Annotated in this window: 49 protein-coding genes; 23 read left to right on the top strand and 26 right to left on the bottom strand. The window is 67.8% G+C overall.

The features are described from left to right. The coding region (gene glgC, locus A9W95_RS10695; protein ID WP_067411903.1) for a glucose-1-phosphate adenylyltransferase at window positions 1-1125 on the bottom strand (1125 nt) is incomplete at its 3' end. A 258-nt stretch (window positions 1126-1383) separates the two neighbouring features. Here glgC and glgA point away from each other — a divergent pair. Continuing rightward, window positions 1384-2547: a glycogen synthase gene (gene glgA / locus A9W95_RS10690; protein ID WP_067411882.1), complete on the top strand. Its 1164-nt coding sequence runs from the start codon at window positions 1384-1386 to the stop codon at window positions 2545-2547. Window positions 2548-2564: 17 nt separating this feature from the next. Here the strand turns inward: glgA and A9W95_RS10685 are convergent, their stop codons facing one another. From A9W95_RS10685 to A9W95_RS10655, 7 genes are all read right to left on the bottom strand, one after another. Then, the gene (locus A9W95_RS10685) at window positions 2565-2732 is read right to left on the bottom strand and encodes a DUF3117 domain-containing protein (protein ID WP_003406247.1); all 168 of its coding nucleotides are present in this window, start codon (window positions 2730-2732) and stop codon (window positions 2565-2567) included. Window positions 2733-2943: 211 nt separating this feature from the next. Continuing rightward, a complete protein-coding gene (locus A9W95_RS10680) occupies window positions 2944-3525 on the bottom strand; it encodes a DNA-3-methyladenine glycosylase I (RefSeq protein WP_067411879.1) in 582 nt (193 codons plus the stop codon). Continuing rightward, the gene (locus A9W95_RS10675; RefSeq protein WP_067411877.1) at window positions 3522-3890 is read right to left on the bottom strand and encodes a DivIVA domain-containing protein; all 369 of its coding nucleotides are present in this window, start codon (window positions 3888-3890) and stop codon (window positions 3522-3524) included. Before A9W95_RS10675 ends, A9W95_RS10680 begins: the two co-directional genes overlap by 4 nt. A 33-nt stretch (window positions 3891-3923) precedes the next feature. Beyond that, a complete protein-coding gene (locus A9W95_RS10670; RefSeq protein WP_067411875.1) occupies window positions 3924-4862 on the bottom strand; it encodes a glucosyl-3-phosphoglycerate synthase in 939 nt (312 codons plus the stop codon). Then, window positions 4859-5683, bottom strand: a complete 825-nt coding sequence (gene folP / locus A9W95_RS10665) for a dihydropteroate synthase (RefSeq protein ID WP_156746126.1) — start codon at window positions 5681-5683, stop codon at window positions 4859-4861. Before folP ends, A9W95_RS10670 begins: the two co-directional genes overlap by 4 nt. A 158-nt stretch (window positions 5684-5841) precedes the next feature. Next, on the bottom strand, window positions 5842-7614 hold the full coding sequence (fadD6, locus tag A9W95_RS10660) for a long-chain-acyl-CoA synthetase FadD6 (RefSeq protein ID WP_067411870.1): 1773 nt from the start codon (window positions 7612-7614) through the stop codon (window positions 5842-5844). A 38-nt stretch (window positions 7615-7652) separates the two neighbouring features. Further along, a complete protein-coding gene (locus tag A9W95_RS10655) occupies window positions 7653-8216 on the bottom strand; it encodes a TIGR00730 family Rossman fold protein (RefSeq protein ID WP_067411867.1) in 564 nt (187 codons plus the stop codon). Window positions 8217-8302: 86 nt separating this feature from the next. Here A9W95_RS10655 and A9W95_RS10650 point away from each other — a divergent pair, with 86 nt between their 5' ends. Then, complete coding sequence (locus A9W95_RS10650; RefSeq protein WP_253851623.1) at window positions 8303-10546, top strand: ATP-binding protein; 2244 nt, start codon at window positions 8303-8305, stop codon at window positions 10544-10546. A 50-nt stretch (window positions 10547-10596) separates the two neighbouring features. Here the strand turns inward: A9W95_RS10650 and dapE are convergent, their stop codons facing one another. Then, complete coding sequence (gene dapE, locus A9W95_RS10645; RefSeq protein WP_067411864.1) at window positions 10597-11661, bottom strand: succinyl-diaminopimelate desuccinylase; 1065 nt, start codon at window positions 11659-11661, stop codon at window positions 10597-10599. A 38-nt stretch (window positions 11662-11699) separates the two neighbouring features. Here dapE and dapD point away from each other — a divergent pair, with 38 nt between their 5' ends. Beyond that, window positions 11700-12656, top strand: coding sequence for a 2,3,4,5-tetrahydropyridine-2,6-dicarboxylate N-succinyltransferase (dapD, locus tag A9W95_RS10640; protein WP_156746125.1), 957 nt, complete (start codon window positions 11700-11702; stop codon window positions 12654-12656). A 5-nt stretch (window positions 12657-12661) separates the two neighbouring features. On the opposite strand, the gene A9W95_RS10635 is transcribed toward dapD, so the two are convergent. The 5 genes from A9W95_RS10635 to A9W95_RS10615 all read right to left on the bottom strand — a co-directional run bounded on the left by A9W95_RS10635 (window position 12662) and on the right by A9W95_RS10615 (window position 20221). Further along, window positions 12662-13930: an MFS transporter gene (locus A9W95_RS10635; RefSeq protein ID WP_067411898.1), complete on the bottom strand. Its 1269-nt coding sequence runs from the start codon at window positions 13928-13930 to the stop codon at window positions 12662-12664. A 219-nt stretch (window positions 13931-14149) separates the two neighbouring features. Then, window positions 14150-15565, bottom strand: a complete 1416-nt coding sequence (locus A9W95_RS10630; protein ID WP_067411858.1) for an acyl-CoA synthetase — start codon at window positions 15563-15565, stop codon at window positions 14150-14152. Between the two features lie 10 nt (window positions 15566-15575). Continuing rightward, complete coding sequence (locus tag A9W95_RS10625) at window positions 15576-16481, bottom strand: alpha/beta fold hydrolase (RefSeq protein ID WP_067411856.1); 906 nt, start codon at window positions 16479-16481, stop codon at window positions 15576-15578. 45 nt (window positions 16482-16526) lie between these two features. Next, a complete protein-coding gene (locus tag A9W95_RS10620) occupies window positions 16527-18764 on the bottom strand; it encodes a CaiB/BaiF CoA-transferase family protein (RefSeq protein ID WP_067411853.1) in 2238 nt (745 codons plus the stop codon). Continuing rightward, window positions 18764-20221: an aldehyde dehydrogenase family protein gene (locus A9W95_RS10615; RefSeq protein WP_067411895.1), complete on the bottom strand. Its 1458-nt coding sequence runs from the start codon at window positions 20219-20221 to the stop codon at window positions 18764-18766. Before A9W95_RS10615 ends, A9W95_RS10620 begins: the two co-directional genes overlap by 1 nt. A gap of 190 nt (window positions 20222-20411) precedes the next feature. Here A9W95_RS10615 and A9W95_RS10610 point away from each other — a divergent pair, with 190 nt between their 5' ends. The 9 genes from A9W95_RS10610 to A9W95_RS10570 are packed head-to-tail and all read left to right on the top strand — an operon-like array spanning window position 20412 to window position 28140. Beyond that, on the top strand, window positions 20412-21569 hold the full coding sequence (locus A9W95_RS10610; RefSeq protein WP_371328054.1) for a cytochrome P450: 1158 nt from the start codon (window positions 20412-20414) through the stop codon (window positions 21567-21569). 3 nt (window positions 21570-21572) lie between these two features. Continuing rightward, window positions 21573-22781 carry an acyl-CoA dehydrogenase family protein gene (locus A9W95_RS10605; protein WP_067411846.1) on the top strand — a complete coding sequence of 403 codons (1209 nt, stop codon included), beginning with the start codon at window positions 21573-21575 and terminating at the stop codon, window positions 22779-22781. Further along, window positions 22778-23320: a MaoC family dehydratase N-terminal domain-containing protein gene (locus tag A9W95_RS10600; protein ID WP_067411845.1), complete on the top strand. Its 543-nt coding sequence runs from the start codon at window positions 22778-22780 to the stop codon at window positions 23318-23320. The genes A9W95_RS10605 and A9W95_RS10600 overlap by 4 nt, the downstream gene beginning before the upstream one ends. After that, window positions 23320-23721 carry a Zn-ribbon domain-containing OB-fold protein gene (locus tag A9W95_RS10595; protein ID WP_067411842.1) on the top strand — a complete coding sequence of 134 codons (402 nt, stop codon included), beginning with the start codon at window positions 23320-23322 and terminating at the stop codon, window positions 23719-23721. Before A9W95_RS10600 ends, A9W95_RS10595 begins: the two co-directional genes overlap by 1 nt. Before the next feature lie 6 nt (window positions 23722-23727). Further along, entirely contained in the window at window positions 23728-24828 is a 1101-nt protein-coding gene (locus A9W95_RS10590; protein WP_067411839.1) for an acyl-CoA dehydrogenase family protein, read from the top strand. Further along, window positions 24828-25283, top strand: a complete 456-nt coding sequence (locus A9W95_RS10585; protein ID WP_067411836.1) for a MaoC family dehydratase — start codon at window positions 24828-24830, stop codon at window positions 25281-25283. The genes A9W95_RS10590 and A9W95_RS10585 overlap by 1 nt, the downstream gene beginning before the upstream one ends. Beyond that, window positions 25280-26449, top strand: a complete 1170-nt coding sequence (locus A9W95_RS10580; protein ID WP_067411834.1) for a lipid-transfer protein — start codon at window positions 25280-25282, stop codon at window positions 26447-26449. Before A9W95_RS10585 ends, A9W95_RS10580 begins: the two co-directional genes overlap by 4 nt. A gap of 9 nt (window positions 26450-26458) precedes the next feature. After that, a complete protein-coding gene (locus A9W95_RS10575; RefSeq protein ID WP_067411831.1) occupies window positions 26459-27529 on the top strand; it encodes a zinc-binding dehydrogenase in 1071 nt (356 codons plus the stop codon). Further along, window positions 27526-28140 carry a TetR/AcrR family transcriptional regulator gene (locus tag A9W95_RS10570; RefSeq protein WP_067411828.1) on the top strand — a complete coding sequence of 205 codons (615 nt, stop codon included), beginning with the start codon at window positions 27526-27528 and terminating at the stop codon, window positions 28138-28140. The genes A9W95_RS10575 and A9W95_RS10570 overlap by 4 nt, the downstream gene beginning before the upstream one ends. Window positions 28141-28213: 73 nt before the next feature. Here the strand turns inward: A9W95_RS10570 and A9W95_RS10565 are convergent, their stop codons facing one another. Together A9W95_RS10565 and pruA are read right to left on the bottom strand one after the other, a co-directional pair. After that, a complete protein-coding gene (locus A9W95_RS10565) occupies window positions 28214-29179 on the bottom strand; it encodes a proline dehydrogenase family protein (RefSeq protein ID WP_067411825.1) in 966 nt (321 codons plus the stop codon). Beyond that, window positions 29179-30810, bottom strand: a complete 1632-nt coding sequence (gene pruA, locus A9W95_RS10560) for an L-glutamate gamma-semialdehyde dehydrogenase (protein ID WP_067411822.1) — start codon at window positions 30808-30810, stop codon at window positions 29179-29181. Before pruA ends, A9W95_RS10565 begins: the two co-directional genes overlap by 1 nt. Before the next feature lie 84 nt (window positions 30811-30894). On the opposite strand from pruA, the gene A9W95_RS10555 reads away from it, so the two are divergent. From A9W95_RS10555 to A9W95_RS10525, 8 genes are all read left to right on the top strand, one after another. Next, the gene (locus tag A9W95_RS10555) at window positions 30895-32460 is read left to right on the top strand and encodes a CdaR family transcriptional regulator (RefSeq protein ID WP_156746124.1); all 1566 of its coding nucleotides are present in this window, start codon (window positions 30895-30897) and stop codon (window positions 32458-32460) included. A gap of 66 nt (window positions 32461-32526) precedes the next feature. Further along, on the top strand, window positions 32527-32988 hold the full coding sequence (locus A9W95_RS10550) for a DUF4190 domain-containing protein (protein ID WP_253851622.1): 462 nt from the start codon (window positions 32527-32529) through the stop codon (window positions 32986-32988). Between the two features lie 125 nt (window positions 32989-33113). Beyond that, complete coding sequence (locus A9W95_RS10545; protein WP_067411817.1) at window positions 33114-33917, top strand: Stf0 family sulfotransferase; 804 nt, start codon at window positions 33114-33116, stop codon at window positions 33915-33917. Then, a complete protein-coding gene (gene cysD, locus A9W95_RS10540) occupies window positions 33914-34828 on the top strand; it encodes a sulfate adenylyltransferase subunit CysD (protein WP_067411815.1) in 915 nt (304 codons plus the stop codon). The genes A9W95_RS10545 and cysD overlap by 4 nt, the downstream gene beginning before the upstream one ends. Continuing rightward, the gene (gene cysC / locus A9W95_RS10535; RefSeq protein ID WP_067411813.1) at window positions 34828-36759 is read left to right on the top strand and encodes an adenylyl-sulfate kinase; all 1932 of its coding nucleotides are present in this window, start codon (window positions 34828-34830) and stop codon (window positions 36757-36759) included. Before cysD ends, cysC begins: the two co-directional genes overlap by 1 nt. A 55-nt stretch (window positions 36760-36814) precedes the next feature. Beyond that, complete coding sequence (locus A9W95_RS27220) at window positions 36815-36952, top strand: hypothetical protein (RefSeq protein ID WP_172826597.1); 138 nt, start codon at window positions 36815-36817, stop codon at window positions 36950-36952. A gap of 5 nt (window positions 36953-36957) precedes the next feature. After that, entirely contained in the window at window positions 36958-38085 is a 1128-nt protein-coding gene (locus A9W95_RS10530; protein WP_156746123.1) for a YeiH family protein, read from the top strand. A gap of 89 nt (window positions 38086-38174) precedes the next feature. Continuing rightward, window positions 38175-38861 carry a GAP family protein gene (locus A9W95_RS10525; protein WP_067411810.1) on the top strand — a complete coding sequence of 229 codons (687 nt, stop codon included), beginning with the start codon at window positions 38175-38177 and terminating at the stop codon, window positions 38859-38861. 7 nt (window positions 38862-38868) lie between these two features. Here A9W95_RS10525 and A9W95_RS10520 read toward each other — a convergent pair whose 3' ends face one another. The 4 genes from A9W95_RS10520 to fdxA form a co-directional block, all read right to left on the bottom strand. Further along, a complete protein-coding gene (locus A9W95_RS10520; protein ID WP_067411807.1) occupies window positions 38869-40107 on the bottom strand; it encodes an alpha/beta hydrolase in 1239 nt (412 codons plus the stop codon). A gap of 85 nt (window positions 40108-40192) precedes the next feature. Beyond that, window positions 40193-42559, bottom strand: a complete 2367-nt coding sequence (locus A9W95_RS10515) for an APC family permease (RefSeq protein WP_067411887.1) — start codon at window positions 42557-42559, stop codon at window positions 40193-40195. A 73-nt stretch (window positions 42560-42632) separates the two neighbouring features. Continuing rightward, on the bottom strand, window positions 42633-43718 hold the full coding sequence (dapC, locus tag A9W95_RS10510) for a succinyldiaminopimelate transaminase (RefSeq protein WP_067411804.1): 1086 nt from the start codon (window positions 43716-43718) through the stop codon (window positions 42633-42635). Window positions 43719-43750: 32 nt separating this feature from the next. Beyond that, window positions 43751-44077 (bottom strand): ferredoxin, encoded by a 327-nt coding sequence (fdxA, locus tag A9W95_RS10505; RefSeq protein ID WP_067411801.1) that lies wholly within the window; start codon window positions 44075-44077, stop codon window positions 43751-43753. A gap of 382 nt (window positions 44078-44459) precedes the next feature. On the opposite strand from fdxA, the gene A9W95_RS10500 reads away from it, so the two are divergent. Beyond that, the gene (locus A9W95_RS10500; RefSeq protein WP_067411799.1) at window positions 44460-44795 is read left to right on the top strand and encodes a hemophore-related protein; all 336 of its coding nucleotides are present in this window, start codon (window positions 44460-44462) and stop codon (window positions 44793-44795) included. A 77-nt stretch (window positions 44796-44872) separates the two neighbouring features. Here A9W95_RS10500 and A9W95_RS10495 read toward each other — a convergent pair whose 3' ends face one another. Further along, on the bottom strand, window positions 44873-47446 hold the full coding sequence (locus tag A9W95_RS10495) for a bifunctional FO biosynthesis protein CofGH (RefSeq protein WP_067411885.1): 2574 nt from the start codon (window positions 47444-47446) through the stop codon (window positions 44873-44875). 221 nt (window positions 47447-47667) lie between these two features. Here A9W95_RS10495 and A9W95_RS10490 point away from each other — a divergent pair, with 221 nt between their 5' ends. Beyond that, window positions 47668-48537, top strand: a complete 870-nt coding sequence (locus tag A9W95_RS10490; protein ID WP_067411797.1) for a PE family protein — start codon at window positions 47668-47670, stop codon at window positions 48535-48537. Window positions 48538-48551: 14 nt separating this feature from the next. Here A9W95_RS10490 and A9W95_RS10485 read toward each other — a convergent pair whose 3' ends face one another. Further along, window positions 48552-49013 (bottom strand): hypothetical protein, encoded by a 462-nt coding sequence (locus A9W95_RS10485; protein WP_067411794.1) that lies wholly within the window; start codon window positions 49011-49013, stop codon window positions 48552-48554. Between the two features lie 92 nt (window positions 49014-49105). After that, complete coding sequence (gene mshB, locus A9W95_RS10480; RefSeq protein ID WP_067411791.1) at window positions 49106-50008, bottom strand: N-acetyl-1-D-myo-inositol-2-amino-2-deoxy-alpha-D-glucopyranoside deacetylase; 903 nt, start codon at window positions 50006-50008, stop codon at window positions 49106-49108. 72 nt (window positions 50009-50080) lie between these two features. Between mshB and A9W95_RS10475 the strand changes: the two genes are divergently transcribed. After that, window positions 50081-50692: a TetR/AcrR family transcriptional regulator gene (locus A9W95_RS10475; protein WP_067411788.1), complete on the top strand. Its 612-nt coding sequence runs from the start codon at window positions 50081-50083 to the stop codon at window positions 50690-50692. Here the strand turns inward: A9W95_RS10475 and A9W95_RS10470 are convergent. The 3 genes from A9W95_RS10470 to A9W95_RS10460 form a co-directional block, all read right to left on the bottom strand. Beyond that, entirely contained in the window at window positions 50689-53013 is a 2325-nt protein-coding gene (locus A9W95_RS10470; protein WP_067411786.1) for a PE family protein, read from the bottom strand. The genes A9W95_RS10475 and A9W95_RS10470 overlap by 4 nt on opposite strands. 181 nt (window positions 53014-53194) lie before the next feature. Then, window positions 53195-55087: an ABC transporter family substrate-binding protein gene (locus tag A9W95_RS10465; RefSeq protein ID WP_172826598.1), complete on the bottom strand. Its 1893-nt coding sequence runs from the start codon at window positions 55085-55087 to the stop codon at window positions 53195-53197. A 37-nt stretch (window positions 55088-55124) separates the two neighbouring features. Further along, window positions 55125-56511 (bottom strand): EF-Tu/IF-2/RF-3 family GTPase (locus A9W95_RS10460; RefSeq protein WP_067411780.1); only part of this gene is annotated, 1387 nt, incomplete at its 5' end.

Genomic DNA, 56511 nt, shown 5'->3' with positions numbered 1-56511 from the left:
CGGAGCGGGTCCGACGACGACGTTCTTGTCCAGGATCGCGTGGCGGACGACCGCGCCGCGGCCGACCCGGGCGCCGGGCATGATGACGCTGCCTTCCACGATGGCGCCGTCGTCGACCACGACGTTGGACGACAGCACCGAATTGCGCACCGAGGCCGCCGAGATGATGCTGCCGGCGCCTACCACCGACTCCTGCGCGGAGCCGCCGTTGACGAATTTCGCCGGGGCCAGGTTCTCCGACTCGCCGCGGATCGGCCAGCGTTTGTTGTACAGGTTGAACACCGGGTGCACCGAGACCAGATCCATGTGGGCGTCATAGAAGGCGTCCAAGGTTCCCACGTCGCGCCAGTAAGCGCGGTCGCGGTCGGTGGCGCCCGGCACTTCGTTGTCGTTGAAGTCGTAGACCGCGGCCATACCGTCGCCCACCAAGCGCGGGATGATGTCGCCGCCCATGTCGTGATCGGAATGGTCGTCGTCGGCGTCGGCGCGGATAGCGTCGATTAGCACCTTCGTGGTGAAGATGTAGTTGCCCATCGACACGAACGTCGAATCCGGATCATCCGGAGTGCCCGGCGGGTTTCTGGGCTTCTCGACGAACGCGCGGATGCGCCCGGACGGGTCGGCGTCGATGCACCCAAACGCGCTGGCTTCGCTGCGCGGCACCCGGATCCCGGCCACGGTGGCGCCGGCGCCGCTGTCAATGTGGAACCGGACCATCTGTTCGGGGTCCATCCGGTACACGTGGTCGGCGCCGAAAACGACTATGTAGTCGGGGTCTTCGTCGTAGATGAGGTTCAGCGACTGGTAGATGGCGTCGGCGGAGCCGGTGTACCAGCGCGGGCCCAGGCGCTGCTGGGCCGGGACGGGGGTGATGTACTCGCCGGCCAGGCCGGACAGCCGCCAGTTCTGCGAAATATGGCGGTCGAGTGAATGCGACTTGTATTGCGTGAGAACGCAGATCCTCAGGTAACGCGCGTTGACCAGATTCGACAGGACGAAGTCGATGAGGCGGTACGCGCCGCCGAAGGGAACTGCGGGTTTGGCCCGGTCCGCGGTCAGCGGATAGAGCCGTTTACCCTCGCCGCCGGCCAGCACAATGCCCAGCACGTGTGGCGCTTCCCTCATGGCTCCAAACCTATCGGCCGCCGTCAACTGCTGCCAGGGGAAATCCCTGTTGTCGCCGTTCTGACGGGGTGTCTGTCAACGATTTTGGCTGTTTTCGACGACCCGATGGCACCCATTATTGACCGCCTCGGGGCTACCAGCGGGAGTACCCCCGCCTCGCCCCGCTACGCGGGCCGCATCGTCGCCGACTCCATCCACGGTCCGGCTCCTCCTCGCCCCGCTACGCGGGCCGCATCGTCGCCGAACTACGGTGCGGGTATGCGGGTGGCGATGATGACTCGGGAGTACCCCCCAGAGGTCTACGGCGGAGCCGGGGTACACGTCACCGAACTCGTCTCGCAACTGCGCCGGCTATGCACCGTTGACGTGCACTGCATGGGTGCGCCCCGACCGGGCGCGTTCACCTACCAGCCCGACCCGCGGCTGCGCAACGCCAACGCCGCACTGTCGACCTTGTCCTCCGACCTCCTCATGGCCCACGCCGCTAAGTCGGCCACCGTGGTGCACTCCCACACCTGGTACACCGGCATGGCCGGTCACCTCGCCTCCCTGCTGCACGGCATCCCCCACGTGCTGACCGCGCACTCGCTCGAGCCGAGACGACCCTGGAAGGCCGAGCAACTCGGCGGCGGGTATCGCATCTCCACGTGGGTTGAGCACACCGCGGTGCTGGCCGCCGACGCCGTCATCGCCGTCAGCGCCGGCATGCGCGACGACATCTTGCAGGTTTACCCCGACCTCGATCCCGCCGCGGTGCACGTGATCCGCAACGGCATCGACACCGACGCGTGGCATCCGGCGGGCCCTGCCAGCACCGGCTCGATGTTGGCCGAGCTGGGCGTCGACCCGGACCGGCCGATGGTGGCGTTCGTCGGTCGAATCACCCGGCAGAAAGGCGTCCCGCACCTGCTGGCCGCAGCACACCAATTCAGCCCGGACGCACAGTTGGTGCTCTGCGCCGGCGCACCTGACACGCCCGAGATCGCCGCCGAAGTGGAATCCGCGGTCGCCGAATTGTCCGCCCTCCGGACCGGTGTGTTCTGGGTGAGAGAAATGCTGCCGACCGATGAGCTTCGAGAGATCCTCTCGGCGGCAACGGTATTCGTCTGCCCGTCGATTTATGAGCCGTTGGGCATCGTGAATTTGGAGGCGATGGCGTGCGGGACGGCGGTGGTGGCCTCCGATGTCGGGGGCATTCCGGAGGTTGTCGCCGACGGGGTCACGGGCACCGTGGTGCACTACGACGCCGACGACCCGACTGGATATCAAGCCAGGTTGGCCGAGGCCGTCAACGCCTTGATCGCTGATCCCGCGCAGGCAGAACGTTACGGCCAGGCTGGACGCCAGCGCTGTATCGAGGAATTCTCTTGGACGCACATCGCCGAGCAGACGCTCGACATCTATCGCAAGCTGTGCGCGTAACGCCGGGCTGAAGGGCCCTAGCTGGTGACGCCCTTCAGCTCGTCGCCCAGAGCGGCGGCTTCGTCGGGCGTCAGCTCGACCACGAGGCGACCGCCACCTTCAAGTGGTACTCGCATCACGATGCCACGCCCCTCCTTGGTTGCTTCCAGTGGACCGTCTCCGGTCCGGGGCTTCATCGCCGCCATCGAGTGCTCCCTCCAGATTCGAGCTGGCCCGCGGTCACGGACCTGGCCGGCGCCGAGCATGCCCCGCCAGTGGATTTCCAGCCATACCCGACATTGAACTGCCAAATCACCCCTCTATTGTTCCCTATCCGGGCCACTAGGTGCACAAGACCCTTTTCTCCTGCCGCACCAGGGCGTCGCGGCGCCGCACGGAGAGACTGACCGCGACGGCTCATCGCCGCGCGGGCGGGACCCAGCAGGTCTCGATGTGGTCGTCGACCATGCCGGTCGCCTGCATCAGGGCATAGGCCGTGGTCGGGCCGACGAAGCGGAATCCGCGACGTTTCAGCTCCTTGGCCATCGCCTTGGATTCGGCACTGACCGAGGGTATTTGGGACAAGTCTGCGAAACGTGGCCGCGGCGGTGGGGCGAACGACCACAACAACTCAGACAGGTCGTCCGGCGAACCCAGTTCGGCAGCGGCGCGGGCGTTGGCGATGGTGGCTTCGATCTTGGCGCGGTTGCGCACGATGCCGTCGTCACCGAGCAGCCGTTGCACGTCGGCATCGGTGTAGCGAGAGATTTGCTCCACGTCGAACCCGGCAAAGGCGCGGCGGAAGTTCTCCCGCTTGCGCAGGATGATCAGCCACGACAATCCGCTCTGAAAGGCTTCCAGGCTCATCCGCTCAAACAACGCCACCCCGTCGTGCACGGGTTGACCCCACTCCCGGTCGTGGTAATCGCGGTACAGCTCGGCGTCGGGTCCGGGCCGCACCTGTGCCCAGCCGCATCGAACCAGGCCGTCTTCGCTCACGTGGGGCCGGATCGCTCTTGCGCGACGGCCTCGGCGTCCGGAACGGCCTCGTCGGCTTCTTCCTCGTCCGGGGGCGCCGACGAAGCGTGCATCGCGGCCACCTGCCCCCGCAGCGTCTCGATCTCCCGACCGAGTCGGTCCAGCACCCAGTCGACTTCGCTGGTCTTGTAGCCCCGCAGCACCTGGGTGAATTTGACCGCGTCGACGTCAGCGGCGGTGACCCCATAGGCGGGCAGCACGGTCGCGGTGGTCGCTCTTGGCAGCGGCGGCAATTGCTCGCCGCGGCCCAACAGCAAGCTGGCCACGCCGAACAGCACGATCGCGACCAGGATCAGCACCACCAGGTAGAGCAATACCAACGCCACGGGATCGATATTGCCCTATGCCACCGACACGGATCAGCGAGGGCGCACCGCGTTCATCGGCGGCCGGTCCGCCAACGACACCGGCGTGGTGTGCGGGGTGTAGCTATCACCGGCGGGCAGGAATTGGGTTAGCCCGACCCCGGAGTCCGGGATTCCGCACCGCGACAATAAGGTGGCGATGACCTGGCGGCTCATGGCGCCCAGCTCGGCCAGCGGCCGGTTGCGGTGCGCCCGCACACCCAGATTGACCTGCGCGATGGCGTCCAGTCCCAGCCGGTCGAAGGTGTCCACCAGTAAGCCGATCTCCACCCCGTAACCCGGCGCAAAGGGCAGCGAGCTCAACAACTCACGGGTGGCCGCGTATTCACCGCCAAGGGGTTGCAGCACACAGCCCAACTCGGGGCGAAGCGCCGCCAGCAGCGGGCGGGCCACCAATTCGGTGACTCGTCCGCCGCCGGTGTCCCCGGCGGGGCCACCGACGTCACTGACGTTGAGCGGCCGCCGATAGAAACTTTTGACCAGATGCACGCCTTCGCCGGTGAGCAGCGGGCCGACCAGCCACGGCACGAACATCGGATGCGGGTCGATCAAGTCGGAGTCGACGAACACCACAATGTCACCGCTGGTTGCTGCCAGTGAGCGCCACAGCGCTTCGCCCTTGCCCGGGCGGACCGGCAGCTCGGGGACGGCTTGTTCGCGGCTGACGACGCGGGCGCCGGCGGCGATGGCGCGAAACTCGGTGTCGTCGGTGGATCCGGAGTCCAGCACGATCAGTTCGTCGACCAGGTTGTCCACCAGCGGCGAGATGCTGTCGATGACCGACTCGATGGTCTCTTCTTCGTTGAGGGCCGGTAGCACCACCGAGATGGTGCGCCCGGCCTTCGCGGCGATCAATTCGCCGATGGTCCACCGTGGGTTGTTCCAGGTGCGGTCGGTCCGGCCGGCGAGTTCGCCGGCGACGAGATCCGTCATGCCAGTCCCCTCACCGTGCGCGCCGGCGGGCGCATACCCTGGATCGAGGCCACCATCTCCAGAACCCGTCGGGTCGGCACGACCTGGTGCACGCGGAACATGCGAGCTCCCGCGGCGGCCGCCAATGCGGTGGCCGCCAGAGTCCCCTCCAGCCGTTCGGTCAGCTCCACTCCCAGAGTCTCCCCGACGAAGTCCTTATTGCTCAACGCCATCAACACCGGCCAGCCGGTCTTCACCAGATCGTCCACATGGCGCAACAGGTGCAGCCCGTGGAAGGTGTTCTTGCCGAAGTCGTGGGCCGGGTCGATCAGCACCCGGTCACGGCCTACGCCGGCCGCGACGGCCCGCTCGGCGGCGGCCGTCACCTGCTCGATCACGTCGTCCACCACGCCGCGGGTAGTCGTACCGTAGCTCACCCGGAAGGGGCGAGTGCGCGGCAGCGCCCCGCCGGTGTGGGCGCACACCAGGCCCGCGCCGCATTCGGCGGCCACGTCGGCGATCGCCGGGTCGATGCCGCCCCAGGTGTCATTGATCAGGTCCGCCCCGGCCGCGCAGGCCACCCGAGCGACTTCTGCGCGCCAGGTGTCGACGCTGATCAGCTGGTCGGGGTACTCGCCGCGCAGCCATTCGATGAACGGCACCAGCCGCGCGATCTCGGTCTGGGCGTCCACGGTGTCACCGGGACCGGCCTTGACACCGCCGACGTCGATCACGTCGGCCCCGTCCGCGATGGCCCGGTGGGCGGCGTCGCGGGCGGCCTCGTCGCTGAACGTCGCACCCTTGTCGAAGAACGAGTCCGGGGTGCGGTTGACGATCGCCATGATCAGCGCACGATCCGCCGCTACCGGGCGGCCGCACAGCGTTGACTGCACGCCTCCATAGTGCCTGCTCGCCGACGACGCCCGTCACCGCGAGTGGAACGGCACTGCGAATCTGAGTTCGATTTCTCGCAGTGTGGTTCCACTGGCGGATAAAGAGGCTAGCCCTGCGGTCGCTTCCCCGCCGACACCTCGTCGGGATACTCGTCGTAGTAGGGCACGTAGCCCTCCTTGCGCCCGGCCAGCACGTACAACGGATCTTTCACGTCGGGCCCGTAAGCCTGCTCGCGCAGCTCGACCTTGCGGCTCTTGAACGTCGACGTGTGTTCCAGCGTCTCGACCACCCGCACAAACAGCGGCAACGCGTAGGACGGCAGCTCCCGGTACACCGCCTTGGCCAGGGACTGGCCGTCGAACTCCGCGCCCTCACGCAGCTTGATCGCGGCCATGCCGGCCCGCCCGCCGGTGTTCGGCACCTCGACGCCGTAGACGGTGCACTCCTCGACGTTGCGGTCGGAGGCCACCGCCGCTTCCACCTGCGTGGTGGCCACGTTCTCGCCTTTCCAGCGGAAGGTGTCACCGAGCCGGTCGACGAACGCCGCGTGGAACAGCCCTTGCGGGCTCATCACGTCACCGGTGTTGAACCAGGTGTCGCCTTCCTTGAAGGCGTTGCGCACCAGCTTCTTCTCGGTGGCTTCCTTGTCGGTGTAACCGTCGAACGGCTGCAGCCGGTTGACCGGGCTGAGCAACAGGCCCGGCTGGCCGGAGGGCACGCGCTGCACCCGACCCGCTTCGTCGCGCAGCGGTTCGCCGGTGTCGGGGTCGTAGGCCACATACGCCAGCGGCATCGGCGAAATCCCGGTGCTGCGAGGCACATTGAACACGTTGATGAACGCGGTGGTGCCCTCGCTGGCGGCGTAGAACTCACACACCCGCGGGATGTTGAACCGCTCGGTGAACTCTTTCCAGATCTCAGGTCGCAGCCCGTTGCCGGCGATCACGCGGACCTTGTGCGCGCGGTCGGTCGGCTTGGGCGGCTGGTTGAGCAGATAGCGGCAGACCTCGCCGATGTAGATGAACGCCGTGGCCTGGTAGGCGATCACCTCGTCCCAGAACCGCGACGCGGAGAAGGACTTGCCCAACGCCAGCGAGGCCCCGGAGTTCACCACCGATGACACCGCGACCGTCAGCGCGTTGTTGTGGTACAGCGGCAGGCAGCAGTAGAGCGTGTCGTTGCTGTTCAGTCGCAACCCGAGCCCGCCGAAGGCGCCGAGGGCCTTCAGCCATCGGTAGTGCGTCATCACGCTGGCCTTGGGATATCCCGTCGTGCCAGAGGTGAAGATGTAGAACGCGGTGTCTTTGGCCCGCACCTGCGACGCGGCGGCCGGATTGGTGGCCGGCGCGGTGGCGGCGAACCGCTCCAGGTCTTCGATGGTCAGCACCTCATCGGCCGTGCCGCCGGATTCGCTGACCGCGCTGACCAAGTCGGACTCGGCGACCAGCACCTTGGCGTTCAGTAAGCCCAGACTGTGGGCCAAGACGTCGCCGCGCTGGTGGTAGTTCAGCATGCCGGCGATGGCGCCGCTCTTGACGATGGCCAGCATCGTCAACACCGCGTGCGGGGAGTTGCGCAGCATGACGCCGACGACGTCGCCGGGGCCGACGCCGCGCGCCGCCAGCACGGCGGCGTAGCGGTTGGCCGTCGCGTTGGCGTCGCGGTAGCTGATCTGTTGGTCACCGAACTTGAGGAAGGTGCGGTCGGCGTAGCGGGCGGCGCGTTCCTGGAACACCGTGCCGATTGACGTCTTCGAGCTGGGCCGGGGCAACAACCCGGTCAGCAGTCCCCGCGCGATCGTCGGCGTATCGGCCAGCAGGCCTGGTACCTGGGCTGCCAAATGAGTGAGCTTGACGCGCGTGCCGCCGTGATCGGCCACGTGACCCCTCGATTCGTTCTGACCCACGCCGTCGGTGGCTAAGCGGGTGCGCAGTGTTGTAGCGCCTCGCCGACCTTATCGACCACCACCAGTCGATCGACCGCGGCCTGCGAGATGTAGCCACTATCGACCAGTCCGTAAACCCACGCCCGCAGGCCGTCGTAATGCCCCCAGGGGTCGAGCATGACGATGGGCTTCTCATGCACCCCGAGATAGCCCTCGGTCCACGAGTTCAGCAGCTCGTCCAAGGTGCCGATGCCACCGGGCAGCGTGAGGAACGCGTCGGCGCGGTCCTCCATGATCTGCTTGCGCTCCCACATGGAGTCGGTGACGATCAGCTCGTCGGCCTGGTGGTCGGCCAGTTCGCGGTGCAGCAGCAGTTTGGGAATGACGCCGACGGTCCAGCCGCCGCGCGCTCGCGCCGCCGAGGCCACCGCCCCCATCGCCGACACGTGCCCGCCGCCCCACACCAGCGTCCAGCCGCGCTGGGCGATTCCCTCACCCACCTCGGCGGCCACCTCCAGCAATTCCGGGTGCGTCGGTCCGGCGGCGCAGTACACCGCCACCGTCCACGTGCCGGGCGCATCGCTTCGCTCAGGCATACACCGAAAGGTAAACCAACACCGCAGAGCCCGGCGACGTTTGGGGTTAACGCCCACGGTCGACGACGCCGCAATATGATCCGGCCGTGCGCTGGGTGATCACTCCGGAAGAATCCGTCCTCCAGCGGGCGAAGGCGGCGTTGGACGGTCCGGAGCGCTCCGGTGTGCTGCTCGCCGGGCCTGCCGGAATCGGCAAAACCACCCTGGCCGAAACCCTGCGCGCCTACACCGACAAGACGGTCAGCTGGGTGACCGGCACGCCGTCGCAACGACTCGTCCCGTTCGGCGCGTTTCGCCACCTGGTCGACGTCACCGAGATCGGTCGGCCCGCGGCGCTGCTGCGCGCGGCGCGCGAATCGCTGACCCACGATGGCGCCGACCTGCTGCTGGTGGTCGACGATGCGCACCTGCTGGACACCCTGTCGGCGACGCTCGTCTACCAGTTGGCGCTGACCCGCGCGGCGCGCCTGATCGTCATCGTCGAATCCACCGTCGAGTTGCCCGACGCGGTGGCCGCGTTGCGCTCCGACGATCTGCTGACTTCGGTCGACGTGGTGGGGCTGGATCGCGGCCCGACGGTCGCCTTGGTGGAGAAGGCGTTGGGGGCGTCGGTGGATCTGGCGGTGGCCGACGAGGTGTTCCGGCGCAGTCAGGGCAACCCGCTGTACCTGCGGCATCTGGTCGGTGAGGGCGGTCTGCAGCACCAGAACACCCTTCCGCTCTCCGGTGTCGTCGACGACTACCTGAGCGGGTTGCCGGCGCCGGCCCGCGCGGTGCTCGACTACCTGGCCGTCGCCGAACCGCTGGCCCGCGCCGACCTGACCGCCCTGGCCGGTGAGCAAGCCGTGACCGACGCCGAAGTCGCCGGTGCGGTCCGTCCGGCCCCTCTCGACGAGCTGTTCGCCGCCCACCCGGTGTACGCCGAGCGCGCCCGCGCCGCGCTGACGCCCGATGGCGCCCGGGTGCTGCGCACCGCCGTGGTCAACCAGCTGAGCAAGCACCGCCCCGAACACGTCAGTGATCGGCTGCGCCGGTCGGTGCTGGCGGTCGACAGCGACAGCCCCGAGCCGGTGCCCGACGCCGTGGCGGCCGCCGAGGAGGCGCTGCGGCTGGGCGATCTGGTGCTGGCCGAGCGGTTGGCGCGCGCGGCGCTGCACCGCTCCGGTGGTTTGGCGGCGCGACTTCCGTTGGCGCACGCGCTGGGGTGGCAGGGCCGCGGCCGGGAAGCCGGGGCGGTGCTGGCCGAGGTGGACCCCGCGGAGTTGTCGGAGACCGAGTTGATGGCGTGGGCGGTGCCGCGAGCCGCCAACCAGTTCTGGATGCTCGACGAACCCGAGCGCGCGACCGCCTTTTTGCAGACCACCCGCAACCGCATTACCGATCCGACGGCACGCAGCGCGTTGGACGCGTTGACCGCGACGTTCGCGATGAATTCGGGAAACCTGCAGCGCGCCGTCGCCTTGGCCGCCGAAGTGCTTGCCGACCCGACCAATTCGGGGATGGGAACGCCGTGGGCGGCCAGCGCGGCCGCGTTGTGCGCGGCACGGATGGGCCGCTGGTCCGACGTCGACCGGCTGGCCGAACGCGCCGCGGCCACCGAGCATCCCGGACTGTTGCGGTTCACGGTGGGGTTGGCTCAGATCACCGCGCTGGTGATGGCCGGCGACGTCGAATCGGCCCATGCGCTGGCGCGGCGGTTCACCGACATGACCGAGTCGCAGCAGCCCGGCCGCGCCATCGGTGAGGTGCTGCTGGCTGACGTGCTGCTCCTCAAGGGCGAATTCGCCAGTGCAGCAGCGCTTTTGGAGCCTGCGGCAGCGACGCTGGAGCGGACCGGTTATTCGTGGGGCCCCCTGTCGTTGATGTTGCTCGCCACCGCCTTGGCGCAGCAGGGCGATATTCCCGGATCGGCGAAAGCGTTGCGCCGCGCGGAGATAAGGCATGGCACCAAGTCGGGGCTGTTCGCCCCAGAGCTGGGGTTGGCGCGAGCGTGGACCAAGGCGGCCGCGCGGGACAAGACGGCCGCCATCACCGCCGCCCGTGAGGCTGCCCGCGCCGCCGAGCGGGCCGGGCAGTCGGGGGTCGCACTGCACGCCTACCACCACGCCGTCCGGCTCGGCGACGTTCGGGCGGTGCACCCGATCTCCCAGCTGGTAGGCCAGTTCGGCTGCGCCATGGGCGATTTGGCGGTCAAGCATGCGCGGGCCCTGGCCGACGCGGACGCCGACGCGTTGGTCGCGGTGGCCGATGAACTCGCGACGGCCGGCATGGCGGCCGCCGCGGCCGACGCCACCCGCGCCGCCCAAGACCTGCGCCCAACGTCACGCTAGCGCAACCGTCGACGCCGAGTTCCACGCTGGCGTGACGCTCGGCGAACCGGCTAGTGGCTCAGGTAACGGCGCAGCGTGTCCACCGCCGCGGTGATCCGCTCAACCGGGACCCGCTCGTCGCGCCGATGCGCCAAGTTGGGATCGCCGGGCCCATAGTTGACCGCCGGAATGCCCAGCGCCGCGAACCGAGCCACGTCGGTCCAGCCGTACTTCGCCCGGAACTGTCCACCGGCGGCGTGCACCAGCGCCTTGGCGGCGGGCTGGGACAGCCCGGGCAACGCTCCGGCGGCGGCGTCGACCTGTTCGATGTGCACATCGAGTCCGTCCAGCACCTCGTGCACGTGCTGGCGGGCCTGCGCCGGCGAACGATCCGGCGCGAAACGGAAATTCACCGTGACCGACGCCGCGTCGGGAATGACGTTGCCGGCCACACCCCCGTCGATGCGCACCGCCGACAAGCCCTCGCGGTACACACAGCCGTCGATGTCGACGCTGCGCGCCCGATAATTCGCCAACCGGTCCAGCACGGTGCCCAGCTTGTGAATCGCGTTGTCGCCCAACCAGGATCGCGCCGAATGAGCCCGGGTACCGGTCGTGCTGACGACCAGCCGCAGGGTGCCCTGGCAGCCGGCCTCGATCCAGCCCGCGGTGGGCTCACCCAAAATCGCCACATCGGCGGCCAGCCACTGCGGCAGTTCCCGTTCGATGCGGCCCAAACCGTTGGCCGCCGAATCGATCTCCTCGCAGTCGTAGAGCACCAGCGTCAGATCGTGTACCGGTTCGGCCACCGTGGCGGCCAGGTGCAAGAAGACCGCGTCACCGGCTTTCATGTCGGCGGTGCCACAGCCGTGCAGTTCACCGTTCTCCACCCGACTGGGCAGATTGTCAGCGATCGGCACGGTGTCCAGATGCCCGGCCAGCAGCACCCGCGACGGCCGGTTCAATTCGGTGCGCGCCAGCACCGCGTTGCCGTTGCGGATGATCTCGAAGCCGGAGGTCTGCGCGCGCAGCGCCGCCTCCACCTCGTCGGCCAGCCGCGCCTCGTCCCGCGACTCGCTGGGAATGTCGACCAGCGCCGCGGTCAACTCGACGGGATCCCCGGATAAGTCCAGCACGGAGCCAGGGTATCTGCGGTTCGGCGGCCACAGTAACCTTGTGGACCGTGACTGGAGCTGCAGGCATCGGCCTGGCGACCCTCTCCGCGGACGGATCGGTTCTCGATACCTGGTTCCCCGCACCGGAACTGACCGAGTCCGGCAGCAGCGGCACCAGGCGACTGTCCGGGGACGACGTCCCCGCCGATCTGGCCCCGCTGGTCGGCCGCGACGACGACCGCAACACCGAGACCGTCGTGGTCCGCACTGTCATCGGCGCACTGGACGAGGCGGCCGCCGACGCCTACGACGCCTATTTGCGATTGCATCTGCTGTCGCACCGACTGGTGGCGCCGCACGGGCTGAACGCCGGCGGCTTTTTCGGGATATTGACCAATGTCGTGTGGACCAACTACGGCCCGTGCGCCGTCGATGGTTTCGAAGCGGTGCGCGCCAAGCTGCGCCGCCATGGCCCGGTGACGGTGTACGGGGTGGACAAGTTTCCCCGGATGGTCGACTACGTCGTGCCCTCGGGAGTGCGCATCGCCGACGCCGACCGGGTGCGGCTCGGCGCCCACTTGGCGCCGGGTACCACCGTGATGCACGAGGGCTTCGTCAACTTCAATGCCGGCACGCTGGGCGCCTCGATGGTCGAAGGCCGCATCTCGGCCGGCGTGGTGGTGGGCGACGGCTCCGACGTCGGCGGCGGGGCGTCGATCATGGGCACGCTGTCCGGCGGCGGCGAACAGGTCATCTCGATCGGCCAGCGCTGCCTGCTCGGGGCCAACGCCGGTATTGGCATCTCCCTGGGCGACGACTGTGTGGTCGAGGCGGGTCTGTATGTCACCGCCGGCACCAAGGTCCGCGCGCCCGACGGCGCCTCAGTCAAGGCACGCGAGCTTTCTGGTGGCTCCAACCTGCTGTTCCGCCGCAACTCGGTGAGCGGGGCGGTCGAGGTGGTGTCGCGCGACCGGCAGGGCATCGCCCTCAACGAGGACCTGCACGCCCACAACTAGCGCCGTCAGGCTTCGGCAGACAGTGCGGTGCCCTTGGTCTCGGGCAGCAGATAGGTGCACAGCAGGCTGACCAAGACCAAGCCGGCCAGCATCAAACCGATCGACCAACTGCCGTAGGTGACCAGCAGCGTGCCGGCGATCAGCGGGGGTACCGCACCGCCCAACACCCCGGCGATGTTCAACGCCAGCGCCGACCCGCTGTATCGGTAGCGGGTGGCGAACAGCTCCGGGATGAACGCCGCCGTGGGGCCGGAGCCGATCCCAGCCAGCGACGAGATGCCGACGATCGCCACCGCGTACAGGGCGGGCTCACCGGTGTCCAGCAACGGGATCACCACGAACGACCAGGGCAGGCAACCCAGCCAGCCCACCAGCATCATGCGGCGGCGCCCCACCCGATCGCTCAGCGTGGCCGACACCGCGACGCAGGTGATGCTCGCCAGTCCGCTCAGCACACCGACCGACCAGATGAAGCCCCGCGAATAGCCCAGGTGCGAATGGGCGTAGATGGCCAGGAACGTGCTCGAGGTGTAGGCGAAGCCGAACCCACCCAGGATGCTGCCGCCGGCCAGGATGATCTCCCGACGCTGCAGGCGAAGCACCTCGGCGATCGGGGTTCGGGGAATCAAGTCGCGCGCCCGCTCCTGGGCGAACACCGGCGTCTCGCTGATGTTCAGCCGTACGTACAGCGCGAGCGCGATCAGGGCGGCGCTGATCAGGAACGGGATGCGCCATCCCCACTGCAGAAATGCGGGACTGTTCTCACCGATCGTGGTGCTGACGCCCAGAAAGGTCAGGCTGCTCAGCACGGCGGCGGTGCCGCCGCCGAGCAAGGTGAACATGCCGTAGCGGCCGCGTTTGCCGGCCGGCGCGTATTCGGCGCTCAGCAGCGCCGAGCCGGCCCATTCCCCGCCGACGGCGAAGCCCTGCATTAGCCGCAGCGCCACCAGGATCAGCGGGGCCGCCATGCCGATGACCGCCGTGCTGGGCACCAACCCGACGGTGACCGTCGAGACGGCCATGATCAGGAGCGTGGCCACCAATGTCTTCTTGCGCCCCAGCCGGTCGCCGAAGTAGCCGAAGACCGCGGCGCCGATCGGGCGGGACAGAAACGCCGTCGCGAAGGTCCCCATCGAGGCGATGGTCGCCACCGCCGGACTCAGGTGCGGGAAGAACACGTACGGGAACACCAAGGCGGCGGCGGTCCCGTAGATGAGGAAGTCGTAGTACTCGATCGCCGAGCCGACCAGGCACGCGGCCGCGACCTGCTTCATCGGGGTGGCGCGGGTGTTGCCGACGGTCACCGCCGGGTCCTGGCGCTGTTCGCCCTGCAGTTGCACAGCGACGACGGTATGTGAAATCCCAGAGCCTTTCACGTCGAAACGCCTGGCAGTTTCCTGCGTGTCGCTGAACTGGGGTGTTTGGTTACGAAACGGTCTCAGCGCAGTTGCATTGTGGGGCTTGGTGTTACCGGTGCGACACGAGTTGAGCGCTCAGCCCTGCGCCAGCAACTGCTTCTTGAGTACCTTGCCCAGCGCATTGCGCGGCAGCGAGTCGACGAAGCGCACTTCCCGTGGCCGCTTGTGCACCGAAAGCTGTTGCGCGACATACTCGATCAAGTCCTCAGGGTTAACGGCGGATGAACTGACGACATACGCCACGATCCGCTGCCCGAGGTCTTCGTCGGGTGCGCCGACGACGGCGGCCTCGTCAACGCCGGGATGTCCCAGCAACACCGTCTCGATTTCGCCTGCGCCGATGCGGTATCCGCCGGACTTGATCAGGTCGACGGACTCTCGGCCGACGATGCGGTGCATGCCGCCGCTGTCGATGACGGCGACGTCGCCGGTGCGGTACCAGCCGTCGGCGTCGAACGCCTCGGCGGTGGCGTCCGGCCGGTTGAGGTAGCCGTCGAACAGCGTCGGCCCGCGCACGTGCAGTTTGCCGACGGTCTCTCCGTCGTGCGAGACGGCGTGCCCGTCGTCGTCGACCAGTCGGGTTTGCACGCCGGCCAGCGGCAAGCCCACCCAGCCGGGGCGGCGTTCGCCGTCGGCTCGGGTCGACAGCGTGATCAGCGATTCCGAGGCGCCGTAACGTTCGATGGGCCGATGCCCGGTGAGCCGCTCGAGCCCGTCGAACACCGGCACCGGCAGCGCCGCGCTTCCCGACACCAGCAAGCGCGCCGGCCGCAGCGCCTCGGCGGCGGCCTGGTCGGCGACCACCCGCGACCACACTGTCGGCACCCCGAAATACAACGTCCCGCCGGCCGCCGCGTAGCCGGCGGGCGTGGGTTTGCCGGTGTGCACGAAGCGGTTGCCGACGCGCAGCGACCCGAGCAGGCCCAGTACCAGGCCGTGGATGTGGTAGAGCGGCAGTCCGTGCACCAGGACGTCGTCGGCCGTCCACTGCCAGGCTTCGGCCAGGGCGTCCAGGTCGGCGGCGATGGCGCGCCGGCTGACCTGCACCCCCTTGGGCGGTCCGGTGGTGCCGGAGGTGTAGACCACCATGGCCAGGGCATCCGGTGACGGCTCGGGGTAGCGGTGCCAGGACCGGGCGTGCAGCCGCACCGGGATGTGCGGCAACCCCTCCCTTTCGTCCTCGGGGGGCGCTGCCCCGAGCCAGGCCTGCGCGCCGGAGTCGGTCAGCATGTGCCGCCGTTCGGCCACCCCGACGTCGGCCGGCACCGGGACCACGGGCACCCCGGCGATCAGGCAGCCGGTGATGGCCAGCACGGTGGCCGCGGTGGGAGTGGCCAGCACCGCGACCCGCTGGGCGCCGGCGACCCGCTCGGCCACCGACGTCGCGGCGCCCACCAGATCGCTGCGGCTCAGCACCGCGCCGTCGATGCGGACCGCGTCGGGGATGTCGGTGGCGGTGACCGCCGCGGGATTCAGGGAGGCCAGCAGCACGTCAGCGAGGTTACTGCTCGTCCCAGAGCTTCATCAGCGTGGCCAGGATCTCCTCGCCGCGGCCCAACCCGGCCAGGTGGCTTTCCTCGGGCAGGTGGAACAGCTCGGCGTCCGGCAGCCGGGACACCACGTGCTCGCCGTGGGCGAACGGGATGATGTGGTCATGGTCGCCGTGCCACCAGCGGACCGGCACCTTCACCTCGTCGAGCCGGAATCCCCAGTCCCGGGCGAACAGGATGATGTCGTTGAACGGCGCCGCCAGCTGTTTGCGGCTGCCGTTGAGCAGGTCGTCGAGGAACATCGCCTTGAACTCGGGGCGAGTCAGCAGATGACGATCGGCTTGGGGCGAGACGGCGGCATAGGCGTACAGCGCCGGTGATGCGACCGGGCGGATCGACTGGACCAGCAGGCTGGCGCCGATGCGCAGCGGGCTGCCGCCAAACCTGAGCAACGGCGCCACCAGCAGGCCCAGCCTCATCGCGCCGCCGCTGATCGCGTCCGGGCCCTGCGTGGGCGCCACTCCGCCGAGCACAGCGACGGCCACCACCCGGTCGGGCAGGCCCGCCGCGCAGGCCAGCGCGTACGGACCGCCGCCGGACAAGCCGACCACGGCCATCTTGTCGACGCCGAGCGTGTCGGCGATGGCGCGCAGGTCCTCGGCGAACGCCCGAATCGTCTCGTAGCGGTGCGGGGTGGACGAGCCGATGCCGGGCCGGTCGATGCCGATGAGGCGGACGTTGTGTTCCTCGGCGTAGACGCGGGCTTCGGTGGGGATCTGCCGGCGCGCGCCGGGAGTGCCGTGCAACCAGAACACGGGTCGTCCCTGCGGGGCGCCGAACTCGGCGAAACCGATCTGCCGGTCCTCCCCGACGGCGATGTTTCCTTCGAGCTTGGGGCGGGCGATCGCGACGACCATGCCCAGCAGCCTTTCACGTGTCAACGCGTCGGTAAACCCACCCGGTCAGCCGTTGAGTACCCGCTGCCCGATGATGCGTTGGTCGCGCAGGCCGGCGATGTCCTCGGCGGAAAGACCCAGGCCGCGCAGGATCTCGTCGTTGTGCTGCCCGAGGGTGGGCGGCGGCGTCCGGTGGTGCCGGTGCGCGCCGATCCGAAACGGCCAGCCGGGATAGCGGCGTGACCCGGTGATCGGGTGGTCGAACCGTTCGTAGAAGCCGCGGTCGTCGAGCTGGGCGATGTCGTACATCTGGTCGCCGGTGGTCAGTTGCTCGGCGGCAATGCCTTGAGCGCGCAGGGTTTCCACGATCCGCTCGGGGGTTTGGGTGCGCGTCCAGCCGGTGACAAGTTCGTCGAACACGTCATAGTCCAGCGCGCCGTCATACGGGATGGACACGGCCACCCAGGCGTCGTCGACGCTGCTCGGGTACACGCCCTGCAGATAACCGCGGCGGCGGTTGCCTTCCCGGGGGCGGACCACACCGTTCATCGTGTATTCGATCACCGGTTCGGCGGTCACACAGGCGGCGACCTCGATCTGCGCGACTTCGATCAGCCGGCCCTCGCCGGTGCGCCGGCGCTGTGCGAGCGCGGCCAGCAGCGCGACGCCGGCATGCACGCCGACGATGGGGTCGGCGGGCCCCTGCAGGTTGCACGGCGGGCCGTCCGGGTAGCCGGTGGCGGCGGACATGCCGGAGGTCTGCTCGATGTTGAGCGCCCAGCCGACGTAGTCACGCCACGGCCCCTCCAAACCGAAGCCCGGCATGCGCACCATGACGACGTCGGGGTTGAATGCCGCCACCGACGTGTAGTCGAGCTCGAAGTGCTCCACGACTCGCGGCGAGAAGTTCTCGACGACCACGTCCGCGTCGGCGACCAGCCGGTGGGCGATGTCGCGGCCGCGCTGCGCGGTCAGGTCGAGGGTGAGGTCACGTTTGTTGAGGTTGGTGGCCTGCCAGATGGCGCTGCGCTCGTACCAGTCGTCGCCCTCGAACGGAAACGCGCCGGAGTAGCGGTGTCCGTCGGGCCGCTGAATGGACTCCACTTTAACGACGTCGGCGCCGAACGCGCCCAAGTAGCAGGTGAGATACGCGCCGGCCCAGAAGGTGCTCAGGTCGAACACCCGTAGTCCCGCGAACGGCAGTGGGCCGCCGGCTGACGACGACGCATCCGGGTACCGAACTGGTTGCGAGGCAGATTGATTCGAGAACCGGAACGGCACGCCGGGTTGGCGGAAGCCGCGGACTTGGGTGAAGAAGCCGCGCTTGGCGTACTGCGGACAGTCCAGCACGCTGGCACCGTCGTTGACCGGTGCGGCCGGAATGCGCAGCGCCTGGCCGAGTTCGACGATTTCTGCGACGGTCCGCTCGGCCAGCACCGGCTCGGCCTGGGCGAAGAACTCCGCCCGCTCGGGTCCGCCCATCATGATGTCGATCTGCTTGTCGCCGTACTCGGGCAGTCCGAGCATGGCGCACACGTCGAGCCAATGCTGCCCGGTCAGGCAGTTGATTCCGACCCAGCCGTCGGCGGCGCGCACCACGCCGAGCATTGGTGCGGAGCGCACGTTCGGCGGGAAGCCGAGAGCGCGCATGCGTTCGGACATCAGCATCGGGTAGGGCAGCGTCGACAGCAGCGACTCGAATTGGGACACATCGACTTCCGTGACGCGTCCGGTCGCCGGCAGCCGCATGGCGGTGAGCGCGGCCAGCGCGCCGTAAGCACCCGCGACGTACTCGGCGATGCGGGCCCCGGCTTGCACCGGCGGGCGGTGCGGGTCGCGCACGCTGATCCAACCGGCTACCGCCTGTAGGGTAAGCGGTGTCGCGTGCCGATCGCGCCATGGGCCCGACTGTCCGAACTGAGAAATGCGTAGCAGCACCAGGTTCGGGTTGAGTTGTGTCAAGGCGTCGGCACCAAGACCAGTGTGCTCGAGTGTGCCGGGCCCCCAATCTTCGACCACCAGGTCCGCGTGAGCGATGAGCTCGCGCACCGCGGTCATGCCGGCCGGCCGCGTGAGGTCGGCCGTCACGATCTGCTTGCCCGCATTGAGGTAGTCGAACATGCCGCTGCGCTGCGGGTCGCTGACCTCGCCGGGGAACGGACCCCAGCACCGCAGCGGATCCCCTTCGAGCGTTTCAACTTTGGTCACTTCGGCGCCGAGGTCGACGAACAGCTTCGTCGCGTACGGGCCGGAGATCTCGGTGGTGAGTTCGACGACGCGGATCCCTGCCAGGGGCCCCGACATCAGGGAATCCCGATGGCCTGCGGCTCCATGTACTGGTGTAGTCCGCCGATGCCCCCGCCTTCCCGGCCGAACCCGCTGAGCTTGAACCCGCCGAAGGGGGCGTCGCCCGGGCTGGTGCCGTTGACCGCGATCTGTCCGGTGCGGATGCGCCGCGCCACGCCGACGGCCCGGTCCACGTCGGTCCCCCACACCCCTCCGGACAGGCCGTAGCGGGAGTTGTTGGCGATTGCCACCGCCTCTTCGTCGTCGCGGTAGCGCAACACCGTCAGCACCGGGCCGAACACTTCCTCTTGGGCGATCGCCGCATCCGGCTCGACATCGGTGAGAATCGTTGGTTCGAAATAGAATCCGACATCGCCGAGGCGCTGGCCCCCGGTCGCCAGCGTGGCACCGTCGCGCACGGCCGCGCCGACCAATTCCTGGACCCGCTCGAGCTGCGACGCGCTGATCAACGGGCCCATCTGCACCGCCGGGTCAGTAGGATCGCCGACCTTGACCGCACGGGCCAGGATGACCAGCCGGTCCACCACGTCGTCGTGGAGATTGTCAGGCAGCAACAGCCGGCTGTGCAGGATGCAGGCCTGCCCGGCGTGCAGCGAGCAGCAGTCGAACAGCATCTGCCGCAGCATGTCGTCGGTCACCATGGTGTCGTCGAGCAGGATGCTGGCCGACTTACCGCCGCACTCGAGCAGGATGCGTTTCATGCTTTGGCCGGCGGCCGACATGACCTGGCATCCGACCGCGGAGCTGCCGGTGAAGCTGACCATGTCGACGCGCGGATCGGTGGTCAGCGCTTTCGCCGCTTCGATACCCGACGGAGTGACGACGTTGACCACTCCGGGCGGGATGTCGGTGTGCTCGTCGATGATTCGGGCCAGCGCCAACCCGGCCAACGGAGTCAAGGGCGAGGGTTTGAGGACGACGGTGTTGCCCGCGGCCAGCGCATTGTTGACCTTCATCACGTTGAGGGTGTGCGGGAAGTTCCACGGCGTCAGGATGGACACCACCCCCAGGGGCTCATGGCGCAGCAGTGTGGTGCCGGCGCCGATCCCGGTAACGGGCTTGTCGGCCAGTTTTGCGGCGAGTTGAGCCGCGTGCATGGACATGTATCCGGCGCCGTCGACTTGCATGATGCGCTCGTTGGCGGTGCATCCCCACTCCGCCTGGGCCAGCGCGAAGAATTCGTCGTTGTGCTTGAGTAAGGCGTCGCCGAGTTGGTTCAGATACCTGGCTCGCTCCGCCCCGGCCATGGTCCGCCATGGGCCCTCGTCGAAGGCCCGCCGGGCGGCGCCGATGGCCGCGCCGACCTGATCGACACTTGCATCCGGCGCGGTGGCGATGGTGCGTTCGGTGGCCGGGCAGACGTCGTCGTAGCGACCGTCCTCCGGTTCGACCCAGCGCCCGTCGATGTAGAGCCCATAGGCGTCAATCAATTGCGTGGGCTGCGGCTCGGCCATCTGCTTCCTCACCCGAACGTCGGTCATCTAGTGACCTGGTGTACACCCGTTGCAGGCGGGCGTCAATCACTTCGGCCATGAATTACCGTGATTGACATAGTGCTACGCCAAGGAGTAGACACTCTCAACAAGACACTTATGGCCTAAGTGTCGGATTGAGGGAGGCGAGCCAGTGCGCACTACGTTCCCCCTGCACTCGCCCGACTTCTATGCCGGCGATCCGTACCCGGCCTATCGCGAACTGCGAGCCCTGTCACCGGTCTGCTGGAACGACGTCACTGGATTCTGGGCACTGCTCAAGTACGAGGACGTCCGGTTCGTGTCGAGCAACCCCGCGCTGTTCTCTTCGACGCAGGGCATCACCATTCCCGACCCCCAACTGCCGAATCCGGTGCAGGAAGGCAGCTTGATCTTCACCGACCCGCCGCGGCACCGTCAGCTGCGCAAGCTGATCAATTCCGGCTTCACCCGCCGCCACGTCGCCATCCTGGAGCCGAAGATCCGCGAGATCGTGCGCGGGATTCTCGACGAGATCGAGCCGGGTTCCGTCCACGAGTTCGCCGAGGAAATCGCCGCGCCGCTGCCCACCCGCATCATCGCTCAACTGCTGGGCGCACCGCCGGACGACTGGGAACAGTTCCGCGCCTGGTCGGACGCCATGACCGGGTCCGCCGACCCGGAGATCGAGCTCGACTCGTTGGTAGCGGCCGGCCAGCTCTACGAGTACTTCCAAGCGTTGATCGCCGACCGGCGCACCGGGGCGCGCGAGGACATGCTGTCCACTCTGGTGAACGCGGAGATCGACGGATTGCGGCTCAGCGACGAAGAATTGGTCAACTTCGCGTTCCTGCTGTTGGTAGCCGGCAACGAGACCACCCGCAATCTGATTGCGCTGGGCACGCTGGCGCTGATCGAGCACCCCGACCAGTACCGGATGCTGGTCGAGGACCCGTCGTTGATTCCCAGCGCGGTGGAGGAGATGCTGCGCTGGAACAGCCCGGTGGTGCACATGGCGCGTACCGCGACGACCGATGTCCAGATCCGCGGGCAGCGCATCGCTGCCGGTCAGGTGGTGGTGATGCTATATGGGTCGGCCAACCGTGACGAAGACGTCTTCGGCACCGATTCCGAGGCCTTCGACGTGACCCGACATCCCAACCCGCACATCGCTTTCGGGTGTGGTGAGCATTCCTGCCTGGGCGCTCAGCTGGCGCGTCTGGAAGCACACCTGTTGTTCGACGAGCTGCTGAGCCGCTTCCCCAGCATCGAACTCGTCGGAGAGGTGAGCCGGATGCGGGCCACCATGGTGCCCGGCGTCAAACGGATGCCGGTGCGGCTGGGCGCTTAAGACATGCATCTGGAATACACCCCCGAACAGGAGCGGCTGCGCGCGGAAATGCGGGCCGCCCTCGAACAGGTGATGACGCCGGAGCGCACGGCAGCGATCGGTGACCAGGTCGAGGGCGGTCCGGCGGTGCGCGAATGCGTGCGGGCTTTGGCTGCGGCCGATCTGCTCGGCGTGGGCTGGCCTAAAGAGTATGGGGGACGCGGGTTTTCCGCGATCGAGCAATTCATCTTCGCCGAGGAGGCGCGCCGGGCCAACGCGCCGGTCCCGCTGGTCACGCTCAACACCGTGGGACCCACCCTGATGCAGTGCGGCAGCGACGAGCAGAAACAGCGATTTCTGCCGGCGATCCTGGACGGCAGCGTCGAATTCGCGATCGGTTACTCCGAGCCGGGGGCCGGCAGCGACCTGGCGTCGCTGCGTACCACGGCGGTCCGCGACGGGGACAGCTATGTGATCAACGGACAGAAGATGTTCACCAGCGGCGCCGCCTACGCCGACTACATCTGGCTGGCCGCGCGGACCGATCCCAACGCCAAGAAGCACAAGGGCATTTCGATCCTGATCGTGCCCACGACGTCGCCCGGATTTTCCTGGCAGCCGCTGCACACCATGCCGGGCATCTCGACGTTCTACACCTTCTATGACAATGTGCGGGTCCCCGCCAGCTCGCTGGTCGGCGAGGAAAACCAAGGCTGGCAACTGATCACCACGCAGCTGAACTTCGAACGGGCGGCCTTGGGCAACCTGGGTGCGCTCGAGCCGCTGTTCGAGAAGACGCTGCAGTGGGCCGCCGCCACCGAACTCGACGGCGGCCGGGTGATCGACCAGCCCTGGGTGCAGCAGGCACTGGCCCGCGTCGAGGCGCAAGTCGCCGCATACAAACTGGTCAATCTGCGGGTGAACGCCGCGATGACCAAAGGCGTGCTGAACATGGGCGAAGCGTCGGCCGCCAAAGTGTTCGGCACCGAGTTGACCCAGCAAGTGGCCCGTGAGCTGCTCGAAGTGCTGGACGGCAACGGGATTCGCCGCGGCCCGCAAGCCCCGCTGCGAGGAGCGCTGGAGACCGCGTACCGGCAAGCGGTGATCAACACGTTCGGCGGCGGGGCCAACGAGATCCAACGCGACATCATCGCCATGGCAGGGCTGCTCATGCCCAGGGCCCCTCGTGACCTTCGAGCTACCGCCACCGAACAGAAAGGACCGCCCAAGTGACCGACTCAGAGGTGCACGCCAAGGTGCAGGCGCTCGTCGGCCAACCCACCGGTGGAACCGGAAAGCCCTCAGTGGCACCGGATCCGGTGAATCAGCCGATGATCCGGCACTGGGCGCACGCGCTGGACGACATGAACCCCGTCTACCTCGACCCCGACTTCGCAGCCACCTCGCGGTTTGGTGGCATCGTCTCCCCGCCGGTCATGTTGCAGACCTGGACCATGCCCGCACCCAAGCTGGAAGGCATCGGGGAACGCGGCGGCGCGCCGATCGAAATCAAGTTCAATCCCACCTCGTTTCTCGACGACGCCGGCTATACCAGCACGGTGGCCACCAACTCCGAGTTCGAGATCGAGCGCTATCCGCGGTTGGGCGATGTGATCAGCGCGACGACGGTATACGAATCGGTGTCCGAGGAGAAGAAGACGGCGCTGGGGACGGGCTTTTTCCTGACCTGGCTGACGACCTACGTCGATCAGCACGGAGAAGTGTTGGGACGTCAACGTTTCCGGGTCCTACGATTCAAGCCGGGCAACTGATGGCCACCCGACTGCCGCCGGCGATCAGCCCCGACACCGAATTCTTCTGGAGTGGGTTGCGCGAGCACCAGTTGCTGATCCAGCGCTGCCAAGGATGTGGCGCGCTGCGTAATCCGCCCCGGCCCATGTGCCCTGCGTGCCGATCGCTGAACTGGGATACCCTGGCGGCTTCGGGCAAAGGAACCGTTTACAGCTACGTGGTGCCGCACCAGCCCCGGTTCCCGTTCTTCGACTATCCCTACATCGTGGTCCTGGTGGAGCTGGAAGAGGGCGTGCGGTTGGTGTCCAACCTGTGCGACATCGACCCGGCCGAGGTCACGGTCGGCATGCCGGTCGAAGTCTTCTACTCGAGCTTCGACAATGACCTTGTCTTGCACCAATTCCGGCCGGCGGCGGGCTGAGACCCGATGGACTTCACCTTCACCGAAGAGCAGGAGACCATCGCCAAGCTGGCCCGCGACATCTTCGAGCGCCGAGCCACCCCGGAACGCCTGAGCGAATTGGAGAGCGGCATCCGCTACGACACCGCCCTCTGGCAGGAGCTCGCCGCCGTCGACCTGTTGGGCACCGCGATGCCGGAGTCGTTGGGCGGCAACGGCGGCGGCTTCGTCGAACTCGGGGTACTGCTCGCCGAGGTCGGCTGGAGCGTCGCGCCGGTACCGGCCTATGCGACGCTGGTGTTGGGCGCCGATCCCATCGTCCGGCACGGTACCGCCGAGCAGCAGCGTCGTTTCCTTCCGGACGTTGTTGCCGGGCAACGGATTCTGACCGCCGGCCTGGTCGAACCCAGTCGCTCTGACCCCACGACACCGGCCACCACCGCTCGCCGCGACGGCACACACTGGCGTCTGGACGGAGCCAAGGAACTGGTGCCCGCCGCGCAGCTGGCCGACACCGCGCTCATCCCCGCCGCCACCGACGACGGCACCGTCGGCCTGTTCCTGCTACCGCTCGACTCCCCCGGTGTCGAGGTTCGCCCGGCTACCACCACCAACCGGGAGCCGCACGCCGACGTCTTTCTCGACAGCGCCGCCGTTTCCGACCAAGACCGGCTAGCCGGTGACATCGAGTCCATCTACACCCGCGCGCTGATCGGGTTGTGCGCCATTCAACTCGGCGTCGTCGACCGCGCCATGCACACGGCCGCCGAATACACCACCACGCGTGAGCAATTCGGCCGCCCGATCGGCAGCTTCCAAGCGGTGCAACAACGGATGGCGGACGCCTTCATCGATGTCGAAGCGATCCGGTGGACCACCTGGCATGCCGCGTGGCTCGCCGCGCAGGGTCGCCCCGCCGACCGGGCCGCCCGCATCGCGAAGTTCTGGGCCGCCGAGGCCGGTGCCCGGGTGGCCGCCACCGCCCAGCATGTGCACGGCGGCATCGGCATCGACGTCACCTATCCGCTGCATCGCTATTTCCTGTGGGCCAAGCACAACGAACTCACCCTGGGCCCGGCGTCCCTGCAGCTTGCCCAGCTCGGCAGCACCTACCCGGAAGGACGTTGATGACGACGACAGCCGCGCATGCCACCACGCTGAAGTGGCGCGACATCACGGTCGGCGACGAGGTGAGCGCCCTGGTCATCCCGGTCACCACCACGGTGATCGTGGCCGGCGCCATCGCATCGCGAGACTTCATGCCGGTCCATCATGACCGCGATTACGCCAACAAGCAGGGCTCGCCGAACCTGTTCATGAACATCCTGACCACCAACGGGTTGTGCACGCGCTTCCTCACCGACTGGGCCGGACCGGATGCGATGGTCAAGAAGCTGTCGATTCGCCTGGGCGTGCCGAGCTTCCCCGATGACCCGCTGCGCTTCACCGGCAGCGTCACCGGCAAATCCGAAGGGACCGACGGGGAAAACTTCGTCGAGGTCACGTTCAAGGCGGCCAACAGCCTCGGTGACCATGTGTCGGGCACCGCGGTGCTCAGCCTGCTGGACGGAGCCCGCACATGACGGCGATGCTGGCCGGGGCCACGGCGATCGTCGGTATCGGACAAACCGAGTTCTCCAAGGAGTCCGGCCGCAGCGAGCTGCAATTGGCTTGTGAGGCGGTCAGTTCCGCCCTCGACGACGCCGGCGTGGCGCCCAGCGAGGTCGACGGCATGGTCACCTTCACCATGGATTCCAGCGACGAGATCGACGTCGCGCGCAATGTCGGCATCGGCGACTTGAACTTCTTCAGCCGGGTTCCACACGGCGGCGGCGCGGCGGCAGGCACTGTCGTCCACGCTGCCATGGCCGTGGCGACCGGGGTGGCCGACGTGGTGGTGTGTTATCGGGCGTTCAACGAACGCTCGGGCATGCGCTTCGGCGGAAGCGGACGCACCAGCACCGAGACGCCCTTGTTCATGGCGCATTACGCCCCGTTCGGGTTGCTGACGCCGGCGGCCTGGGTGGCGTTGCACGCCCAGCGGTACATGTCGGCCTACGGGGTCACCAACGAGGACTTCGGCCGCATCGCCGTCGTCGACCGGGCCCACGCGGCCAACAACCCGGACGCGTGGTTCTACCAGCGCCCCATTACTTTGGCGGATCACCAGAGCTCGCGCTGGATCATCGAACCGGTGTTGCGGCTGCTGGATTGCTGCCAGGAAAGCGACGGCGGTGTCGCGCTGGTGGTCACCAGCGCCGAACGCGCGCGAGACCTTCGTCAACCCCCGGCGGTGATCACCGCGGCCGCACAGGGGGCGGCGGCCGAGGGCGAGATGATGACCAGCTATTACCGCGAGGACATCACCGGGCTACCCGAGATGGGTGTGGTGGCCGACCGGTTGTGGCGAGACTCCGGCCTCAAGCCCTCCGACATCCAAACCGCCTTCATCTACGACCATTTCACCCCGTTCGTATTCACCCAGCTCGAGGAGTTGGGATTCTGCGGACGCGGCGAGGCCAAGGACTTCGCCACCGTCGAACGGCTTTCGCTGGGCGGGGAGTTTCCGATCAACACCAACGGCGGGTTGCTCGGCGAGGCGTACATCCACGGCATGAATGGCATCACCGAGGGGGTGCGGCAGGTGCGCGGCACCTCCTACAACCAGGTGGACAATGTCGAACACGTGCTGGTCACATCCGGAACCGGGGTGCCCACCAGTGGGTTGATCCTGGCACCGGCCGGATAGCGAGGAGACATGCCCAAGCTTGCGCTGCTGACTGCCTACGGCGGGCCTATCGAGTTGGCCGAATATCCGCTCACCGCACCGGCACCGGGGACGGCGGCGCTCAAACTGCGGATGGCCGGGATCTGCGGTTCGGACCTGCACATATTTCGCGGCGAGCTGCCCCTCCCCTGTCCCTATGCCATGGGCCACGAAATGGTCGGTGAGATCGCCGAACTGGGCGAGGGACTGACCGCCGACGCGACCGGCGCACCGCTGGCGGTCGGCGATCGCGTTGTCACGCCGTACTTCTGGACCTGCGGCCAATGCCATGCCTGCGCGCGTGGCCACTCCCACGCCTGCCAGAACTTGATGGCCGGCGAGTTCCGCACCCAGAACCAACCGCCGCACTTCGTCGCCGCCTACGGCGAGTACTACTACACCACCCGCCGCCAGCCGCTGTACAAGGTGCCCGACGACCTGTCCGACGAAGCGGTCACCCCACTCAATTGCGCACTGGCGCAGGTGTTGTTCGCGTTGCACGACGTGCGAATGGGTGACACGGTCGTGATCCAGGGCGCGGGCGGACTGGGTATCAACGCCGCCGCCGTCGCGCGCACCGCCGGCGCCGCCGAGGTCATCGTGATCGACAAGATCGCCGCACGGCTGGACGTCGCCGCGGATTTTGGGGCCACGCACTGCATTGACGCCAGTGACCTCTCGGCGGCCGAAGTCGCCGAGTCGGTCCGGGCTCGCACCGACGGAATCGGCGCCGACTGGGTGCTGGAAGTCGTCGGCATACCTGGCGTCATTCCCGAGGGGCTCGGATTGTTGAACAACGGCGGCACCCTGCTGGAAGTGGGCAACGTCGGAATGGGCCGCACGTTCGAGCTCGATCCCAGCATCCTGGTCTACGGCAACAAGTCGGTGCGCGGTGTCATGCTCTACGACCCGGTCACCTTGGCGATCGGGTTGAAGTTCCTGCAGCGCACCCGGTTCCCGTTCCACCGACTGATGCCCGAGCCATTTCGCCTCGCCGACGTCAACGACGCCTTCGCGTCGGCGGGTGCCGGACTGGTGCCGCGGGGAGCGCTGGTGCCCTGATGACTCAAGCCACCGCCACCGACACCCGGGAACTGATCATCTCCTCGGCGTACGCGTGCTTCCGCAAGCACGGGTTGCAGAAGACGACGATTGTCGACATCGCCAAGATGGCCAACGTTTCCCGTAGCACCGTTTACGAGTACTTCCGGGACAAAGCCGCGGTCCTGGAGGCCTGCGCCGAGCATGCGTCCGAACAGTTCTACCGAGAGATGTCCAAGGCGATGGATCGCGGTGGCTCACTGGAGGAGAAGCTGGCCCGGGCGGCGGTGTTCGTGACCCAGGCCCGCCGGGCCATCGCGTCGGAGAAATACTTCGACGAAGAGGCGATCAGCCTGCTGCTGACCAAAGACGCCGCCGTACTGCTTCAGGAATGCGTCGACTTCTTCGCGCCGTATTTGTCAGCGGCCAAGCTCACCGGTGAGGTACGCAAGGAGCTGAACATCGAGGCCGCCGGTGAGTGGTTCGCGCGAATCTTATTCTCCCTGTTCAGCACGCCGTCGTCGGCGATGAACATGGATGACCCCGACGTCGTCGCCGACTTCGTGCGGGCGCACGTGGTGCGGGGATTTGCCGCCGAGCGGCCCGCGCGCGGACCAGCCAGAGTGCGTTGACGGCGTCGAACGGGCGCTGACGGCGGGATCGCCGCCGGAATGCCGCCATGGGCGCACTGTCGACGCCAGGACGTCACTCTCGACTGGACAGCGCACGCAGAAAGAAGCCCACGTTGGCCGGCCGCTCGGCCAACCGCCGCATGAAGTACCCGTACCACTGCGTGCCGAACGGCACATAGACCCGTAGCTGGTTGCCGGACGCGGCCAACCGCCGCTGCTCGTCGTCGCGAATGCCATACAACATCTGATACTCGAATTGCGCTGCGTCATGCGACGTTTCGCGGGCCAGCGACGCAACGGCGGCGATGATGGCCGGGTCGTGAGACGCCACCATCGGATAACCGCCGCCGGACATCAGCACCCGCAGACAGCGCAGGTAGGACTCAGTGACCTCAGCGCGGTCCGGGTAGGCCACCGACTCCGGTTCCTGGTAGGCGCCCTTGCACAACCGGACTCGCGCACCCGCCGACGCCAAATCCTCGCAGTCACCGAGCGTGCGACGCAGATACGCCTGTACCACCGTGCCCAGCCAAGGAAAGTCGACCCGTAGGTCACCGGAGATGGACAGCGTCGAATCGGTGGTGGTGTGGTCCTCGGCGTCCACGGTCACCCAGACCCCGGCCCGCTGAGCCCGTTCACAGATCGTGCGGCCGTTGTCCAGCGCCACCTTCTGACCATCGCGGTCCAGCGCCTGTCCCAGCGCGGAAAGTTTCACCGACACTTCCAGCGGCCGCACGCCGTCGATCGCCGTCTCCGCTCGATTGCCCAGCGCATCGAGCAAGCGCAGGTAGGCCGCCACGGTGGCCGCCGCGCCGTCGGCATCGGTGACATTCTCACCGAGGTAGTCGATGCTGACATAGCGTCCCGAATCACGTAGCGCGGCAACGACGCTCATGACGTCGTCCAGGGTCTCCCCGGGCACGAACCTGTGCACCACTCGACGGGAGAGCCGGGAATGCTGAACCCTGCGGCGCAACCGCTCGGACCGGCCGGCCGCCAGTAGCGCCGGGCGCACGGTGCGGGTGAACAACCCGGACATCAGTCGCCCGCCATGTGCGGGTAGGCGTGCTCGGTGGCCGGCACGAACGTCTCCTTGATGGTGCGCGCCGAGGTCCAGCGGGTCAGGTTCAACAGGGAACCGGCCTTGTCATTGGTGCCCGACCCGCGGGAGCCACCGAATGGTTGCCGTCCGACCACCGCCCCGGTCGGCTTGTCGTTGACGTAGAAGTTGCCCGCCGCGAAGCGCAGCCGATGTTGTGCGGTCAGCACCGCGGCCCGGTCGTCGGCGATCACCGCCCCGGTCAGCGCATACCGGGAACCGGTGTCGACGACGTCGAGGATCCGTTCATAGTCCGCGTCGGGGTAGACGTGCACCGCCAGTAGCGGTCCGAAGTATTCGGTGGCGAACGCCTCGTCGGTCGGGTCGTCGGACAGCAGGACGGTGGGCCGAACGAAGTAGCCTTCTCGGTCGTCGTACTCTCCGCCGACCGCGATGGTCAACGCGGCCGTTCCTTTGGCCCGTTCGATGGCCTCGACATTCTTGGCGTAGGCGCGTCGGTCGATCAGGGCGCCGCCGAAGTTGGTCAGGTCGGTGACGTCACCGTAGGTCAAGTCGGCTGTTGCGCTCAGGAATTCGTCACCCATGCGGCGCCACACCGATTGCGGGATGAAGGCGCGGGAGGCCGCCGAGCATTTCTGCCCCTGGTAGTCGAACGCGCCGCGAATCAGCGCGGCGGCCAACACCTCCGGGCGGGCCGAGGCGTGCGCAACCACGAAGTCCTTGCCGCCGGTCTCCCCGACCAGTCGCGGATAACTCAGGTAGCGGCCGATATTGGCGCCGACCTGCTGCCACAAGTGTTGGAACGTTGCCGTCGATCCGGTGAAATGGATGCCGGCCAGCCGCGGATCGGCCAGTGCCACCTCCGATACCGCGAAACCGTCCCCGGTGACCAAGTTGATCACCCCCGGTGGCAGGCCGGCCGCCTCGAGAAGTTGCATGGTCAAGTACGCCGCCAGCGTCTGGGTGATCGAGGGCTTCCACACGACGGTGTTGCCCAGCAGCGCCGGCGCGGTAGGCAGGTTACCGGCGATCGAAGTGAAGTTGAACGGCGTGATCGCGTAGACGAAGCCGTCGAGCGGCCGGTAGTCGGTGCGGTTCCACTCCCCTGGCCCACTGATCGGCTGCTGCGCCAGCAGTCGCCGGGCGAACGCGACGTTGAACCGCCAGAAGTCGATCAACTCGCAGGGCGCGTCGATCTCGGCCTGATACACCGACTTCGACTGGCCGAGCATGGATGCCGCGGCGATCTTCTCCCGCCACGGCCCGGCTAGCAGATCGGCCGCGCGCAGGAACACCGCCGCCCGCTCGTCGAAGGGCATGGCGGCCCAATCGCTCTTGGCGGTGACGGCGGCCTCGATCGCGGCCGAGGCGTCGGTATGCAGCGCGTTGGTCAGCGTGCCCAGCCTGGCGGCGTGCCGGTGTGGTTGCACTACATCGATCCGCTTGCCGTCGCCCATTCGATGGCGGCCGCCGATGACGTGCGGCAGGTCGATCGGGTGCGCGGCCTGTGCGGCGAGTTCGGCTTGCAGCCGCTGACGTTCGGCGGACCCGGGCGCGTAGTCGTGGACCGGCTCGTTGGCCGGTGACGGCACGTGAGTGATGGCATCCATGCAGCTCAGGATCCCCGGCAGGGGATGCGGCGGTATTATCCGATCGGACAACATGCCCGCCCTGCGCTAGTAGGATCGGACAACATGCGGGTGACCGGCGTCGGATTGGGCCAACTGCTGCGCGCGCTCGACGCCACCATGGTCAGCCTGGTCGCCTCCCCACGTGGTCTGGACCTGTCGGTGACCTCGGCCGCCCTGATCGACTCCGACGATGTCCGCCTTGGACTGGCCAGTGCTGCCGACGTGTTCTTCTTGGTCGGCCTCACCGACGAGGAAGCGCTGCGCTGGGTCGGCGCGAAAGCCGGCGCGCCGGTAGCGATCTTCGTCAAGAAACCCCCGGCGGCCCTGGTGGACCGCGCCGTTGCCGCCGGCTCGGCGGTGGTGGCCGTAGAGCCACGAGCCCGCTGGGAACGGGTCTACCGACTGGTCGACCACGTCCTGGAGCATCACGTCGACCCCGCGGCCGACGAAGCGGGCACCGACCTGTTCGGCCTGGCCCAATCGCTCGCCGAGCGCATCCACGGGATGGTCAGCATCGAAGACGCGCACAGCCATGTCCTGGCCTACTCGGCGTCCAACGACGAAGCCGACGACCTGCGGCGCTCATCGATCCTGGGCCGCGCCGGGCCCCCGGAGCACCTGGACTGGATTAGTCAGTGGGGCATTTTCGACGCGCTGCGCGCCGGTATCCAGGTGGTACGGGTGGCCGAGCGCCCCGAGCTGGGTTTGCGCCCCCGGCTGGCCATCGGAATTCACCAGCCGCCCACCGGCAAGCACCTGCCACCGGTGTTCGCCGGCGCCATCTGGGTACAGCAGGGCTCACAACCGCTGGCCGAGGACGCCGAGGACATGCTGCGCGGCGCGGCGGTGCTCGCCGAACGGATCATGTCGCGGCTGTCCACGCGGCCGTCCCTGCACACCCGCCGAGTGCAGCAGCTGCTGGGGCTGATCGACGGCGACAGCGCCGAGACCGAGGTCCTCGCGCGTGACCTGCGCCTGTCCGCCGAGGGGAACGCCGCAGTGATCGGCTGGTCTTGGTTGCCGCCGAGTGACCGCAACGTCCGGCTCGCCGACGTAATCGCCATGAGCGCCAGCGCTTTTCGCCGCGATGCCCAGGTGGTGACGGTCGGGTCCCGCAGCTATGTGTTGTTGCCGCGAATCGCGACGACGCGGTCGGTTGCCTCCTGGGCGCGGGGCACCGTCAGCGCGTTGCGCGCGGAGCTGGGCGTGGAACTGCGCGCGGCCGTCGCCGCGCCCGTCGCGGGTCTGGGCGGGGTGGCGGCCGCACGCGCCGAAGTGGACCGGGTGCTGGACACCGCCGACCGCCACCCCGGAGCCATCGGGCAGGTGACCTCGTTGGCCGAGGCACGGGCCACCGTGTTGCTCGATGAGATCGTCGCGCTGGTCGGCGCCAATCCCCGGCTGGTCGACCCGCGGATAAGCGACCTGCGAGCGCGGGACCCGCAGCTGGCCGAGACGTTGCGGACCTACCTGGACAGCTTCGGTGACATCGCCGCCGCCGCCGCGGCATTGCAGGTGCACCCCAACACCGTTCGGTACCGGGTGCGGCGCATCGAGCAGTTGCTGGCGACGTCGTTGTCCGATCCTGATGTGCGCCTAGTGTTTTCGCTGGGGCTGCGGGCGACCTAGCCGTCGGTGCCGCAACCCTCCCGCGGCGCAGGTAAGGTGTTCGCCACTGGATGCGTGGAGGTGCCTGTGACGGATCAACCGCCGAACTATCCACCGCCGCCCGGCGGCTACGGATATCCGCCCCCGTCCCCACCACCGGGCAGCTACGGGTACCCGCCGCCGAGCGGATACGGTTACCCGCCGAGCTACCCCCAGGGCACCAATCCGCTGGCCATCGCTTCGCTGGTGTCCTCGGTGGTGGGGTTGCTGTGTGTGGGCATCGGACCGCTGCTCGGGGTGATCTTCGGCATCGTCGCGCTCAACCAGATCAAGCAATCCGGCCAACCCGGACGCGGGCTGGCCATTGCCGGCATCGTGATCAGCGGTGTGCTGATCGCCGCGTTTGCGGTGCTGATGATCATCAGCGTCATCCTGGCCGCCAACGACGACCAGCACCGCCAACACCGGCGCCATCGCACCGAGCACCGCACTGTCAGCGCCACCGCCGTCGCACCGCCGCCTCCGGTCGGACTCATCACCTGTCGTTGAGCCGCAACGGCTTTCACGGCCCCGCGGCACGCCAACCAGCGCTTTGCCGGTCGGGCAATAGTTTTGTTCAGGGTGAAGGTAACCGGAAGTGTTGCAGCGGTTTTGCCGCCGGTTAGGCTTCCGGGGTGGCAGATACTCCCTCGTCATACTTGGTGCTGGCCTCCCAGCGCAGCGGCAGCACGTTGCTGGTCGAGTCGCTGCGCGCCACCGGCGTGGCGGGCGAGCCGCAGGAGTTCTTCCAGTACCTGCCCACCACCAGCCAATCCCCGCAGCCGCGGGAGTGGTTCGCCGACGTCGGCGACGAGTCGATCCTGGAACTGCTCGACCCGCTGGACGAAGGTAAGCCGGACCTGGCGCCGGCCGAGATCTGGCGCGACTACATCCGCACGGTGGGCCGGACGCCCAACGGTGTGTGGGGCGGCAAGTTGATGTGGAATCAGACCGACCTGCTGTTGAACCGCGCGGCCCAACTGCCGGATCGCTCCGGCGAGGGACTGCTGTCGGCGATCCGCGACGTCGTGGGTGAAGATCCGCTGCTCATCCACATCCATCGGCCCGACGTGGTGTCCCAGGCGGTGTCGTTCTGGCGGGCGGTGCAGACCCGGGTGTGGCGCGGCCGGCCGGATCCGGTGCGCGACGCGCGGGCCGTGTATCACGCCGGGGCGATCGCCCATGTGGTCACCATGCTCCGAGCCCAAGAACAGGGCTGGAACAACTGGTTCGCCGAAGAAAACGTCAAGCCGATCGAAATCTCCTATCCGGTGTTGTGGCGCAACCTAACTGAGGTGGTCGGCGACATTCTCGAGCGATTGGGCCTGGATCGCAGGCTGGCGCCGGAGCCGGTGCTGCAGCGGCAAGCCGATCAACGCTCCGACGAATGGGTAGACCGCTACCGAGCGGATGCCGAAAGAGAGGGACTACCGACATGACGACGACGGAGGCGTTGCACGTCGACGAACTGCGGCTGCTGGAAGCCGAAGCGGTCCACATCATCCGCGAAGTCGTCGCCGAGCTGGAACGCCCGGTGCTGCTGTTTTCCGCCGGCAAGGATTCGATCGTGCTGCTTCGGTTGGCGGAGAAGGCATTTCGGCCACTGCCGCTGCCGTTCCCGGTGATGCACGTGGACACCGGTCACAACTTCCCCGAGGTGATCGAATTCCGGGACCGCCGCGTCACCGGTCAGGGCCACAAGCTGATCGTCGCGTCGGTGCAGGAGTCGATCGACAAGGGCCGCGTCCCGGACCCGGGTCCCAACGCTTCCCGCAACCGCGCCCAGACGCGCACCCTGCTCGACGCGCTGGAGGAAGGCGGCTTCGACGCGGCCTTCGGCGGCGCTCGTCGCGACGAGGAGCGCGCGCGAGCCAAGGAGCGAATCCTGAGCTTCCGCGACGAGTTCGGTCAGTGGGACCCGCGCGCTCAGCGTCCCGAGCCGTGGTCGCTGTACAACGGCCGGATCAAACGGGGCGAGCAGGTTCGGGTGTTCCCGCTGAGCAACTGGACCGAGCTGGACGTCTGGCGTTACATCGAGCTCGAAGACCTCGAGATCCCGTCGATTTACTACGCGCACGAGCGCGAGGTGTTCGAGCGCGACGGCATCCTGTTGGCGGTGTCGGAGTACGCCAGCCCCGCCGACGGGGAAACCGCGGCGGTGGAATGGGTGCGCTACCGCACCGTCGGCGACCTGACCATCACCGGTGCGGTGCGCTCCAAGGCGACCGAAATCACCGGTGTCATCACCGAGATCTCCGCGGCGACGGTGTCCGAGCGCGGCGAGACCCGCGCCGATGACCGCACCTCGGCCGCTGCGATGGAAGACCGCAAGCGAGAGGGCTATTTCTGATGACTACCGCGGCAAACACCGACCAACTCGAAACCTTTCAGCCGGCCAAGGGCATCACCCGTCAGCTACTGCGCATCACCACCGCCGGATCGGTGGACGACGGCAAAAGCACACTGATCGGTCGACTCCTGCACGACACCGACAGCCTGCCGCTGGACCACTTGGAAGCCGTCACCGACGAAGAGGGCGTGGCCGACCTGGCCGCACTGTCCGACGGGCTGCGCGCCGAGCGCGAGCAAGGCATCACCATTGACGTCGCCTACCGCTTCTTTTCCACGGCCACCCGCAGCTACATCCTGGCCGACACCCCCGGCCATGAGCGCTACACCCGCAACATGTTCACCGGCGCGTCCAATGCGCATGTGGCGATCCTGCTGGTCGACGCCCGCGCCGGTGTGTTGCGCCAGACTCGCCGGCACGCGCGCATCGCCAAGCTGCTGGGCATCAAGCACTATGTCGCGACGGTCAACAAGATCGACCTGGTCGACTTCGACGAAGCCGCATTCCGCGATGTCGAAGAACAGCTGCAGCAGATGGCGGACCGTCTCGGTGATCTGAAGGTCACGGTGATCCCTATCGCGGCCAAGCACGGCGACAACGTCGTGCACCGCTCCCAGCGCACACCCTGGTACGACGGCCCCACCTTGCTCGAATACCTGGAGAACGTGAAACTGGCCGCACCGCAAGCCGAAGCGTCGCGCCTGCGGCTGCCGGTGCAGTGGGTGTCACGACCGACCGCCGAGGTGCGCCGCCGCTACACCGGACGGCTGGCGGCGGGCACCCTCAGCGTCGGCGACCCGGTGGTGTCGCTGCCCGCCGGCACCCGCTCGACGGTCACCGCGCTGGACACCCTCGACGACCAACGCACGACGGCCGTTGCGCCGCTTTCGGTTTCGATCGAACTCGCCGACGACATCGACGTGGGCCGCGGTGACGTGTTCATCAGCGGCGCCGAAGAGGCGGTGGCGCCGGTGCTGGCGCGCGAGATCCACGCCAACGTCTGCTGGTTCGTCGACGCGCCGCTGCGCGCCGGTGACCGGCTGGCGCTCAAGCAGACCACCAAGACCGTGCGCGCGACCGTGCAGGAGCTGCACTCACGGCTGGACCCCGAAACTCTCGATGAGGTGGACCAGCCGGTCGAGTTGTCCCTCAACGACATCGGCACCGTCACCCTACGCACCAGCTCGGTCGTGGTCGCGGACCCCTATGTCGACAACCGCGACAGCGGTGCCTTCATCTTGATCGACGAGACCACCAACGACACCGTCGGCGCCGGCACCATCATCGAGGGCCGCGAGGTCAAGCCGGGCACCCACGCGCGCACCGACATTCGTTGGCACCCCTCGGCTTTGGACCGCAGCCATCGCTGGCGAGCCACCGGGCAAGCGGGAGCGACGATCTGGTTCACCGGCCTGCCCGCGTCCGGCAAATCGACCGTGGCCGTCGCCGTCGAACGTGCCCTGGTGGAATCCGGCCGGGTCGCTTACCTGCTCGACGGCGACAACCTGCGCCACGGATTGTCCGACGACCTGGGCTTCTCACCGGGTGACCGCACCGAAAACATCCGCCGCGTAGGGCATTTGACGCGCCTGTTGGCCGACGCGGGTGTGGTCGCGCTGGCATCGCTGGTGTCGCCGCTGAAGTCCGACCGCGAGACCGCCCGCGCGCTCAACGACGCCGCCAAATTGCCGTTCATCGAGGTGCACGTCGCCACGTCGCTGCAAGAGTGCGAAAGGCGAGACCCCAAGGGGCTATACGCGCGCGCCCGCAAGGGTGAGCTGTCGGGTTTGACCGGAATCGACGCGCCCTACGAACCGCCAGAGAATCCTGACCTGGTGCTCGATACCACCGACGCCGACATCGACGACCTCGCCGCCCGGGTGATCGATCTGCTCAACGAACGCAGCCCTCGCCCGGCCGGGGACTCCTAGATTCAGCGCGATCTAATCACTTGGCCTACCGCCAAGAGCCGCAACAATTCTGTGCATGAATAGTGTTGCGCCGCAGCGGCGCACTGTGCGCTCCCGGCTCACTTCGGTGTCGGTTGACTGGTGGGCGACCCTGGTCGCCGGCCTCGTCACCGCGCTGGCGGTCGCCGATGTGCTGCCGCGGATTCCGTGGTGACGGCCATGAGCACCGTGCACGCCGAACCCGACGAAGCCGAGACGCAGGGCTCCTTCACCAGCACCCGGCCGCTGGAATATGTCCCGGGCATTGTGCTGCTGATCGGTGTCGGGTTGCTGGGCAAGTATGCCCAGATCTGGTGGAACGCCCTTGCGCGCCACGAACACTGGACGGTGCCCGACATCGAGTACGTGTTGTGGGCAATTTTGATCGGGTTGCTGATCACCAACACCGTCGGCCTGCACCCGATCTTTCGGCCGGGGGTGGCGACATACGAATTCTGGCTCAAGATCGGCATTGTGGTGCTCGGTTCCCGCTTCGTGCTCGGTGACATCGCCAAGTTGGGTGGTATCAGCCTGGTCCAGATTCTCATCGATATGACGATCGCCGGAGTCATCATCTTGGCCGCGGCGCGCGCCTTCGGTCTGTCGGGCAAGCTCGGCTCACTGCTGGCGATCGGCACATCGATCTGCGGGGTGTCGGCCATTGTGGCCGCCAAGGGCGCCATTCGCGCCCGCAACTCCGATGTCAGCTATGCCATCGCGGCCATCCTGGCCCTGGGCGCGGTTGCGCTGTTCGCGTTGCCGCCGTTGGGTCACGCGATCGGGCTGTCGGACAACGAGTTCGGCTTGTGGGCCGGCCTGTCGGTGGACAACACCGCCGAGACCACTGCCACCGGTTACCTGTTCTCCGACCATGCCGGCAAGATCGCCGTGCTGGTCAAATCCGTCCGCAACGCGCTGATCGGCTTCGTGGTCCTGGGTTTCGCGGTGTATTGGGCCGCGCGCGGACAGGCCGACGAGGTGGCGCCCGGGGTGCGTGCCAAGGCCGCGTTCATCTGGGCGAAGTTCCCCAAATTCGTGCTCGGCTTCCTCGCCGTCTCGGCGATCGCGACCGCGGGCTGGTTGAGCAAAGGACAGATCGCCAACTTGGCCAACGTCTCGAAATGGGCGTTCCTGCTCACCTTCGCCGGTGTCGGGCTCAACACCGACATCCGCCAAATCGCGCGTACCGGTTGGCGGCCGCTCGTCGTCGCCGTCATCGGGCTGACCGTCGTGGCGTTGGTCTCGTTGGGTGTCGTCCTGCTGACCTCGCGGGGCCTGCACTGGGGAATCGGGGCTACCGGCAGATAGCGGCCGACCACCGGCCTGGTCGCCGTGTCGGCCGCCGGTAACCTAGCCCGCATGCCGATCCGGATCAGCCAGTAGGCAACCGGGCCACTATGTGGATCACCATCCTGGTGATGGCTCTGGCTGTCAGCTTCGAACCCTTCCGGGTAGGCATGACCGCGCTGCTGCTCAATCGGCCCCGGCCGATGCTGCAACTGCTGTCGTTCCTGAGCGGTGGATTCGTCATGGGCATCGGCGTCGGCTTAGCGATCCTGTTCTTCTTCCGGCGTTGGCTGGACAAGGGCCTGCTCGACGCCCATCAGCTGACCTTGCCCAGGGTGCAGATCCTCATCGGCGGCCTGGCCGTGCTGGTCGCCGCCGTCCTCGCGGTGCAGGCCGGCCTGAGCCGCCGCGCGGGGTCGAAGGACAGGCGCGAGATCAACCTGCCCAAGGCGGCCAGGTGGGCCCAGCACCTGGTACGCGGCGGTTCACTGTGGGTGGCCGCGGTGGCCGGCCTGGGCATTGCGCTGCCGTCGGTGGATTACCTGGCCGCGCTGGCGGTCATCCTGGCGTCCGGCGCCGCGGCCATGCATCAAGTCGCGGCGCTGGTGGTGTTCAACGTGACCGCCTTCGCGGTGCTCGAAATCCCGCTGCTGGCATACCTGTTCGCGCCGGACAAGACGCATGCCGCGGTGAGCGCGCTGAACGACTGGGTCCGGTCGCGGCGCCGCCAGGAAGTCGCCACCTTGCTGGCGGGCGTAGGCGCCGTGCTGCTGGCCGTCGGAATAGTGGGCCTGTGACCGGCGGCTAGGCCAATCGCTGCGCGGCCACCGGACGCGACGCGTAGATCTCGGCCAGGAACTGCTCGACGGCCACCGCCGCGTGCGCCGCCCGGGCCGACCCGAAGATGTCGAAGGCGTGCTGCGCGTACGGCAATTCGGCGTACACCACCGGCTGGCGGCTCACCTGCCGCAGCCGAGCGGTGAAGCTGCGCGCCTGCTCCACCGGAATCAACGAGTCGTTGGTGCCGTGCAACACGAAGAACGGCGGCGCGTCTTCGGAGATGTGGGTGATCGGTGAGGCGTTGCGGAACGGTTCGGCGGTCTCTGCGCGGCGCAGCTTGAACACGTTCTTGGCCAGCACCGGGCCCAGCAGCGGATGCATCGAGCTGTCGGTGCGGGTGAAGTCGTAGACCCCGTAGAACGGCACGGCGGCCTGGACCCGGGTGTCGGCCTCTTCGAATCCCGGCTGGAATTGCGGATCGTTGGGGGTCAGCGCGGCCAGAGAGGACAGGTGTCCGCCCGCCGAGCCACCGGTGATCGCGATCCAATCCGGGTCCCCGCCGTATTCGGCGATGTGTTCCTTCGTCCACGCCAGCGCGCGTTTGACGTCGACAATGTGGTCCGGCCAGGTGGAGCGGGGGCTGAGGCGGTAGTTGATCGCCACACAGACCCAACCCAGCTCGGCCAGGTGACTCATCAGGGGATGTGCCTGGCCGCGCTTGTTGCCGACCATCCAGGCGCCGCCGGGAATCTGTAGCAGAACCGGAGCCCGGCCGCCGCGGTCCAGGTCGGGCCGTCGCCAGATGTCGAGCTCGTTGCGCGAGCCGCACGGGCCATAGCTGATGTCACCGTCGTGGGCATAGTCGCGGTAGATGCGCAGCATCCGGGCCGTCCCGGGTTTCTTGGCGGTGGCGCCCTCCGGCGCGGGCCTCTTCCACAGGTCGCCGCCGTCCTTGCGGCGATCCGGACCCAGCCCGGTGTCCAGCGCCGCGGTCAGCGGCACGTCGGTCGACCGACCGAGACGCCGCAAGCCCAGGAGCCCTACCCACGACACCGCCGAGACCAGCCAGCTGAAGCGCAGCACTCGCGGCGACAACCGGCGTGACAGCGCAACCAGACCGGCGAACTGGGCGGTCAGCGTCTGCATCGGCAGCTCCGAGGCGAACAGGCCGTAGGCGAAGGCGTACAGCGATCCGTAGCCCCTTCTCGACAGCGGCCGATAGCCGTTGGCGGTGAACGCCAGCCCCAACACCGATCCCAGCATGGCCGCTACACGCTTCACTGTGGTCCTTCCCGTCGGTCAATGAATCTAACTTCCCGGTTGATGGGCAGTTGAAAACTCCGGGCTGTCAGCCGGTGTCGCCGGCTTCTCCGGCGCCCCCAGCGTCGTGGGTTTCTTGCGGTTCCTCGAGAATCTGGTAGGCGGGGTTGACCATGGATACCGGCCCGTTGTGGTTTTGCCGGGCCTTGCCGCTGACGCGCAGTCGCTGGCCGGGGGTGATGTCGGATCCGCCGCGGCCGGGGTGGAAGGTGATCTCGAGGTCCCCGCTGTCGTCCCCGACGACGATCCATCGTGCGGTGTGCCCGCGTTTGGTGACGTCCTCGATCTGACTGACCCGTCCTTCGATGGTGGCCCGATGCCCGGGGATGAGGCCCGCCACGGTGACCACCGACGGCGGCCGCTCGGGGTGTTCGTAGGCGTCGACGTCGCGATCCTCGGCCTGGGTGACCCACGCTTCGAGCTTGTCGAGTTCTCGGGCAATCCGTTGCTCGAAGCGGTCGGGATACGCCTCTTTGATTCGCGACTGCACGTCGTACGGGACGATGGTGGCCGCAGCGTCCGGGATGAGGCTGACCGCGCGGGCGATCTTGTCGGCGGTGCGGTCGTGCAACATTCGTCCCAACAGCGGCGCGTAGGTGCGCCGGGGCAGCAGCACCGTGACGTTGGTGTCCGGATGCTCTTTGCCCGCCTTCGCGACCAGCAACTGCGCCGAGCGGGTGACGCGTCGGTCCGGGCAGTCCACCACCCGCAGCGGAGTCTCGAGATCGAAATGGTCCCAACGCTTTCTGATCTGCGCGGCGTGGATGGCGTCGACCATGAAATGCACCGCGATCAACTCGTCGGCCCGCAGCCCCTTCCCGTACCGCAACGCCTCGACCACTGCGAGGTCCACCGAGTTGATGAAGATGTACACCCGGTGCCGGGCGTACTTCACCAACTCCGGGCGGTCGGTGCGAAACATCTCGAGGATGGCGGCCTCGGCTCGGTATTCACGGTTGAGCCGCATCAGCATGAATACCAGCAGCGGGAAGACCACGACAACCAGCCAGGCGCCCTCGGTGAACTTGGCCACCGCGAAGATTCCGACCACGACCGTCGACAGCACCGCGGCGGACAGGTTGATGGCCAGGCGACGCCGCCAGCCCGGTTCACGATGCGTCAGATGGTGTTTCGTCATTCCGTAACCGGCCATCGAGAACCCGGTGAACACGCCGATGGCATAGAACGGCACCAGCGCATTGACCGAACCGCCGGTGGTCACCAGCAGCACCACCGACAACGCAGTCAGCGCGATGATGCCGTTGGAGAACACCAGGCGATGCCCGCGCTTCATCAGCTGCCGCGGCAGGAAGCGGTCTTCGGCGACGAAGCTGGCCAGCGCGGGGAAGCCGTTGAAGCTGGTGTTGGCGCCGGTGAACAAGATGGCCGCAGTGGCGGCTTGAACCAGGATGAAGAAGACGTTGCCGATCACTCCGCCGCCGAAGACCGCGCGGCCGATCTGGGAGAGGACCGAGGGATATTCGGTCAGGTAAGGGGTGGCGTGGGTGGCGTATGCCAGATAAGCCACGCCGGCCAACAGGAAGCCCAGGATGCATGCCATCGCGGTCAAAACGCGACGGGCGTTGCGGCCCTGCGGCTTTCGGAAAACGTCGACGGTGTTGGAGATCGCCTCGACGCCGGTCAAGGACGAGCCGCCGTTGGCGAAGGCGCGCAGCAACACCAGAATCGTCGCGCCCATCACCAGCCCGTTGCCCTGGTGCACGGGCACCGTCCCGGCCAGCTGGTGCGGATCGTAGGTGGGCAGTCCCCAGAACAGGTGGCGGGTCACCCCGACGACGATGGTCAGGGCCACCATGATCACGAACAGGTAGGTGGCTGCCGCGAACGGCTTTCCGGCTTCCTTCAGCCCGCGCAGGTTCAGATAGCAGATGGCGATCACCACGCCGACGGTGATCTCCAGGCTGTACGTGCCCAACCGCGGCACCGCCGACACCACCGCGACGGTCCCGGCCGCCGACTGCACCGCCACAGTCACCACATAGTCGATCAACAGGGCCGCGGCGGCGATCTGGGCGACCTTGGGCCCGAAGTTGTCCCGCGCCACGATGTAGGACCCGCCGGCGCGGGTGTAGGCCATCACCACCTGCCGATACGAGGCGGCGACCAGCACCAGGATCAGCAGGATGACCCCGGTGATGGGCAGCAGCAACGCGAAGGCCGCCAATCCGGCGTGCGGCAGCAACTCGATCAGGATCTGCTCGGGACCATAGGCGGTGGAGGAGATGGCGTCCGGCGAAAGCGCGCCCAGCGCAACCGGATTCGACAGTCGCTCCCCGGCCAGGTCCTCGGTGATCAGCGGCTTGCCCAGAAACACCCGCTTGAAGATGTCACCCAGCGTCAGTGGGATACGCGGCTTGCCCGCCGAAGTCGTCACGACCACACATTGTGCCGGTTGACCCCGACCGCAGCCGGGCAACCGGGCCTAACAAGGCCGGGACGGCCAGCGATCACCCGAGCCGGCGCACCGCGGCGTCGATGCGTTCGTCGGTGGCCGTCAGCGCTACCCGCACATGCCTTGCCCCGCTCGGGCCGTAGAAGTCGCCGGGCGCGACCAGGATGCCGCGTTCGGCGAACCAGGCGACCGTGTCCTGGCAGCCCTGCCCGCGGCTGGCCCACAGGTAGAGCCCCGCCTCAGAATGGTCGACGGTGAACCCCGCCGAGCGCAGGGCCGGCAGCAACACCGCCCGCCGCCGCGCATACCGCTCGCGCTGCACTTTCTCGTGCTCGTCGTCGTCCAGGGCGGCGACCATGGCGGACTGCACCGGAGTGGGCACCATCATGCCGGCGTGCTTGCGCACCGCCAATAGCTCGGCGACCAGGTCGGCGTCGCCGGTGACAAAGCCGGCTCGGTACCCGGCCAACGATGACGTCTTAGACAGCGAATGCACCGCCAGCAATCCGGTGTGGTCACCGCCGCAGACCGACGGGTGCAGCACCGAGTACGGCTGAGCATCCCAGCCCAGGCCCAGATAGCACTCGTCGGAGGCCACCACCACGCCCCGGTCGCGCGCCCAGTCGACGACCTTGCGCAGATGGTCGACGCCCAGGACCCGCCCGGTCGGGTTGCTCGGTGAGTTGAGGTACACCAACGCCGGCCGCTGAGGTCCCAGCTGGGTCAACGAGTCGGCTGCCAACACCTTGGCGCCGGCCAGTCGAGCGCCGACATCGTATGTCGGATATGCCAATTCGGGCACCACGACGGTGTCTGCCGATCCGATGCCGAGCAGCGTCGGTAACCAGGCGATGAGCTCCTTGGTGCCGATGACCGGCAACACCGCCCCTGCTGCCACTCCGCTGATTCCGTAGCGGCGAGCCAGGGCGGTGACGGCGGCTTCGCGCAGCTGCGGGGTGCCGGCGGTGGTGGGATAGCCCGGTGCGGCGCTGGCGGCCGCCAGCGCCTCTTGGATGACCGGAGCGACCGGATCGACCGGTGTCCCGACGGACAGGTCGACGATGCCGTCGGGGTGGGCGCCGGCCACCGCTTTGGCGTCGGCCAGGGTGTCCCAGGGGAATACCGGCAGGGACGCCGACACCGGCCGGCGGTGCCGAGGATGCTGGGGCTCGCTCAGTCTTCTTCGCCCTGCGGCGGCAGGTCCTTGACCACTTGCGGGTCGTTTTCGGTCATACCCACCTTGGCCGCACCGCCCGGCGATCCGAGTTCCTCGAAGAAGTCGGCGTTGATCTGGGTGTACTGACTCCATTGGTCGGGCACATCGTCTTCGTAATAGATCGCTTCCACCGGGCACACCGGTTCGCAGGCGCCGCAGTCCACGCACTCATCTGGGTGGATGAACAGCATCCGGGCACCCTCGTAGATGCAGTCGACCGGGCACTCCTCGATGCACGCCTTGTCCTTGATATCCACGCACGGTTGCGCGATCACGTACGTCACGGACGTCTCCTCAACGTGTCCTCTATGTACCTGTGGGTATGTACCTGTGGGCTGCTGGTGCGCCGCCGCCGTAAGCCTCTCGACTCACAAGACGACGCGTTCGGTTACTGATACTAGACGTTGCACATACACGTCAACCAACAGGCACGCCCGCGCGTCACAACGAAGTGGTGCGGCTACCCCTAGGCGCTATTTCGCTGTCGGTGAAAGTCTTCGAAAAACGCTCTGACCTGCGAAGAGTTACGTCTCAGGGGTGCGGTGCGATATCTATTGCGATAGAAGCAAGCCCGGGGGGCCTGGTAGCCTTGTCGCAGACGGCAACCGCTGGGCAATGTCGTCGCCGTCCTTCGGGCGGTGCATTAGTTGGGGAAGGTGTCCACTCATGGCAAGGCTGTCGTTGGCAAAAATCGCCGCCGCTGTTGGCGGAATGGGCGTGGCGTTGACCGCCGCAACCGGAATCGCGTCCGCAGACCCGCTGGACGCGGTAATCAACACGAACTGCAGTTACCCGCAGGTGATTGCCGCGCTCAACGCGACCGACCCGGGAGCCGCGGCGCAGTTCAACAACTCTCGGATCGCGCAGAACTACCTGCAGCAGTTCCTGGCCTCACCGCCGCCGCAGCGTGCGCAGATGGCGGCGCAGTTGCAGGCCATGCCGGGAGCTTCGCAGTACATCGGCGTCGTTGAGTCGGTCGCCGGCGTCTGCCAGAACTACTGAGCCCCGCTCAGTAACAGTTCGTTAGTCCAACACTCCGGGCCGAGTTTCGGCCCGGAGTTTGGCGTCTCTAGATGACTTTAGGCGGCCAGCGGCGCGTACGTCGTGGTGCGTTGCCGGGCCGGGCGGCCGATCCCTTCGGCGATGGCCATCAGCTCGGCCGCGGTCTTGGCCGACCCATGTTCGGACCCGGCCATCCGCGAGATGGTCTCCTCCATCAACGTGCCGCCCAAGTCGTTGGCGCCGCCGTTGAGCATCACCTGCGTGCGCTCCACGCCGAGCTTCACCCAGCTGGTCTGGATGTGAGAGATGCGACCGTGCAGCATGATCCGCGCCAGCGCGTGCACGGCACGGTTGTCGCGGTGCGTGGGTCCCGGTCGCGCCGCGCCCGCCAGATACAACGGCGAATTCTGATGCACGAACGGAAGTGGCACGAATTCGGTGAATCCGCCGGTGCGGTCTTGGATTTCGCGCAGCACGTTCAGGTGGGCCACCCAGTGCCGGGGGCTGTCGACATGGCCGTACATCATCGTCGACGACGAACGCAGCCCCACTTCATGGGCGGTGGTGACGATCTCGACCCACAGCGACGTCGGCAGTTTGCCTTTGGTGAGCACCCACCGCACCTCGTCGTCGAGAATCTCGGCGGCGGTGCCGGGGATGGTGTCCAATCCGGCTTCCCGCAGGCCGATCAGCCATTCGCGAATGCTCAAGCCGCTCTTGGTGACACCGTTGGCGATCTCCATCGGGGAAAAGGCGTGCACATGCATCGACGGCACCCGGGCCTTGACCGCCCGGACCAGATCGGCGTAACCGGTGACCGGCAGCTCCGGGTCGATACCGCCTTGCATGCAGACCTCGGTGGCGCCCGCGACGTGGGCCTGCCAGGCGCGTTCGGCGACCTCGGCGGTGGACAGCGAGTAGGCGTCCGCGTCGCCCTTGCGTTGGGCGAACGCGCAGAACCGGCAGCCGGTGTAGCAGATGTTGGTGAAGTTGATGTTGCGGTTGACCACGAAGGTCACGTCGTCGCCGACCACTTCCCGGCGCAGTGAATCAGCCAGCGCGGCAACGGCTTCCAGCGCAGGACCGTCGGCGGTAGCCAGGGCCAGGTATTCGTCGTCGGTGCAGCCGGCCGGATCGCGTTCGGCGGAGGCCAGCGCGGCGAGCACGTCGGTGTCGATGCGTTCGGGTGCCCGTCGCGACAGTTCGTGGACTTGGGAGCGGATGGAATCCCAGTCCCCGAAGGCGCTGTCGAGGTCGCTACGGGCGCCGGTGTTGCGCCCTTCGGTGTCGATGGCGGCGTTGAGGTCCACTCGGCCGAGCGATGACACGTCGTCGGGCTCCTGCCAGGGCCGGCCCACTGGGTTGACGTCGCGAGCCAAGCCGGTCGCCGGGTCGGCCAGCGCCGCCACGTGTCCGCGCACCCGCGGGTCAATCCATGCCGCGCCGGCCTGTACGTATTTGGGCTGCGCGGTCAGCCGCTGCATCAGCTCATAGCCTGCTTCGGCGGTGACGGCGGCGAGGTCATCCAACGCAGGCCAGGGCCGTTCGGGATTGACATGATCGGGGGTCAGTGGCGAAACGCCGCCCCAGTCGTCGACACCAGCGCCGAGCAGCGCAAGGCACTCCTCCCGAGAGACCAGGTTGGGCGGTGCCTGAATGCGCATGCCCGGCCCCAGCACCAGGCGGGCCACCGCCACCGTGGCCAGGTAGTCCTCGATTCCGGCGTCGGGTACCGCGGCCATGGCGGTGTGTTCTTTGGCCCGGAAGTTCTGCACGATCACTTCCTGGATGTGGCCGAACGCCTTGTGCACCTTGCGAATTGCGTGCAAGGTGTCGGCGCGCTCCGGCAGCGTCTCGCCGATCCCGACCAACAATCCCGTGGTGAACGGGATGGACAACCGGCCGGCGTCGGTGAGCGCGCGCAACCGCACCGCCGGGTCCTTGTCCGGGCTGCCGTAATGTGCCAGCCCCTTGGTTTCGAACAGCCGCCGCGAGGTGGTCTCGAGCATCATGCCCATCGACGGCGCCACCGGTTTGAGCCGCGACATCTCCGACCAGGTCATCACCCCGGGGTTGAGGTGGGGCAACAACCCGGTCTCTTCCAGCACCCGGATCGCCATGGCCCGGACATAGGACAGCGTCGAGTCGTAACCGCGCTCGTCCAGCCACTCCCTCGCCTCGGGCCATCGATCTTCGGGGCGGTCGCCGAGGGTGAACAACGCTTCTTTACAACCGTGTTCGGCGCCGCGACGGGCGATGTCGAGGATCTCGTCGGGCTCCAGGTACATACCCGACCCACGCGCGCGCAGCTTGCCGGGCACGGTGACGAACGTGCAGTAATGGCAGTTGTCCCGACACAGGTGAGTGACGGGAATGAACACCTTGCGCGAGTAAGTGATTGGTAACCGGCCCTGCGGCCCACGGCGCCCCGCCGATTCCAGCCCGGCGTCGCGAACCCGTGCGGCGCTGGCGCACAAGTCGGCCAGATCGTCGCCGCGCGCCGTCATGGCCAGCGCTGCCTCATCGACGTTCAGTACGACACCGTCGCGGGCCCTGCGCAATACCCGCCGCAACGCCGCCGCGCTGGTTCTGGGTGGAACGACGGGGCTGGGCAGAGCCGTGGGCTCCGGGCCCGGTGTCTGCTCCGGTATTAACGGCACGTTCGTTTAACTTCCCCAGGGACAGATTTCATCCGCACGTCCCACTCCGATACCGGGAACTTCGGCGCCATACGCGCAACAGTAGCCGCAGCCGGGTCCGGGCACGTGGTCGAGGTTCTGCGGACACCGGAATCCTCGAGACGGCCGTTTTCGGGCACCGATCCGACTACCATCCCAACCAAACTGGTGTGCTTGGGCGGGAGGAGCCTCAGATGTCCCACTTGCTGGCGGCGCCGCAGGCGCTGGTAGCGGCGGCTTCGGACGTAGCCGGTATCGGTTCGGACATCAACGCGGCCAGCGCGGCCGCCGCGGTCCCGACCACCGGAATCGCCGCGGCCGCCGCCGACGATGTTTCGGCTGAGGTCGCCGCCCTATTCTCCCGATTCGGCCAGGGGTATCAGCAGCTCAGCTCGCAGTTGTCGAGCTTCCATGCTCAGTTCACCCAGGCCTTGCAGAACTCGGCCGCCGCCTACGCCTCAGCTGAGGCCGGTGCCGCGCAGACCCTGGCGAGCGCGGCCACGGCGCCCGCCGCCCAGCTGGCCGGTGGCGCCGGAGCGGTGTCCGAAGCGGTGAGCCGGGTGCAAAGCGCGGTCGCCGGCGTGTTGGGCGGCAATATGCTCGGCGCTCCCGCGGCCGCCGCCACGAGCGCACTGCAGTTGGCCGCCACCGGCGGCAACCTGACCCGGGCGGCCTCAAGCGCGCTGTCGGCGGCCGCGACGGCCGTGGCACCGACGGCGGCCGTCATCCCGGTGTCCTGGGCCACCGCCATCGAGAACGCCTATGTGGCCATCGAGCCGTATGTGCAGTACGGGTTCAACCTGGCTGCCTATGCGGCGGGCTGGCTGCCGTGGGTCGGCATCCTGGCGCCGCAGATCAACTTCCTCTACGACCTGTTCGAACCGATGGTGCAGAGCGGGTTGTTCAACACGCTGGACTGGCTGGCCGGCACCGTCACCTTCTCGCAAGGGCTGAGCAACTTCTGGTCGGCCACCACGGCCTCGATCAACCAGTTCCTCTACAACGAGTGGTACTGGATCCGCAGCTTCCTTCCGCCGCTCCCGCCGCTGCCGCCACTGCCTTGAGCCGGCGGCACCGGTCAGCCGCGGGTCCACCCCCGCCACAGCACCCACCCCGGCGGCGCCACGCCGAGCACCAGCAGGATCAACGCGCCGTAGGCCAGCACTCCTTGCCCGCCCAGGATGACGTCGTCGCCGGGCCCGCCCAAGCTCATCAGCGCCACGGTCAGCAACCACGTCCATAACGGCAGCGCCGCAATCCGCGGCGAGCTGGTCCACCGCTGAGCTGCCCACACCAGGGCGGCGTTGACCAGTCCGCTGAGCAGTGCGCTCACCGGGAAGGGCATCGAGCCGAGGTAGGTGGGCAGCAGCAGCGCCCCGGCTACTGCGGAAAGGACTCCGTCAACGGCCAATAGGGCCAGGACAACGAACCGAATCGCGGGATCTGTCGCGCCGGTGTCCTCGCTGAGGGCGACGCGGGATCGAGTGTCGGTCAGGTTGGGACGCTGTCGACTTGGGAAAGAATCGAGCCGAGAACCCACTGGAAGCTGTCGAGACGGTCTTGCCAGTGCTGCAGGTTAGGGTCCAGGTCGGGGTCCATGCGAATTCCTTCCGTGACGGCCTGACTTGCATGCTACGTGCCGAGCTCCGCCAAGCCCAGACCAGCCAGCAGATCGGTTTCCCAACCGCGCTCGTCGCGGTCGCCCGCAGCGCCGCCGACCAGAACGTAGTGCTCATCGGCCAGGATTGGCAGCGCGATGTTGTTCGACAACGCTCCCGCCCGACCGGTCGGTCCGACGACGACCTGGGTGGCGTGGGCGCGCAGGGCGGCCACCTTGGCCGCGTGCGCGTCGGCGTCGCCTGCGACGACGGCGTCGATGCGGTCGTCGGGATAGGCGAAAGAAACCTCCTCCGACGGCAGCAGCACCCATTCCGGTTGCAGATCGTCCGCGGTGAGCTGTTGCCCGGCCGAGAGCAGCGAGCTCAGGCCCAGGACCGTCCAATAGAACTTGGGCACCGCCCAGGACTCACCGGGGTACCCGTCGCCGGCCGCGGCAGCCACCGCAGCGGTGGTGACCGTGTGGGTGTGCACGTGATCGGGATGCCCGTATCCGCCGTCGGGGTCATACGTCACCACGACATGCGGGCGCAGCTGACGGATGATGGCGACCAGCGCGCCAACGGACTCCGATTCCTCGGCGTCAATGAATCTGGTCCGACCGCGTCGCTGGGTGCCGGCCATGCCGGAGTCGCGCCAGCGCCCCGCGCCGCCCAGGTAAGTGGGGCCGTCTGCGATGCCGAGCGCCCGCAGCGCGGCGGTGAGTTCGCCGATGCGGTAGCCGCCGAGCTGATCGGCGTGATCAACGGCCAGTTGGGCCCAGCGTTCGCCGATGACCTCGCCCTCTTCGCCCAGCGTGCAGGTCACCACCTGGACCTGCGCCCCGCGGGCGGTGTAGTGCGCGATGGTGGCGCCGTTGCTCAAACTTTCGTCGTCGGGGTGCGCGTGGACGAACAGCAGCCGCGGCGTCTCAGGCATGGACGCACCCTACCCGGCACCCGTTGTGGCGCGGAAAGCCACGATAGGAACGGCGACGGCTACTATCGAACAATGGCGCAGCTCACCCGGAATTCAGCGAGCCGGAGCCGTCGGCGTGGCGAAGTGCTGGAACGAGCGCTGTTCGCCGCCACCCTGGCCGAACTGGCTTCGGTTGGCTACGGCGGTCTGACGATGGAGGGCATCGCCGCGCGGGCCCAGACCGGCAAGGCCGCGTTGTACCGGCGCTGGGCCAGCAAACACGATCTGGTGTTGGCGGCGCTGCATCATGCGGTGCCTCCGTTGCCGGAGCCGAAGGCCGGCCGCTCGGCGCGAGAGAATCTGCTGGCCGTGTTCAATGCGCACCGCGACGTGCTGGCGGGCAAGACCGATTTCCCTGGACTGGAGATCATCGGCCAGGTCATTCACGAGCCCGAGCTGCGCGCCATCTTCGCCGACGCCGTGGTGTGCCCGCGGCTCAAGATCGTCGAGTCGATCCTGCAAGCCGGGGTGCGCGACGGCGACCTCGATCCCGCGACGCTCACCCCGCTGAGCCCCCTGATCGGCCCGGCGTTGATCAATCAGCACTTCATGCTGTTCGGCACACCGCCGAGCCGTAAGGAGATCGCGCTCATCCTGGATACGGTGATACCGCCGAAATCCGGTGCGACCTGCCCCGACGGCTAGGGAGTTACGTTCCCACCGCCACCGATAGTGATGCCGCCGGGGCCGATGTTGACGCTTCCGGTCAACACGGCGTTGAGGTTGGCGTTGATGTTGGCGCCCAGCTGCGTGAGGTAGGCCGGCAGCCCGCCGTTGAGCGACAGCTGGATCGGGACCAAGAAGTTGCTGATGAACGACGCGTCCATCAGGAACTTGTTCTCCAAGGCACCCAGGAAGCCGCCGGCAGTGATCGCCCCGAAGAGGTCTCCGTCCAAGGCCGGAACAATCAAGCTCTCGGTGATCACTGACAATGGCGTCGTACCACCCACGGCGACGCCGAGCAGGCCGTCGACCGCTCCTTGGAATCCGCCGACCACGCCGTTCACCATGCCGAACGCGTTGTCGATCGCCCCGTTGAGTGGGCCTACCACGCCGACCAGCGCGGCGCGCAGCGCTTCTTCGTTGGCCACCAGGTTGCCGTTGAACGCGAGCTGGCTGTTGAGCAGCGCGTCCAAGCCAGCCGGGCCCAGACCCAGCTGCGTCAGCAACGAGGCGTTCAAGCCGGGAATCCCGCCCACGGCGGCGTTGAGCGACAGCAGCTGCTCGGCCGCGCCGAGCAAGCCGCCGCCGGTGATGCCGCCGGCGAACGCCGGGTTGAACAGCAAGCTGGTGGTCAACCCGGGCACATTGATGCCCAATGCGCCGTTGAGGACGTTGAGCGGGGTGCCGAGCAGCAGGTTCGCGGCGTTGATGGCGTAGCCGCCGGCGCCGGTCAGCGCGGCGGGCCCCAGCAGTGCCGACACCAGGCCCTGCTCGTTGGCGACCAGAGCGCTGCTGAGCGCCAGCTCGTTGGTGGCCAGCCCGCCCAAAATTCCGTTCTGCAGCAGGTTCAGCTGTGCGACGCCATTGGTCGGTATCGCCGCCACAGTGTTGACCAGCGCGGAGAAGGGGCCGAAGTTGCCGGCTAAGGCAGCCGTCAGAGCGGTGTTGACCTGGGCGCCGAAGCCGGGCAGCGCCCCGGTGAAGGCGGCGGTCACGGCGGGCAGGTCGAAGCCCAGGGCGAGGCCGGGGATGCCCGGGAAGCCGCCGGTCAGGGCCGCACTGAGCTGTCCACCCAAGCCGTTGAGTGCGGCGTTGAAGTTGCCGAGCAGCGTTCCGCCGGTCGGCAGGAGGGCAGCAAGGTTGGGCAGGCCACCGGACAGGGCGGCGGACAGCTGCCCGCCCAGCCCGTTGAGGGCGGCGCCGAAGCTGCCCCCCAAGGCGGCGAGTCCGGGCAGGCCACCACCCAACGCCCCGGACAAGGCGGCGGACAGCTGGGCACCCAGCCCGTTGAGGCTGGCACCGAAGTTTCCTGCCAAGGCCGCCAGCGCGGGCAAACCGCCACCAAGGGCGGCGGACAGCTGAGCGCCCAGGCCGTTGAGGGTGGCACCGAAGTTGCCGGTCAGGGCGCCGCCGGTCTGAATCAACCCAGCTACGTCGGGCAGACCGCCGAGCGCGCCGCTGATCTGAGCGCCCAGGTTGTTCACTGCCGCGTTGAAGCCGGCTGCCAGCGACTGGCCGGTCTGTACCAGGCCGGACAGGTTGGGCAGGCCACCGGCGAAGCTGCCGGAGAGGGCGCCGTTCAGATTCGCGGCCAGGCTCGAGAAGTCCGGCAGCGCAAGGCTGCCCGACAAGGCGGTGCTGAGCTGGCTCCCGAGTCCGGACAGGGCGGCGTTGAAGTTGCCGGCCAAGCCGTTGAGGGCCGCGCTGAGTTGCAGGCCCGCGCCCGGCCCGCCGACCACCAGGCTGCTGGCGAAGCCCGTCGGGACCTGGGCGCCGATGACGCTGTTCACGAACTGTTCGCCGGTGCCGACGACCAGGTTGCCAGCGTTGAAGCCGCCGGTGAGAGCGCTGCCGATGACACTGTTGATGCCGCCCGCCGCCTGCACCAGGGCGTTCTGACCGCCGACCAGGGCGCCGTTGAACGCCAGTTCGGCGTTGACCACATTGGTGGCGAAGTTCGCGCCCGCCTGACCGAAGACGTCGAGCGCGGCCGCCCCCGGCGCGCCGGCGATCGCCTGGATGTTGAGGGCTTCGGCGGAGGCATACGCCTGCGCACCGGCGCTCATCGCCTGGACGAACTGCTCATGGAACAGCGCGGCCTGCTGGCTCAGCGCCTGATAAGCCTGCCCATGGGCGCCGAAAAGTGCCGCGATGCTCGCCGACACCTCGTCCAGACCCGCGGGGATCACCGCAGTGGTCACGGAGGCGATGGAGTTACTGGCCGAACTGATTGACGTGCCAATGCTTGCCAAGTCGCCCGCAGCCGCCGCTACGAACGGTGTGTCTGCAAATAAAAAGGACATCCGTGCCCTCCCCGCCACTTTTATTTGTGACCGTCCCCTACCCGATCGGACGCTTGAGCGGAGCGTATCGGAGTATGTGCATGTCGTATGCGGTTTTCAACACAATTCGTCGGTAACAATTCGCCACAGAGACAATAAGTTTGGTCGGGTAGCAACCTTGATTCCGATGTTTAGGTCTGCGTCATGGCCCCGTCTTGACCCATTGGCCCGCGTCGCCGACAATGCCGACCGGGACGGCGCCGGACAAGCTGACGTTCTGCACGCTGGGGCCGGCCGCCACGATCGTGGTGTCTTGCAGGATGGGCAACACCGTCGACATGTTCCACAGCCTCGGTTCCACGGCGGTGATGACGTCGTTGATGTTCTTGGTGCCGTTGAGCGCGGCCTCGATGTTGGACTCCAGGCTGCGATCACAGATGCCGGTGAGGTTCGACGGCGCCTTGATCAGCGCGTTCGGATCCGGCGGCCGGCTGGGAGCGGTCGTCGTCGGCGCGTCCGGACCGGCTGACGGGGTCAGGCCGGCCGGGCCGGACACCGGACTGGTCGGGGCATTGGGCGGCGGGACCTCGGTGGCCTGCAGCGCGGGACAGCCGAACCGCGACGCCAACGACGTCGCCAGGTTCCCCCCGGCTTGGTGCCACCCCACCAGCGCGTCGACCTGATGGTTGTTCAGTGCGTCGCGATAGAGCACGACGGGGTCCAGAGCCAGCACGCTGGCGGCGATCCCGACGTTGCGTAACTGGTCGGCGGCGGTGTTGGCGACCGCCACCGCGGTCGGGTCGTTGGCCGCCACCCCTATCACCAGCGACAACTGTTTACCGTCCTTGCTGATCCGGCCGCGCACCTCCGGTGGCCCGGTGTTGACCGGTGTGGTCGTCGAACCGGGCGGCGTCGGGGATGCCGAAGTGGTGCTCTCCACCTGAAAACCGGCCCCCGCCAACAGCCCGAGGGCGGCGGTGGTGCTCATCGCCGGAGGTGCCGTCGGTACATAACCCGGGTCACTCGGCGACCGGATCTGCGCCTGGTCCAAGGTCACGGTGTTGTCGCTGCCCGCTCCCACCGCAGCCAGCAGGTCCACGTCCATCAGCCCCAGAATCGCCTTGCGCACTTGGGAATCGGCCAATTTCGGTTCGTTGGCGCGCAGCGTGAGCTGCATGACCCGCGGCGTGACGATCCGCGCGGTGCGCACGTCGGGGATGGCCGACAGCTGCGCGAACGCTGCCGAGCCGCCGTGCACCTGGGCCACCTGGGTGTCGCCGTTGCGCACGGAATCGGCCAGCGCCGCGGGCGCCCCGGCGCGGCGGAACTGGATGAGCGCGGGTTTGGCCGGCGGCCCCCAATACCGGTCGTTGCGGGCGATCAGGATCTCGTCGCGCTGCGGGTCGATGTTCTCCACGCGGAATTGGCCCCCGGTGACCGGGAGCGCGCGGGCCAATCCGGCGGCGAACCCGCCCGGCACGTCCTTGACGATGTGGGCGGGCAGGATGTTGTGGAACAGCTCCCGCCAGGCCGGATACGGCTGGGAGAAGGTGACGACGGCATGCTTACCGCCTTCCAGGGACTGCACTCCGGTGATCAGGTCATAACCGGCCGGATCGACGACTCCGGGCTGACTGACCATCTGCCGCCACAGATACCAGAAGTCGTCGGCAGCGATTGGGGCGTTGTCGGTCCACTGCGCCTCGGGCCGGATCTTGTAGGTCACCGTGAACGGGTTTTCGTTGGTGACGTCCGCCGAGACCAGCAGGGTGGGATCCATTTCCCAGCGCGAGCCGGTCGACGAACTCGGGTCGGGTACCGGACGGAACGCGCTGGGCAACACCAGGGCGCTGATCGCGGCGTTCACCGGCGAGAGATCGGACAGCAGGTGGGGATTGAACCCGGCGCCGATCGAGTCGATACCCATGATGATCTGGGTCGGGTGCTGCGGCGGTGGCAGCGTGCTGTGCGGGGTGTCGGTGCTCTGGGGCGCGGGAGGCGGCGAAACGGTGCACGCCGACAAAACCAGACCAACCAGCGTGATCAGCACACCGACCGTCAGCAGAATGTGACGGGCTTGGTGCAGCACGAAGATCAGGTTAACGAGAGGACGCTCGCGCGCCCGCGGCACGTTATCCCCGCGCCTTCGCGCGCGCCCGGCTGCGGGCCCGCGAGGTGGCGTCCAGCTCGACCTTGCGCACCCGGACGATTTCCGGGGTCACCTCGACGCACTCGTCCTCGGCGCAGAACTCCATCGCTTGTTCGAGGTCCAGGGCCAACGGGCGCGCCAGCGTCTCCATCACGTCGGCGGTCGACGATCGCATGTTGGTCAGCTTCTTCTCCCGCGTGACGTTCACGTCGAGGTCCTCGGCTCGCGGGTTGATGCCGACGACGTGCCCTTCGTAGGTGTCCTGGCCGGGCTCGACGAAGAACTGGCCCCGGTCGGCGAGCTGGATCATCGCGAACGGCGTGACGCTGCCGCTGCGATCGGAGACCAGGGACCCGGTGTGCCGGGCCCGGATCTCCCCCGCCCACGGGCGGTAACCGTCGAACACCGCGTTGGCGATGCCGGTGCCCCGGGTCAGCGTGAGGAAGTCGGTGCGGAAGCCGATCAAACCGCGGCTGGGCACGATGAAGTCCATCCGCACCCAGCCGGCCGCGTGGTTGGTCATTTCCTCCATGCGGCCCTTGCGGGCGGCCATCAGCTGGGTGATGGCGCCGACGAACTCCTCGGGGCAGTCGATTGTCATCGCCTCGAACGGCTCGTGCAGCTTGCCGTCGATCGTGCGGGTGACCACCTGCGGCTTGCCGACCGTCAGCTCGAAGCCCTCACGGCGCATCTGCTCGACGAGGACGGCCAGCGCCAGCTCACCACGGCCCTGCACCTCCCACGCGTCCGGGCGGCCGATGTCGACGACCCGGATCGAGACGTTGCCGACCAGCTCTTGATCGAGCCGGTTGCGGACCATCCGGGCGGTCAGCTTGTGCCCGGACACCTTGCCGGCCAGTGGCGAGGTGTTGGTGCCGATGGTCACCGAGATGGCCGGCTCGTCGACGGTGATGCGCGGCAGCGCGTGGGCGTGGTCCGGGTCGGCGAGTGTGTCGCCGATCATGATCTCGGGCAGGCCCGCAATGGCGACGATGTCGCCGGCGACGGCCTGGTCGGTGGCGCTGCGCTCGACGCCCTCGGTGGCGAGCAGCTCGGTGATCTTGGCGCTGGTGATGACCGGCAACCCGTCCACCTCACGCATCCAGGCGACCTGCTGGCCTTTGCGGATGCGGCCGTTGTAGATGCGGATCAGCGCCAGCCGGCCCAGGAACGCCGAGGCGTCCAGGTTGGTGACCAGCGCCTGCAGCGGGGCTTCCGGATCACCTTTGGGCGGCGGCACGTGCTCGAGCAGGACGTTGAACAGCGGGTCCAGGTTGGTGCCGTCGGGGACCTGGCCGTCGGCCGGCGCCTCGGTGCTCGCGATCCCGGCCCGCCCAGAGGCGTACAGGGTCGGTAGTCCCAGCGCGTGT

Source organism: Mycobacterium sp. 1423905.2 (assembly GCF_001673155.1).
Lineage (GTDB): Bacteria > Actinomycetota > Actinomycetes > Mycobacteriales > Mycobacteriaceae > Mycobacterium.
The sequence above is the reverse complement of the archived record's forward strand: the minus strand, read 5'-3'. Positions and strand labels throughout refer to the sequence as shown.

Coding starts and splice junctions, on each gene's coding strand:
- glgA (WP_067411882.1), top strand. CDS start 1,384: ATGCGGGTGGCGATGATGACTCGGGAGTACCCCCCAGAGGTCTACGGC.
- A9W95_RS10685 (WP_003406247.1), bottom strand. CDS start 2,732: ATGGCGGCGATGAAGCCCCGGACCGGAGACGGTCCACTGGAAGCAACC.
- A9W95_RS10670 (WP_067411875.1), bottom strand. CDS start 4,862: ATGACGGATCTCGTCGCCGGCGAACTCGCCGGCCGGACCGACCGCACC.
- folP (WP_156746126.1), bottom strand. CDS start 5,683: ATGGCGATCGTCAACCGCACCCCGGACTCGTTCTTCGACAAGGGTGCG.
- A9W95_RS10655 (WP_067411867.1), bottom strand. CDS start 8,216: ATGCCTGAGCGAAGCGATGCGCCCGGCACGTGGACGGTGGCGGTGTAC.
- A9W95_RS10635 (WP_067411898.1), bottom strand. CDS start 13,930: ATGAAGCAGGTCGCGGCCGCGTGCCTGGTCGGCTCGGCGATCGAGTAC.
- A9W95_RS10625 (WP_067411856.1), bottom strand. CDS start 16,481: ATGGTCGTCGCGATCGCCCGCCCCAAGCTCGAAGGAAACATCGCCGTC.
- A9W95_RS10620 (WP_067411853.1), bottom strand. CDS start 18,764: ATGTCGGGGCCCCTGGCAGGGATCCGCGTCGTCGAACTCACCACCGAG.
- A9W95_RS10615 (WP_067411895.1), bottom strand. CDS start 20,221: ATGGCCGAGCCGCAGCCCACGCAATTGATTGACGCCTATGGGCTCTAC.
- A9W95_RS10605 (WP_067411846.1), top strand. CDS start 21,573: ATGCATCTGGAATACACCCCCGAACAGGAGCGGCTGCGCGCGGAAATG.
- A9W95_RS10595 (WP_067411842.1), top strand. CDS start 23,320: ATGGCCACCCGACTGCCGCCGGCGATCAGCCCCGACACCGAATTCTTC.
- A9W95_RS10590 (WP_067411839.1), top strand. CDS start 23,728: ATGGACTTCACCTTCACCGAAGAGCAGGAGACCATCGCCAAGCTGGCC.
- A9W95_RS10585 (WP_067411836.1), top strand. CDS start 24,828: ATGACGACGACAGCCGCGCATGCCACCACGCTGAAGTGGCGCGACATC.
- A9W95_RS10580 (WP_067411834.1), top strand. CDS start 25,280: ATGACGGCGATGCTGGCCGGGGCCACGGCGATCGTCGGTATCGGACAA.
- A9W95_RS10575 (WP_067411831.1), top strand. CDS start 26,459: ATGCCCAAGCTTGCGCTGCTGACTGCCTACGGCGGGCCTATCGAGTTG.
- A9W95_RS10565 (WP_067411825.1), bottom strand. CDS start 29,179: ATGTCCGGGTTGTTCACCCGCACCGTGCGCCCGGCGCTACTGGCGGCC.
- pruA (WP_067411822.1), bottom strand. CDS start 30,810: ATGGATGCCATCACTCACGTGCCGTCACCGGCCAACGAGCCGGTCCAC.
- A9W95_RS10555 (WP_156746124.1), top strand. CDS start 30,895: ATGCGGGTGACCGGCGTCGGATTGGGCCAACTGCTGCGCGCGCTCGAC.
- cysD (WP_067411815.1), top strand. CDS start 33,914: ATGACGACGACGGAGGCGTTGCACGTCGACGAACTGCGGCTGCTGGAA.
- cysC (WP_067411813.1), top strand. CDS start 34,828: ATGACTACCGCGGCAAACACCGACCAACTCGAAACCTTTCAGCCGGCC.
- A9W95_RS27220 (WP_172826597.1), top strand. CDS start 36,815: ATGAATAGTGTTGCGCCGCAGCGGCGCACTGTGCGCTCCCGGCTCACT.
- A9W95_RS10530 (WP_156746123.1), top strand. CDS start 36,958: ATGAGCACCGTGCACGCCGAACCCGACGAAGCCGAGACGCAGGGCTCC.
- A9W95_RS10525 (WP_067411810.1), top strand. CDS start 38,175: ATGTGGATCACCATCCTGGTGATGGCTCTGGCTGTCAGCTTCGAACCC.
- A9W95_RS10520 (WP_067411807.1), bottom strand. CDS start 40,107: ATGCTGGGATCGGTGTTGGGGCTGGCGTTCACCGCCAACGGCTATCGG.
- A9W95_RS10500 (WP_067411799.1), top strand. CDS start 44,460: ATGGCAAGGCTGTCGTTGGCAAAAATCGCCGCCGCTGTTGGCGGAATG.
- A9W95_RS10490 (WP_067411797.1), top strand. CDS start 47,668: ATGTCCCACTTGCTGGCGGCGCCGCAGGCGCTGGTAGCGGCGGCTTCG.
- mshB (WP_067411791.1), bottom strand. CDS start 50,008: ATGCCTGAGACGCCGCGGCTGCTGTTCGTCCACGCGCACCCCGACGAC.
- A9W95_RS10475 (WP_067411788.1), top strand. CDS start 50,081: ATGGCGCAGCTCACCCGGAATTCAGCGAGCCGGAGCCGTCGGCGTGGC.
- A9W95_RS10470 (WP_067411786.1), bottom strand. CDS start 53,013: ATGTCCTTTTTATTTGCAGACACACCGTTCGTAGCGGCGGCTGCGGGC.